Annotated in this window: 28 protein-coding genes, 1 tRNA gene and 2 pseudogenes; 14 read left to right on the forward strand and 17 right to left on the reverse strand. The window is 34.0% G+C overall.

The annotated features are described in order from the left end of the window. Positions 1 to 233: 233 nt before the first annotated feature. The 3 genes from P618_RS08365 to murD all read right to left on the reverse strand — a co-directional run bounded on the left by P618_RS08365 (position 234) and on the right by murD (position 3531). The gene (locus P618_RS08365; protein ID WP_021827383.1) at positions 234 to 515 is read right to left on the reverse strand and encodes a hypothetical protein; all 282 of its coding nucleotides are present in this window, start codon (positions 513 to 515) and stop codon (positions 234 to 236) included. Positions 516 to 985: 470 nt separating this feature from the next. After that, positions 986 to 2140, reverse strand: coding sequence for an FtsW/RodA/SpoVE family cell cycle protein (locus tag P618_RS01730; protein WP_021827384.1), 1155 nt, complete (start codon positions 2138 to 2140; stop codon positions 986 to 988). A 23-nt stretch (positions 2141 to 2163) separates the two neighbouring features. After that, the gene (gene murD / locus P618_RS01735) at positions 2164 to 3531 is read right to left on the reverse strand and encodes a UDP-N-acetylmuramoyl-L-alanine--D-glutamate ligase (RefSeq protein ID WP_021827385.1); all 1368 of its coding nucleotides are present in this window, start codon (positions 3529 to 3531) and stop codon (positions 2164 to 2166) included. Positions 3532 to 4611: 1080 nt separating this feature from the next. Here murD and groES point away from each other — a divergent pair. The 3 genes from groES (at position 4612) to P618_RS05935 (ending at position 7354) form a co-directional block, all read left to right on the forward strand. Continuing rightward, positions 4612 to 4902, forward strand: a complete 291-nt coding sequence (gene groES, locus P618_RS01740) for a co-chaperone GroES (RefSeq protein WP_021827386.1) — start codon at positions 4612 to 4614, stop codon at positions 4900 to 4902. 13 nt (positions 4903 to 4915) lie between these two features. After that, positions 4916 to 6580: a chaperonin GroEL gene (gene groL, locus P618_RS01745; RefSeq protein WP_021827387.1), complete on the forward strand. Its 1665-nt coding sequence runs from the start codon at positions 4916 to 4918 to the stop codon at positions 6578 to 6580. A gap of 264 nt (positions 6581 to 6844) precedes the next feature. After that, positions 6845 to 7354: an acetyl-CoA carboxylase biotin carboxyl carrier protein gene (locus P618_RS05935; protein WP_021827388.1), complete on the forward strand. Its 510-nt coding sequence runs from the start codon at positions 6845 to 6847 to the stop codon at positions 7352 to 7354. A 956-nt stretch (positions 7355 to 8310) separates the two neighbouring features. Here P618_RS05935 and P618_RS09140 read toward each other — a convergent pair. Then, complete coding sequence (locus tag P618_RS09140) at positions 8311 to 8562, reverse strand: helix-turn-helix domain-containing protein (protein WP_021827390.1); 252 nt, start codon at positions 8560 to 8562, stop codon at positions 8311 to 8313. 328 nt (positions 8563 to 8890) lie between these two features. Here P618_RS09140 and P618_RS09145 point away from each other — a divergent pair, with 328 nt between their 5' ends. Then, entirely contained in the window at positions 8891 to 9127 is a 237-nt protein-coding gene (locus P618_RS09145) for a transposase (RefSeq protein WP_021827391.1), read from the forward strand. Positions 9128 to 9884: 757 nt separating this feature from the next. Here P618_RS09145 and P618_RS01775 read toward each other — a convergent pair. After that, positions 9885 to 13490, reverse strand: coding sequence for a hypothetical protein (locus P618_RS01775; RefSeq protein WP_021827393.1), 3606 nt, complete (start codon positions 13488 to 13490; stop codon positions 9885 to 9887). A 778-nt stretch (positions 13491 to 14268) separates the two neighbouring features. On the opposite strand from P618_RS01775, the pseudogene P618_RS09150 reads away from it, so the two are divergent. After that, positions 14269 to 14348: pseudogene (locus P618_RS09150) on the forward strand (IS5/IS1182 family transposase); the annotation flags it as partial. 617 nt (positions 14349 to 14965) lie between these two features. Here the strand turns inward: P618_RS09150 and clpB are convergent. Next, positions 14966 to 17530, reverse strand: a complete 2565-nt coding sequence (gene clpB, locus P618_RS01780) for an ATP-dependent chaperone ClpB (RefSeq protein WP_021827394.1) — start codon at positions 17528 to 17530, stop codon at positions 14966 to 14968. Between the two features lie 144 nt (positions 17531 to 17674). Continuing rightward, a complete protein-coding gene (locus P618_RS01785; RefSeq protein WP_040458237.1) occupies positions 17675 to 18898 on the reverse strand; it encodes an MFS transporter in 1224 nt (407 codons plus the stop codon). Positions 18899 to 19971: 1073 nt separating this feature from the next. Between P618_RS01785 and P618_RS01795 the strand changes: the two genes are divergently transcribed. Continuing rightward, entirely contained in the window at positions 19972 to 23226 is a 3255-nt protein-coding gene (locus P618_RS01795) for a hypothetical protein (protein ID WP_021827398.1), read from the forward strand. A gap of 482 nt (positions 23227 to 23708) precedes the next feature. Here the strand turns inward: P618_RS01795 and P618_RS07760 are convergent, their stop codons facing one another. From P618_RS07760 to lipA, 4 genes are all read right to left on the reverse strand, one after another. Continuing rightward, on the reverse strand, positions 23709 to 23858 hold the full coding sequence (locus P618_RS07760) for a hypothetical protein (protein ID WP_024161068.1): 150 nt from the start codon (positions 23856 to 23858) through the stop codon (positions 23709 to 23711). 334 nt (positions 23859 to 24192) lie between these two features. Next, complete coding sequence (locus tag P618_RS01805) at positions 24193 to 24453, reverse strand: transposase (RefSeq protein WP_021827401.1); 261 nt, start codon at positions 24451 to 24453, stop codon at positions 24193 to 24195. Between the two features lie 723 nt (positions 24454 to 25176). Continuing rightward, entirely contained in the window at positions 25177 to 26004 is an 828-nt protein-coding gene (locus tag P618_RS01810; protein WP_021827402.1) for a hypothetical protein, read from the reverse strand. A gap of 591 nt (positions 26005 to 26595) precedes the next feature. After that, on the reverse strand, positions 26596 to 27489 hold the full coding sequence (gene lipA, locus P618_RS01815; protein ID WP_021827403.1) for a lipoyl synthase: 894 nt from the start codon (positions 27487 to 27489) through the stop codon (positions 26596 to 26598). 332 nt (positions 27490 to 27821) lie between these two features. Here lipA and cysS point away from each other — a divergent pair, with 332 nt between their 5' ends. Then, on the forward strand, positions 27822 to 29198 hold the full coding sequence (cysS, locus tag P618_RS01820) for a cysteine--tRNA ligase (RefSeq protein ID WP_021827405.1): 1377 nt from the start codon (positions 27822 to 27824) through the stop codon (positions 29196 to 29198). A 12-nt stretch (positions 29199 to 29210) separates the two neighbouring features. Continuing rightward, on the forward strand, positions 29211 to 30170 hold the full coding sequence (locus P618_RS01825; protein WP_021827406.1) for a glycosyltransferase family 25 protein: 960 nt from the start codon (positions 29211 to 29213) through the stop codon (positions 30168 to 30170). 68 nt (positions 30171 to 30238) lie between these two features. On the opposite strand, the gene P618_RS07765 is transcribed toward P618_RS01825, so the two are convergent. Next, positions 30239 to 30412: a hypothetical protein gene (locus P618_RS07765; protein WP_024161069.1), complete on the reverse strand. Its 174-nt coding sequence runs from the start codon at positions 30410 to 30412 to the stop codon at positions 30239 to 30241. A gap of 603 nt (positions 30413 to 31015) precedes the next feature. Between P618_RS07765 and P618_RS05940 the strand changes: the two genes are divergently transcribed. From P618_RS05940 to P618_RS09160, 5 genes and pseudogenes are all read left to right on the forward strand, one after another. Next, positions 31016 to 32089: a hypothetical protein gene (locus P618_RS05940; RefSeq protein WP_021827409.1), complete on the forward strand. Its 1074-nt coding sequence runs from the start codon at positions 31016 to 31018 to the stop codon at positions 32087 to 32089. 12 nt (positions 32090 to 32101) lie between these two features. Next, positions 32102 to 34552, forward strand: a complete 2451-nt coding sequence (mutS, locus tag P618_RS01835; protein ID WP_024161070.1) for a DNA mismatch repair protein MutS — start codon at positions 32102 to 32104, stop codon at positions 34550 to 34552. Continuing rightward, a complete protein-coding gene (locus P618_RS01840) occupies positions 34549 to 35211 on the forward strand; it encodes a response regulator transcription factor (protein ID WP_021827411.1) in 663 nt (220 codons plus the stop codon). Before mutS ends, P618_RS01840 begins: the two co-directional genes overlap by 4 nt. 153 nt (positions 35212 to 35364) lie before the next feature. Further along, a complete protein-coding gene (locus P618_RS09155; RefSeq protein WP_021827412.1) occupies positions 35365 to 35520 on the forward strand; it encodes an IS630 transposase-related protein in 156 nt (51 codons plus the stop codon). 188 nt (positions 35521 to 35708) lie between these two features. Continuing rightward, positions 35709 to 35837, forward strand: a pseudogene (locus P618_RS09160) (transposase); the annotation flags it as partial. Between the two features lie 615 nt (positions 35838 to 36452). Here P618_RS09160 and P618_RS01845 read toward each other — a convergent pair. From P618_RS01845 to P618_RS07770, 4 genes are all read right to left on the reverse strand, one after another. Then, positions 36453 to 37004, reverse strand: coding sequence for a ribosome-recycling factor (locus tag P618_RS01845; protein ID WP_021827413.1), 552 nt, complete (start codon positions 37002 to 37004; stop codon positions 36453 to 36455). Positions 37005 to 37029: 25 nt separating this feature from the next. Next, positions 37030 to 37103 (reverse strand) — tRNA-Met (locus P618_RS01850). Between the two features lie 394 nt (positions 37104 to 37497). Then, positions 37498 to 37803: a hypothetical protein gene (locus P618_RS01855; RefSeq protein ID WP_239638254.1), complete on the reverse strand. Its 306-nt coding sequence runs from the start codon at positions 37801 to 37803 to the stop codon at positions 37498 to 37500. Between the two features lie 184 nt (positions 37804 to 37987). Beyond that, complete coding sequence (locus P618_RS07770) at positions 37988 to 38155, reverse strand: hypothetical protein (RefSeq protein ID WP_021827415.1); 168 nt, start codon at positions 38153 to 38155, stop codon at positions 37988 to 37990. A 256-nt stretch (positions 38156 to 38411) separates the two neighbouring features. On the opposite strand from P618_RS07770, the gene P618_RS05945 reads away from it, so the two are divergent. After that, on the forward strand, positions 38412 to 38672 hold the full coding sequence (locus tag P618_RS05945; RefSeq protein WP_156918960.1) for a hypothetical protein: 261 nt from the start codon (positions 38412 to 38414) through the stop codon (positions 38670 to 38672). A gap of 173 nt (positions 38673 to 38845) precedes the next feature. Here P618_RS05945 and P618_RS01865 read toward each other — a convergent pair. After that, a partial coding sequence (locus P618_RS01865) for an acyltransferase family protein (protein WP_040458238.1) occupies positions 38846 to 40548 on the reverse strand: 1703 nt, incomplete at its 5' end.

The raw sequence follows: 40548 nt of genomic DNA on the forward strand, positions 1-40548 counted from the left end.
ATCCACACCCGCTTTACCCTTTGGAGCTAAAGAGCGTATGGAAAAAAGGTTTGAGGACGTTGTATCATAGCCTGTGGCAATGGCGCGGTTCTGCCTTGAGTTTAGCAAAAAAAATCTCGATCAAGTGACGGGATTTATAAAGATTATTTATCATAATTTGATGACTAAAAATGGTTTTTTAGGTGGAATCACGGCCTCACGCCCCTTTTCTTTAAGTTTTCTTCGCTCCCTTTTCATCGGAATCGTATTCTTTTATCCGCAAGCAGCGCATCAGCCTTCACAAGGCGATCCATCAACGACATCACCCCCCTTCCAAATATGGTCCTGACCTTTGTGTAAGGTGAAAAATAACCGGAGTTTCCATGGGCATCACACGATGCATGAATTTTGGTACCCTCAGCAAAGCATCTAATAGACTTGATTATATTCTTTTTTTTAGATCCTGCGCTGCGTTGATGAGGCCGCACAATCATTGTATCAATCATCGCGCACTCATGATCATCGTCCTGCGACAAGATTTCAAAGATCTTTTTTTATACGCTCTTTTGGCTCCAAAGGGCAAAGCATGTCTGGATAGCTTTAAAATCATCAAACTTTTCTGGAAAATCACATCAAGAAATTCCTTCACGGGTACGGTATAAAATAGCCTAAACAAACAAGCGATTGTTCTTGGCTGTCAGATCTCCTAGTTTTCCAGGTAAACTATCCTCTTTTATCCGATCTCACTGATCATCTCTCAACGTATAATGTATTATTTAATACACATTTTCCTTGAATTCTCAAAAAATATCGAAAAAAGTCAACTTAAGTAAGAGCGGCCCCTACTATTTCTTACTTTTTTTAAATTTTCTCATTCAACCTGAATCACTATAATGTGTTCATTTTTTTGCCCTTAGATACGGCTGCTAATACGTTTTTACTCTGTGTCGTGGTTCTGATGTGAATTTTTTAATTTTTTATTCACAGAGCTAATCTTCATGTATTTTTAAAGAAATTTATGGTAACGACGCGTAAGGCATAAAATAATACTTATTGTCCAGCATGCACTAATTAAAGATGATCCACCATAGCTTAAAAACGGCAAAGTAATGCCCTTTGTTGGGGCCAAATGCAAAACACATGCAATATTCAAATAAACTTGGTACATAAAATATATGGATAATCCGGAAATTAATAAAATTTGCTCTAGATGCAGCGCGCGATACGCGGCATTAAGGCTTCGAAAAATAATCACTCCGTATAGTGTAAAAATTCCAAGACATGCAATCAATCCAAATTCTTCTCCTGCGACTGCAAAAATAAAATCTGCATGACCATCTGGAAGATGATCTAAAACGACTCCAGACCCAGGTCCTTTTCCCAACAATCCTCCAGAGGCAAAACTTTTTAAGGACTGTAAAATTTGGTATTGTTTTCCAAAGGGATCAGAAGATTCATAGCCTAAAAACATTCTCAAGCGTAAAGCAGCGTGAGGAAAGCAAAGCATAATAGGAATCAAGGAAAATATTCCCGATGCAACCATACCAACCACCCACACCCATCCCAATCCGGCAATAAAACTTTGGGTTAACGCGCTCATCAATAGCAAAAATACTGTTCCTAAGTCTGGTTGTAAGAGTAACGGACAAGCAACAATAATAAATAAAAGTAATACTTTTAAAAATCTTAAATTTTTATGAGATTGTGAGTATTCTGATAAAAAATAGGCACATCCCATGCAAAATGCTGGCTTAATAAATTCAGACGGCTGAACAGATACACCTAAAATATTTAACCAACGCTTTGCCCCTTTAACATGTACTCCAAATAAGACTACCGCCCATAAACCAGACCATGCCAAAGTTCCAACAATATATACAGTAGGCTTTAGGTATTCTTTTGGTAAAAAACTTCCAAAAAATAAAAGAATTACACCAAGAAGCACAAAAATCAAGTGCCTCTTTAATAAAACGAACGTTGTCCAACCATGTTGTGCTGCAATTGAAGGGCTGGCGGCTAAAATCAGCCAAGATCCCAGTACAATCAGCATAATAGCACAAATCAAAATCCATCGATCAATAGCATTCCACCAAAATACCCATAAATTTTCTGGTTGCTGAGCTTCTTGTTTTGATGATTTTTGCCGAAAAGGAAAGTTCATTTTTACCTATCCAAAGTCTGATTTTAAGGGGACGATTCCCAAGAGTTTTTCTGAAAAAATTGATGAATATCGGATTGAAATGCTTTACCACGTTGTACAAAATTTAAAAATTGATCAAAGCTAGGACATCCTGGAGAGCAAAGAACGACAGCTTCTTTATAACATAAAGCCTCAGAACACGCTTGATGCGTTGCATCCTTCATTGTCACGAAATTTTGGCAAGAAACTTCATTTTTTTCTAAAAATTCTTGAAATCGATCAGCAGACTCTCCGTATAAAAAAGCTCGAGTAATTTTTGAAAGTACAGGTAAAAGTATCGACAAATTATCTCTTTGTTTTGCGCCACCAGCAATCCAAAATATAGGACAATCCCAGCGCATAAGCGCTTGAAGACAGGCTTCTGGTGTCGTCGCTTTGCTATCATCCACACAATAAATTCCACGATGAATCATAAAACAGTGTTGTCGATGAGGTAGATCTTGAAAACTTTTTACATTGTGTACAAAATTTTTTACTTCACCGCACACATGATACACCATTCCGTACGTCATAGCTAAATTTTGTTGAAAAGCTGGGAAAGAAAATCTCTGTTCATTAGGAAACTTTTCAAAAATTTTTCCCCACCAAATACCTTTGAAATTATAATAAATACAGGAAGGATCTTCTCTTTTTGTTTTTTCATCCAAAAAAGAAAGATAATTTAAGTTTTTCTCTTTCCATTTATTGGCTATCTCTTTCGTATGCACTTCTGAAATATCTAATAAGGCATAACGACTATGAGATAAAATTCTGCATTTTGCCGAACCATACGCATGCATTGTTCCGTGATATTCAAGATGGTGCGCATTTAAATTTAAAAGACCTCCAGCTTCTATTCTCCAATCATGGTGAGCGCAAAGCTCTAACTGATAAGAAGAGAATTCTAAGATGTACCACAAATTTTTTCGATCATGATCTACAACAGAAAAAATAGGAACACCAATGTTTCCTGCTAAGCGACATTCAACACCTTGTTTATGTAAAGCGTGCGCAATAAGACTGCATGTCGTAGATTTTCCATTGGTTCCCGTTATTCCCAAAACTTTAGCAGTGGGAAACAGTATCAAAAATAATCCCAAATCACACGTAATCACCGTATTTTCTGAAGGACATTGACTGAAAAACGGTTCTAATCGCACTAAAGAAATTCCAGGTGAAACAACAACGTAAAGAAAGCTTTGGGGATTGGGCGATGCTATAATAGGAAAACCGAGATCTAAAGCTTTTTTGCGTACGACTGGGCAATCATCCCAACCCGTCACTTTAATTCCTTGTTTTTGAAAAAAAATTGCAGTGGCCATACCGGAATTTCCAAGGCCTAATACAAATATTTCAAAACGTTTTTCAGTCATTCTCCTCATTAAATTTATCGATATTTTTCATTATACAAAAAAAATACTCTTTTCCAAATAGATCCTTCATAAAAAATAAAAAGCTGTTAGCTGTACAAAAAAATTGTGAATTTGTTAAAAATCATAACGCATTAAATTGGAAGTCACGGATAGATGTGAAAAATAATAAAGAAAATATTGCTATACTACGGTTTCTTTCGCTAAGATGGAGTGGGTAGTTTTTTTTAGGGTGTTGCAAAATTTACAAAATAAAATCTAGTGATTTGAAACAAACACCAGATCTGTATAGTAAAAATTTAAAAATCAAAGTAGTAAATTTGGATCTAAATAAAATTCAAAGTCTTGACGGTGTAGCTAGTCAGTTTGATACCCTTCCTTACACTTTTCATAGATGAAAATTTGAGAAGCATTTGATGCAGGGATAGGTTATCCGGGGTATTCAAGTAATAAGGATGAATATTTAAAATTTATCCTTAAATATTTTTCGACCTTAAATTGTAAATTTGAAAAAGTATTTTTTTACAGTTTGTTTGTAGTAAATTAAGTTGCGGTTTATGTAAAGAAAAATTATGAGTAAAGGCTCGGATCACATATATGAATTAATTTAAGAAAACAAGTATTATTGGGGGAAGTTACATTCTAAGGTCCCATATCTCAAAAACTCTCTCTTCAATTACCGAGTGTCGCACTTTGTTTTTATTCACAAACCTCAACTTAATTACACTACAGTCAGAAAATTCCAACTTTGATGGCATATATCAAGATTTGCTTCTATACTTCAATGTATGAATTTCCACTTAATTTATTATATAGAGCATAAGATATTAAAAATCTGAAAACACCTATAAAAGTATAAAAACCCAGTGACCAAACGTTATTTTAGTATACGCAAATGATCTTTTACTCCTAAGTTTTCTGATCAGCGTTTGTGTTTAAGAGTAATTTATTAAAAATCTGATTTTTTTGATCACAACCACTTGCATTAAAAATTCGTATGTGTTAGGATCAAACCTGTAGTTAGCACTCAAAGCCTATGACTGCTAATTTTTCTATATCGATTCATCAAATATGGAGGAACTCATGACTAAATTTAAACCTTTGGGAGACCGTATCCTTGTAAAGCGCGTAGAGGCGGAAGAAAGAACTTCAGGAGGGATAGTTATTCCTGATACTGCAAAAGAAAAGCCTATTGAAGGTACAGTAATTGCAGTAGGACCAGGAGCTAGAGATCCACAAGGAAATCTTATAGCTTTGGAAGTAAAACAAGGAGATCGCGTTCTGTTTGGAAAGTGGTCTGGTACGGAAGTAAAGTTGAGTGGGGAAGATTACATTGTGATGAAAGAATCCGATGTATTTGGTACTATAGCGTAAAAGGAGGAAACATATGTCAGTAAAACAGATTGCGTTTGGATCTAAAGTAGGGGAATCTTTGCTCAATGGAGTAATTAAACTTGCTAATTGCGTTCAGGTTACATTAGGGCCAAACGGACGTAATGTATTAATTGAGCAGTCTTTCGGAGACCCACGCGTAACAAAAGACGGAGTAACCGTAGCAAAACATGTAGAGCTAGAGGATCGTTATGAAAATCTGGCGGCACAATTGGTAAAAAGCGTTGCGTCAAAAACTGCAGATATGGTAGGAGATGGAACAACAACTGCCACTGTTCTGGCAAGAAGCATTTATAGCGAAGCTTTCAAAGGGACTTCTGCAGGAATGAACTCTATGGAACTACGAGCAGGTATTGACCACGCTGTTGAAATTGTTGTAGAAAAATTGAAAGAACTTTCTATACCGGTCAAAGGAGACTATCAGAAAATTTCACAAGTCGCAACTGTATCTGCAAATGGAGATACGGAAATTGGAGATATGATCGCCCAAGCTATGGAAAAAGTTGGGTCTGATGGCGTTATTACTGTGGAAGAGGCAAAATCTTTTAAGACAGAACTCGATGTCGTTCCGGGTATGCAATTTGATCGCGGATACATTTCTCCTTATTTTATTACGCGCCAAGATAAAGGAATTGCTGAGTTAGAGCGGAGTTACATTTTGTTGTACGACGGCAAAATTAGTAGCGCTCAATCTTTGCTTCCAGTGTTGGAAAAATGCGCAAAAGAATCTGCCAGTTTGTTGATTATTGCCGAAGACGTAGAGGGTGAGGCGTTAGCGATGTTGGTAGTCAATAAACTAAGAGGTGTTCTTAAAGTTGCTGCTGTGAAATCTCCTGGATTTGGAGATCGCAGAAAAGCTATGTTGGGAGATATTGCAGTTCTTACAAATGGCTATGTTGTGAGCTCTGAAGTAGGTATGCGCCTGGAGGATGTTCGTATAGAAGATTTAGGACGAGCAGACACCATTGTGATCGAGAAAGATAACACAACTGTCATCGTTAATGGACCAGCACGGTCTTCTGTTAAGGAGCGGTGTGATAAAATTCGCTCAGAGATTCAAGAAGCTACTTCAGATTATGATAAAGAAAAGCTTCAAGAACGTTTAGCTAAGTTGTCTGGCGGAGTCGCAGTGATTCGTGTTGGAGGAGCCACAGAAGTTGAACTTAAGGAACGCAAAGATAGAGTCGAAGACGCTATGCATGCGACAAAAGCTGCGGTTGAAGAAGGAATTATTCCCGGCGGAGGAACAGCTTTTTTACGTTGTGTAAAACCTTTGGAAGAAGTGATTAAAAGCGCAAAAGTTCAAGAACGTGGTCGAGACTTTATATGCGGAATTGATGCAGTAAGAAAGGCGCTTTCTTCTCCGTGTTATCAAATTGCTAGCAATGCTGGTAAAGAAGGTGGAGTCGTAGTAGCTGAGGTTCTGAAAGCTTCTGATGTGAACGTTGGGTACGACGCGCGTCATGATCAGTACGTGGACATGATCAAGTCGGGAATTATTGATCCGACGAAGGTTGCTCGAACAGCGCTTCAAAATGCAGGATCCGTTGCAGGTCTTTTGAATACGACAGAAGTGATTATTGCTCAAGTCCCTGAGAAAGAAAAGCCGAATATGGGCGGTGGTATGGGCGGTGGTATGGGCGGTGGTATGGACTTCTAAGAAGTCTTACTCTCTGTTCTTAATATTTTCTCGTAAAGTACTTTTGCTCCTTTCTGAAGTAGATCAATGTATATTTAAAATACTTGAAAAATGTCAGAAAGGAGCTAATGTGTATTTTTTAAACTTATTTTTATTATTTAATAGATATTTTTAATTCATGTTTTAAGTTAATAAACATGGTTCTCTTTTCATTCAATATAACTCTTGCATTTTTTTTGTTTATTTATTACAATTAAGCTTAATACGTGAGGGGAGAGCGATTGTATGACGGTTTTATCAAATCAGGAAATGCGCTTTTTAGATGAAGTAACTTTGAATACATTAAAAAATTTGATAGAATTAATGGAGAAATCTTCTTTGAGTTCTATGCGTTTTGAGCAAGAATTTTCTGGAGTTCGTCATTTTGTTGAGCTTTCAAAAGAGTTTAAATTACATACTTCGGTTCAATCTGATCCTTGTGTTGAAAATTCTAATTCGGAATCTCTTAAACATCCTGCTTCCGTCTCTTTAGATCTGGAAAAAAAAGAAGATTTGCATTGGGTTACGTCCCCTTTGGTTGGGACAACTTATGTTGCCTTGAAGCCAGGTTCGGAACCTTTGGTTAAGATTGGTGATCATGTGGTAATTGGTGCACCTCTCTTGATTGTAGAAGCTATGAAGGTTATGAATTTGATTAAATCTCCAGTTTCTGGTTACGTAAGAGAAATTCGTTTTTCTGACGGAAACCCTGTAGAATATGGTGAAGAGTTACTGGGAATTGACACAAAATCTTAGGAAGATGGAAACACTAGAATGATCAATCGATGGTGTAGGGCGTACTATTATTTTTTTTTACATAATCCGTAACTAAGTGTAATGCAACATTTATCTTTAGATCTCTATATAAAGTGTTGTATTGTGTACAATTTTTATCGTTTAAAAGTATCATAAAATTTTTTAAATTAAAAGATAAGGTGATAAAAAAACGCTACGAATCCTAAAAGAGATGCTTATTTTTTATCAAATTTTGAAAATGTTCGCATAAAATGCTTAATTTTGTTGAAAAAATATTCAATTAAGTGAAACTCTTTATAGAGACGTTTATCAGTGTAACATTTTACAATTTCGTTCAAGTAGAATCAGAAGAGTCAATTTTTGTTCACTGATGTGCTGAATAAAAGCAGAAACGTAATAAGCTATATCTAGCTGTTAAAATAAACTGAAATAGGTTCCCTAAAGTTTCAACACCAGCATAGATTTTTATGATAAACCTGCTTTTGCTTTTTCGAAAAACATTTATAGTAATTTAGCTTGAAAACGGGACAAAGAGATGCTACTTTTAAGAGAAAATATGATCCATGATAAAAACTTGTCCGGGTTTTAATTTTTTTATCAAAAACTGTGCTACCCAAGCTTCGAATAATTGTGTGTTACAAGAACCGTTAAAAACCATCGGAGTAATCACTGCTTTATTAGTAAACCCGCTACAATATGAGTTTTTTGTAATATTTACCGCTCTTTTTATCAACAAGTTTTGCACTTTTTTTGCCTCATCCTCTATCTTTTCAAATGATGAGCTCTATCCCGACTTCATTAATGTATACAATACTTTCAGATGATATATATTTTTAGCTTCTTTGTATGTATTTCGTTTTTATTTATTTGATTTCCACATCGGTGAAAACTTTTTTATAGCTAAAAGCCCTGCGCGCCTTAACCCATACCGTTCCCCACTGAAACTCATGCCAAATTCACGGACAATATCTTCTGATTTGGTATCTGAATGATTGATATTGAATAAAAGACTCTTTTTTTATAGTTTGCTTTGCACCCACACGTATCTTTGGGCGGCAACGTCCTTTGCTTTTATAACGAAAATGCCATCTATTGATTGTCATTTTATTTATTCCAAAAACTCTAGATGCTTCTTTTTGACTGTTACCTGCTTTGATAAAATTCATGACCTTTTCTCTTAAATCTATACAATATGGGCGCGTTGACATTACCTACCTTTTTAGACAAAATACACCGTATTTTGCACTATAACTTAACTTTTTTTCTATATGTCAATTGTGGACGTAAAGGGCAGGAACGCTACAAATGTAGATCCTGTGGTTGTCAATTTACAGACACCCCCCAAAGCGTGTCTTTCTCACCGAAACAACTTGAAATCGACATTGCTGCGTTTCCATGTTGGACATATCTAAACTTTTTACAGTCAGTGAAATTGTAGTCTTCAAGTGAATCAAGCAAAAAGAAGATCAGAAACTGGAAGAAACATAACCAATCGTTAGTAAATCGTGGGGATATCCAGATATTTTAACCCAAGATGTGATAAGTAGCTGGCTTTTTGAGGGTAAGAGAGTAGGACGCGGAAAAAAGCCAAAATATTCTGACGCTGCGATTAAATTCCTGCTGATAATATTTGAAATTTACTCGCTAAGGCTCAGGCAACTTGAGGGCTTTGCAAGATTTTTGTTTAAGACTAGCGATATCGTATATAGTTTTATTTCCAAAAGGTATAAAAAGCCAGATATTGAACCTCTAAAAAGCATATACATAGCTTAAAATCAAAGAGTGAGCCTATAATAATTGCACTCGATAGTAGTGGTAAAAATATGTAAAAAGTATCAGTGGAACAGCGAAAAACATGGGGCAAATCAAGATGGCAAGGATAATAGTAAACGAAAGAAATGGTTAAAACTACATTTTGGTATAGGTTTGGATTCTAGGCTAGTAGTTTGTCAAGAAATTACCGATAATCGATCTGTAACTGATTGCTTAATAGCGCAAATAATGTGTGAATGAGTATATTTTGGTATATTTAGCGAGTTTTATGCTGATGATGCATATACTTGGAATAGTATATTTAAATTGCTATATCTTTGTAATATAAAGCCATTTATCCCTATGCCAAAAAATTCAACATTGTCTGAAGAAAAAGAGGATGAGGCTTTTATGGTGAAAACTCCAAGAGGGTCGGGCTGTTTTGGAGCAATATGATGCTGGCGGCACAGAAAAATGGAAGAAAACTAGCAGCTATCATAAGCGAAGTTTAATAGAGAATTATTTCTTGCAGCTAAAAAGCATATTTGGAGAAAAAGTTAGGCAAAAAAATCGGCATCGCTCAACAGACGTTTGTCTCCTTTTACGGTTTTTATACATATGTAATTTTTTCTTTTGTGCGTTGTTCAGATTTTCATTTTAAGCATATGAACAAAAAAGGAAATCCCAGATACTACAATGGGAAGTTTATAGCTCCCCATAGGTTATCTGTACATTCCCTAAACGTTATATAGAAGTCAATCTATTAAAATCATGCACCCTAGCTATCGTCGCAAGATAGAGGTGATAAGTCTAAATCTTGACCGTGAATCTTGGCAATTGAACTTAACGCATCTATATGTATCCCCATAGAGCAACGCTTCCAAATTCCCTTGGATTGGACTGCTTTTTGGAGATTAACTATCTCACTTACCAAATTTAGATACCTCTCACTATTTATATCTGATCCTCCTATTAATTTTTCAACATTTGTATCTATACTCAACAGTAATGTATTTATGGATCCACTTGGATCTTGAAGTGAATTATTGATGATGATTTTTTTTAATTCATCATGTAGCGTGTTTAAACTGTTTTGTAAACTTGCTTTTATATCAGCATCTACAATATTTAGATTCCAAATTTGATTCGATAATACTAAGCTTTGCGTCATTAAGAACTTCGCTAACATGTCCATAAAGGAAGTCTGAGGCCCTGACCGAACGGAATCTTCATAAAAGTGAATTAAAGGAAGATAAGGAAAAGAATTAGATTCACGTTGAATAGTTTTATCCCCCTGAAAAACTACGGAAAATGTATCCCATTTTTTTACATGTTTTGAAATTTCATTCCAAAACACTTTAGAATCATAGAACTGAGTACTTAATTTTTGCATCAAGCAATCTTGTACTAACTTAGAAAAAGAAGCTAATCTAACGAGAGCGTATTCTTTTTCTTTTTGCTCTTTCTTTTCATCACCAGGAGAACTGATATGAATTTTCATAAGGTTGGGGTAACACCGTTCCCACTCTTTACTATTCTCATCAGTGTATTTTAAAAATGAAGTTTGTGTTGGTAAACTCTGACTTTTTTTATTAATATCAAGAATCTCTGAACGAAAATTTTTTATCACAAAGGTCTCTACTAAATGCTCAGTGGGAGTGTTGAGTAAAGCTAAATGTAAAAAAGGATCCATATTTCCTACAACATGATTGATTCCAGTTTCAAAATAAAATTTTTCTACTTCATCGGTTAAAAAAATGTCTGCAGTTTTTTTAAGTTCTGCTATTCTTTCCGAAACGATTGCTCTAACTGTTTGCTCATCATTGTATTCTAGGCGATACTTAAGCCCCCACCATTCGTACATACTGGCACTAGACCCCAAGTTTCCGATTGCTTCCTGTGTGCTTTCATGAGCAATATTTTCTTCCTGATTCAATATAGTCTTTGAAAGATTTAAAGACAAAATGTTTTGCTTAATCTTATCTATATCTTCTTTTTTTATAATTGCCCTTAATTCGGAAAATAATTGATAAATTGTGTTAAGATTAGAAATTTTTGCACACAACATAGCGCTGGTATCTCCAAATTTTCCCTCGAAATTTATGTACTGTTTTATAAACCAAACAATACGGTCCGAAGAACAGGTATCAAAAATTTTTTTAATCGCACTCAAAACATTTTCTTTATCTATTTTGGATAATAAAATAGTGAGCTTTTCTGTGTTTCCTACCTGAATCATTGAACTTAATATCTCTTGATGAAATTTTAAGGTTTCAGAAGGTTCTTTCATTAAAAAAGAAGAATTATAGAATTGATTTAAAACTTTTACAGAAAACTCTGTCGTTGAGGTCAACATACTCTTAATCAATGATGCGCGAGCGTCATCGCTAAAATTTAAAATCTTTTTTTCCAAATTTGTAATACTAAAAATTTTTTTTACCAACACAGGATTTAATGTCCCATCTGTATCAGCAATTTTTTGTATTAAATAAGAAAGATCTTGTTCATTCAGTTGTGTCAATCTTTCTAAATCGTCGAGAACTTTACTAGGAAGCTTCAAATGATGATCGCGCAAATTACAATCTAATATGCATTTTACTACTTCACAAAAATCATCCAAACTCATTGCACTTGCTCGTTTTTTCAAATCTAAATCGTTCAAAACTTTTTGAGAAAGCTGAAAATGCTTGCTCGAAAATAAAGCTCCACGTAAAAGAAAACAAAAATTATTAATGCTTAACTCTCCTACTCGTTCTTTAAGGCCTAAATCATTCAAAACTTTTTGAGAAAGCTGAAAATTATTATCTGAAGATAGAACATTACTTGTCAACATCGAAAAAATATCGCCATTTATTTTGCTGACTCTTTCTTTAAGACAGAGATCATTCAAAGCTTTTTCAGAAAGATCAAAATTATTGTCCGAAGATAAAATTTGATCTAATACACTAGAAAAATTATCGTCACTTATTTTATTTGCTCTTTCTTTAAGACAGAGATCATTCAAAGCTTTTTCAGAAAGATCAAAATCATTGTCCGAAAATAAAATAGCTTTTATTAAATATTTTTCGACAAAAAAACAATTATCTTTTTCTTTGTATTGTCCCAAATTTAAGAGATGAAAAATTTCTTTAGTAAGCTCAGGATTATTTTTGATATTTTTTGCATTCAAGCATCGTTTGACCATAAAAATCAAATCATTTTCATCTATAATCGTGCTTATTTTATCTAATTTTACGAATTCTTGAACTTTTTTAGAAAGCACACAATCATGCTCACAGTTCAAAATCGATCCTAGTACGAAAACTAAATGCGTACTCTCAAGATCTTCTATCTGCTTTAAAGAAAAACGATTCAAAATTTCCATTCCAAGAACAGCATTCCCTGTTTTCAAAATAGCCTGTACTGCAGTAGCAGCAAGATGCTTATAGCGAAAAATTTTTTCGTATTTTTGTAAGTCTAAATTTTTGAACGCTTTATATGCTAAATCAGGACAATTTTCTTTATCTAAAATAGCTTCTGTTATTTTGATCAAACCCAAGTAAGACACATCCTTGCTCAATTTTTGAAAATCCAGAGCATTCAACGCTTTATCATAAAAATTTCGATTAACTTTTGAACTTAAAAGAGCTTTCAGGAAATAAAGATCTTGAATTTTTGAAAGTTCATCTACTTTTGGCAGAACCACAGTATCAAACGCTCTACTTGCAAGCTCAGAATTGTTTTCTGGAGAAAAAATACGATGTAATTCATCGCATGCCAAATACTGATCCCATTTTCGAAAATTTAAAGTGTCAAAAGCTCTGTTTGCAAGATCAACATCATTGTTTGGAGATAAGATACAAGACAGCAACTTAAGGAAAAATTCCCAAGAGCGATTTTCATTCAATTTAGATAAATTTAGAGCACTAAAAGCTTTGTGAGTAAGTTCAGATGAAAGAACGTTCAAGAAATTAAGATTAGACTCATCATTAGTTCTTTGTTTGATGAATGTTTGTTCTTGATCTCCTTTAGATAAAATTGTTTTTGTATACAAAATCAAATTATCATCAGAAAAATTTTCTATTAATGTTTTTAATACTTGTTCAGCTAAATCCTGGTGATTTTCTTTATCAAAAACCATGGAAATCATATAGATAATCGTTTCTTGAGAAAAATTTTCGTTGATTTTTTCACAAAATTCTGACCATTTGATCCGCCCTAATACACGTTCAGCTTCTTTTTTATCTTTGATAGAAAGTATCGCCTTGATATTTTGAAAATTCTTTTCTAAACTGATTTGTTCAGATTTATTGAGTTGACAAACCACAGATTCTATGGCAGGAAAGTTAACAGAAAACCCCTGATTTACAAAAAATACTAAAAAAAGTAATGTTTTTATCTGCATATATTAAATCAAATATTTTTTCTATATAAAATATTAACATAAAAAAACAAAATGTCAACATTATTTTTTTTATAAACACTATATTTAATATTTTATCTATTTTAAAAATTTAATATTTTATCTATTTTAAAAATTATCTGTTTATTATTTTTTTTTAGTAAGAAAATCGTTTTTACGCGTATTTTTTGTGTTGCACTTTGATCGTCAAAAAAAGATCAAAGTGTCCACGCAGAAGACGTTTGGCATAAGTATAGTAATTTAGGTTGAATTTGATATGATTTTTTGAAATATAGTGAAATATAACTTTAAGTTCATGAAAATATACATTATTTCTAGAAAAAACGCTAAGATTATATACTCAAGCCCCCCCAATAATAGTTAGGAGAACTCCATAAATTAATTAATAACTTCATGGTCATTAACACATTATGTTATTATGAAATTTGAACAAAAAAATTGTTGATAAAAAAACTAAAACGAGTTCAAGGTGTCATGATAAATAAAGCTTTTGTTCATGAACAAACAAGACAAAAAGAAATGAATAGAATCTAAAATGCAGTATCATTTTTCTCCCTATCTATTCACCAAAATTACGCCCCCCCTCTAATATAAACCGATTGATTGAATGCAGCGCATTCAATTTTGAATTTATTGTAGTTTAGGACTAGATTAGGCCCCATCCTTAATTAAGTTTACTTTTTTCAATATTTTTTGAGAATCAAAAAGAAATGTGAGTTAAATGAGACGTTATACGTTGAGGGATAATCAGTAAGATCGGATAAAGGAGAGTTTACCTGGAAAGCCCAAAACAATCGCCTGTTTGTTGAGGCTGTTTTATACCGCTACCGTGCGGAAATTTCTTAGCATGATCTTTCTAGAGAGGTTTGAATATTTTAAAGCCCCACACCCGCTTTACCCGTTGAAGCAAAAAGACGTATGGAAAAAAGTCTTTGAAATCCGGTCGCTATTCACCTTACACAAGGTCAGGACCATGATTTGAAAGAGGCGAGTGCGTTGATAAATCACTTTGTGAAGGCTGATGCGGTGCTTGTCGATAAAATTGTACGATACTGATGAAAGAGTACGGCTAAAACTTAAAGAAAAGGGCCGTGAAGCCGTGATTCCACCTAAAAAGAACTGTTTTGAGCCTTCACATTATGATAAATATCTTTATAAATCTCGTCACTTGATCTAGATTTTTTTTTTCTAAACTCACGGCAGAACCGCGCCATTACCACACACTATGATAAAAGGTCTTCAAATTTTCTAAGCGCCATCCACTTGGCTTCAATTGTCGTTTGGCTTAATTAAAGACAGACCCTAATCAAAAAAGGACACGTAGAAACATTGATTTTGGTGACAAATTAAATTTTTTAAAAAATTTTATCCACAGAATCTGCTGTTCTACGCACCAAAAAAACGAAAATATTAATTTATTATTTTTAGCAAAGATCGTTCAAAAAAATGTTACCCAGCTAGCTATGCACTTTAAAATCTATTCGGTTTTCAGTTTTTAAAAACTTTCCAAAAATCTCTTCTCCATCTTTAATTTTTTCTTCTAAAATAAGAGTAGAAAGAGGATCTAAAATATGACGCTGAATAACTCGTTTTAAGGGGCGTGCGCCATATTCAGGTTCAAAACCTTCCATAGCCAAAAATTCCACAGCTCCTGTATCTAAATGTAATCGCATACGCTTACCGGACAATAACCGATGCACGTTATCTAACTGAATATGCACAACCTGTTGCATGTGCTCTTCTGTTAATTTATGAAAAAATAAAATATCATCTAAACGATTCAAGAATTCCGGTCTAAACGCTCTTCGAACCTCCTCCATAACCTGTGTGCGCGCATGTGACGATAAAGAATCTCCTTTATCGTGCATCATATGTATACTTCCCAAATTCGACGTCAAAATGATTAATGTATTGGTAAAACTTACCACACGACCTTGACTATCCGTCAATCTTCCATCATCTAAAATTTGAAGAAATAAGTTAAAAACATCGGGATGGGCTTTTTCAACTTCGTCTAGTAAGATTAACTGATAGGGGCGCCTGCGAACACTTTCTGTAAGCACTCCACCTTCTTCATATCCTATATATCCTGGAGGCGCTCCAATTAATCTCGATACAGAATGTTTTTCCATATATTCAGACATATCGATACGCAGCATCGCAGTATCATCATCAAAAAGAAATTCTGCTAAAGCTTTAGCAAGTTCAGTTTTTCCCACTCCTGTAGGACCTAAAAACAAAAAAGACCCCATCGGACGACCTGCATCTGATAATCCAACTCGAGCACGACAAATAGCACGGCTCACTGCAGAAACTGCTTCATCTTGCCCCACTACGCGTTGACGTAATACATGTTCCATTTCAAGTAGTTTTTGTCGCTCTTGTGTCAAAATTTTATCGATCGCCACCCCTGTCCATCTTGAAATAACCGCTGCAATATCTCCCTCTGTCACTTCTTCTTTTAACAGTGCATGAGAACTTTTTTCTTGCTCATTTTTAATGCGAGATTCTAACTCTGGGATAATTCCATACATTAACTTACTAGCTTTTTCCCATTGACTTTCTTTTTGTGCGTGTAGCAAATCATTGCGCGCTTTTTCAAGATCAGTTTTTAATGTCTGAACACTATGCAAAGCTGTGCGATCTTGCTCCCATTGAGCTCCAAGAATACGGCTTTGTTCTTCAAGATTCTCAAGTTCTTTTATACACCCTTCTAGACGTGTCTTAGCTGCCAAATCTGTTTCTTTTTTAAGCGCTTCTTTTTCAATACGCAGCTGAATGATTCGACGATCTATTTCGTCCAAGACTTCTGGTTTCGAGTGAACCTCCATGCGCAAACGACTTGCAGCTTCATCAATTAAATCTATTGCTTTATCAGGCAAAAAACGATCATTGATGTATCGATCAGATAAAGTTGCTGCACTAACCAATGCACTATCTGTAATACGAATTCCCCCATGATGCAGTTCATATCGTTCCCTCAATCCTCTGAGAATTGATACAGTCTCTGCTACAGATGGCTCTTCAACAAACACTGGCTGAAATCTGCGAGCTAAAGCTCCATCTTTTTCTATATATTGACGATATTCTTTAAGAGTTGTTGCCCCGATACAGTGCAGCTCTCCTCGTGCTAAAGAAGGTTTTAACATATTCGACGCATCCATAGCCCCGTCAGTTTTTCCAGCTCCTACTAAAGTGTGGAGCTCATCAATAAATAAAACGATATCCCCTTTACTGTGCTCAATTTCATCTAAAACTGCTTTCAGTCGCTCTTCAAATTCGCCTCGAAATTTGCTTCCTGCTAACATTGCTCCCAAATCTAACGCCATGATTTTCATATTTCTTAACGTGTCTGGAACATCACAAGAAGCAATTCTTTGAGCCAAGCCTTCTACAACCGCCGTTTTTCCTACTCCTGGCTCTCCAATTAACACAGGATTATTTTTAGTTCGACGAGATAACACTTGGATAGTTCTGCGAATTTCTTCTTCTCGTCCAATGACTGGATCTAGTTTTCCTTGCTGAGCAAGTTCTGTTACATTTTTCGTATATTTTTCTAAAGCATCATAATGTTCATCAGCTGAAGCACTGTGAGCACCACGACCTTTACGCAAAGTATGAATACTTTTTTCTAAGGAAGCAAAGTCTATTTTAGGCGAAATATCTAAATCTAATACCTTGAACGCACCATAAAATAAGGCCTGAACGGTGACAAACGTATCGGCCATGCGTTGAGAAAAATCTTGAGCCTCTTTTAATGCTTTCATTAAAGAGGGACCCGCACTGCATTGACTTCCAGGAGCTGAAGGTGCTTTTTTCAACAACCGATCTAACACAGTTTTTACCTGTTCTGTATTCGGACAAACAGACTTTAGCAAAGATACTCCTATAGACTTAGGATCTTGAATCAGAACAAGTGCTAGATGCTCTGCCAACACTTGAGGATGGCTATTTTGAACTGCCAGAGATTGCGCTTCTTGTAAACATTCTTTAGCTTTTTCAGTATAATGATCAAAATTCATGTCCACCTCCTTAAATACTGACTTCTATAATTATAGAAAAAATACCCCAAAAAATCAATATTGTCAAAACAATTTTATCACAGTTTTAAAAAAAATTTAAAATTAATTACAAGGACATTTTCCAAAAACTAACCTTCAAAACACTTATTTTTTTGGATACAAAAATGTCAAAACAGAGCACGCGGAAAACAATATTCCTAACACAAAAAAAAGTCCAGGATTCGTGTTTCCATAAAGCCAGCTAGCACACCATACAACGCACAATCGATCTAACGTAAAGTAAGCGCTTATAATGCTATATCTCATCATGGTGTGAGAAGATCGACAATAATTAGAAATATAAATCCATATCAAAATATTTCCAGAACCCGAAAGTATTTGATGAATAAACGCATTAAAAAATATAAGCCCCATATGTTTTCCCGTATTCCATTGTAATAAATACGTTGAGTATCCTACCGTTTGCACGATTCCCCATCCTAATAGGCTTTGTTTTAGTGAGGCATATTGAAGAGATTTGTGCGCAAAAAAACCTCCTAACAAAAAGCCTATCCATCCCATCCCTTTATCCGCATACATTAGTTCTATGTTAGAGTATCCTTGAGAATACAAAAATAACGGTAGTATCCAACGAATAAAAGCATCGATAACTTTATAGGAAAAAAGATGAATAAAAACCCAAAATGGTATGCGATTTTGAAAAAACATATCTTTAAATTCATCTTTAAGTGCACACCAATAGGATTGAAGTTTCAAATCTTTTGTTGAGAAAGATACTGAAAACAGTGGATCCATCATGATTACTATCATAGAAATCATAAGGCCTATCATGATTACATAACTTGATATTTTCCAAGATCCATAGTGCGCAATACCTAGCGCTCCGCTGGATACAAAAAAACCTGCTATGCGAAATCCTGTCTGATTTCCAAAAAGATTTCGAACTGAAAAAGAGCACGTTTTGGATATCTCGATACGATATCCTTCTGATACAATGTCTTGAATAGCCCCAAAACAGGCAATAATTATTCCAAACATCCAGAGTTTTTCAAACTGAAAAGGATTTGTGTATTGTGCACTTTGATATAAACAAAATACAATGACTGCTTGGGCGCTTAATACAGAATATTTGATAAAATGGTGACGTATCAACAATTTTTCTAATATGTGAAGAACAGCAGCAAACAAAGGTTTAAAGACGTAAGGTAAGAACAGTATGCTTAATCCCTTAAAATATTCTGCTTGCTTTGCTTGATTGGCAATACACAAAGGTAAAGTTAAAGAAATCCAAAAGTAAGGAATTCCACTCATAAATCCTAAAAGAAGAAATTGAGTAAAGTACAAAATTTTTTTTTTAAATTTAAGCAACCAGAAATAATTTTTTGAAACAGTATATTTTTTATACCATCTTAAAAAAAAACGTAAAGCTTAATAAACTTTTCGAGTTTTGATCATTTAGGGGCTGCCCTTAATTAAGCCAAACGACAATTGAAGCCAAGTGAATGGCGCCTAGAAAATTTGAAGACGTTGTATCATAGTGTGTGGTAATGGCGCCGTACTGCCTTGAGTTTAGCAAAAAAAAATCTCGATCAAGTGACGGGAAAAGATATTTATCATAATTTGATGACTCAAAATGGTTTTTTAGGTAGAATCACGGCCTCACGCCCCTTTTCTTTAAGTTTTCTCCGCACTCTTTCATCGAAATCGTATGCTTTTATCCGCAAGCAGCGCATCAGCCTTGACAAGGCAATCCATCAACGACATCCCCCCCCTTCCAAATTATGGTCTTGACCTTTGTGTAAGGTGAAAAGTAACCGGATTTCCATGGACATCACACGATGCATGAATTTTGGTGCCCCCAGCAAAGCATCTAATAGACTTGATTATACTCTTTTTTTTCAGATCCTGCGCCGCGTTGATGAGGCCGCATAATCGTTGTATCAATCATCGCGCACTCATGATCATCGTCCTGCGACAAGATTTCAAAGATCTTTTTTTACACGCTCTTTTGGCTCCAAAGGGCAAAGCATGTCTGGATAGCTTTAAAATTATCAAACTTTTCTGGCAAATCACATCAAGAAATTCCTTCACGGGTACGGTATAAAACAGCCTCAACAAACAGGCGATTGTTTTTGGCTGTCAGATCCCCTAGTTTTTCAGGTAAACTATCCTCTTTTATCCGATCTCACTGATCATCTCTCAACGTATAATGTATTATTTAATACACATTTTCTTTGAATTCTCAAAAAATATCGAAAAAAGTCAACTTAAGTAAGAGCGGATCTTAGCTCACATTTGCTGCTTTTTTACAGAAAATTTTCTCCAATTCGAGAAAATCTTAACCTAAAAAATTTGCTCACTGCGAATATCGTATTGCGAGTATGTTGACTATGAAAAAAGTTTTTGTTAGCATGTAAAAAAAACAACAAAGTTAACCAAACATGAACAAAAAAATACTTTTTTTATTTTTTTTAACGTCTTTTTCAAATCAGGGATTTTCTGCTTCTGATTTTTTTACAAAATCTTCCGTGGATATACTCAAAAACCTGGAAAATGCTTCGGAAATCAGTGTTTCGATCGCAATTGAAGATCTTTTGTCTGTACAAGATCAAGATGCGCAAGATGCTGAAAATTTAATAGAGGAAATAAATTGGAAAAAGATTTCTGAACTTTTTGATAAAAAAGTTGGTTTTGAATCAATTCTAAATACTTTTTTATCGCAATCTCATAATAATACTTTGTCCATAAAAGCATTAAAAAAGTTTACAGAGCTCCTTGATGATGTAAGCTTTATTGAGCTTACAAGAATTATTCTGTCTAGAAACAATAAGACTCTTTCGAAAATATTAGCTGAAAAAGCTTTAGCAGCATTGGATTTCGAAACAAGAATAAATAAGGGAAATAATTTTTTTTTCTCGCTTGTCCGTGAATGCTTTTTAGCTAAAAAAAATGATCCGGAGTTAGTAGAGAGTTTTTTACAGTCTTTAAATTTTACACAAGAAGTAAGAAAGCTGGATAATGATAATTTTTTAAATATGATCAACGCAATATTCAGCTTGAATGCTCCTAATTTCGTAAAAAACTCTTTAAGTGCATGGAACTTCGAAGAAAGATGGAGTGAATTTTTTGACTTTGAGTGCTCTAGAGCGATCATTTCTATTTTATTTTCAAAAAACTTTCCTCAATCGTTTTCTGAAACTGTCTTAAAATCTGAAACTTTTTCAGAAAGAGTCAGTTATCTGACTGATAACAATTTTTCAGAAGCTATAGGCTATATTTTATTTTCAAAAAATTCTCCTGAACTTACTGAAAATGTATTAACATCTTTACGTTTCAAAGAAAGAATTAAAACTTTAAATGGGGAAAATTTTTTAAATTTAATGCCAGCAATAGTATTTTCAGCTAATTCTGATGCAAAAAATTATTTAGAAAGTTCAGACTTTAAAGAAAAAGTGAATGGCTTGAGCAGTGATGAATTTGTTCAATCAATACATGCACTCTCATCTTCGAAATTTGTTCAATCAAGACATGCATTCTCATATCCGAAAATTTTTTTTCAGCATTTTAAACCTCTCTTTAACATTTCGCAGCGCATTGATATTGCGGATCCCATTGTTCAAAATTTTCAGTTCGCTGATATTGCGGATTCCACTTTGAAAAATTTTCCTCAGCTCAGTCAAACTGTTCTTCAAATCTTAAATTTCGAAAAACGAGTAGAGGAATTAAATAATTTTGATTTTTTGCGCGTCATGTCAGATGTTTTTTTTTCAGATATTCCTGATTTCGCAAAAGAATGCTTAAAATCCTTAAATTTAGAAAAAAGATTAAAAAAATTATCTGATGCAGAGTTTATATTAGTGATAAAATGCTTTTTGTTCACAAATAATTTTTCTACGTTTATTAATGATATAATAGGATCAGTAGATTTCAAAGAAAGAATGAGAAAATTGAAGAGCGATTCTCTGCATGACTTATTAACAAAAAATTCTTTCTATGACTTGTATGACATTTTCCCAAAGCGTGATTATAAAAAATTAAATATAGATCCAAAAATTTTAGATACCAAAAAAAATATATCACAGAAAATATTGGATGCTTTTGGTTTAGAACAAAAAATAGATAATATTGATATTTTCAAATTGTTGAGAGAAATTTTATCTGAACCGCAGTCTGAGATTTCTGATTTCATTTTAGACTATTTGGTTCTAAATGGGAGGTATATAAAAGAAAAAATTCGGCAATGTTATGCTTGTTGTTCTGATTTGGAATTAGAATATATAATGGATAACGATACAGAAAGTTATTTAAAGTACCACAACTTGGTGAGGGAAATGGAACGTCAAGGTCTTTCTTGGGGGGGGTTAAAAAAATTAGTAGGGGATACTATTCTTAACTCTTTTCGAAAAATCGATCAACCATTCTTTTCTCCTGACTCATTTACGTATGTAAATTTGGAAAATTATCTTGATGGTACACATGTATCTTTGCCAAAATTTTCTTCTAATCTTAATGTGTTCGAGTACGAAAATCTTGATAGTTATAATGTACTAGCCAAAAAAGTATTAGATCTTTGTTGTTTCCAAGAAAAAATCGTACCACTATTCCGCTCTAAAAAAAATTTTATAAAAGCGATGCTATATTCAGATCGCGTTTTGACTGTAGATCTTTTAGATCAATTGACTTCTGAATTTTTTTTGGAGAATAATTATTCAAGCAGTAAAAATGTTGATAAAGAGATATTGAAATTAATTTTTAAAGCAGAAAAAGAAGGCATGGTAAAACACAAAGAAAAAACAAATATTTTGTTATCAAAGATTGATTTTTCTTTTTTTGAACAATTACCTGATGCACAGAAACAATCACCTTATGCATGGCAACAATCCACTGAAGACGCAACACAAACATTAAATGAAATTTTTAACGACGCAATAGACTATTGTACTTTTAAGTTTAATCAATATAGACCTCGCTATTTTGAAAATTTTGACACGACTGGTATTGTTAATCTTTTATCAGAATTTGATTTTCGAAAACATTCAGATGAAGGAAATTTTTTGAAAAACATTAGGATTGCTTTAAAAATTTTACCTTTTTCAAAATCCCCCCCTTCTGTAGAAAAATTGTTATCTAAGCTTAAAAATTCTCAGAATAATTGTTTGTATGAAATTGAATCTTTCAATGATGTGGAATCTTTGTTTGACGTGTTTATGACTTGCGGACTTTCAAAAAACAATGAGACAATAAAAGTAATTTTGGATCAACTAAATTTTGATCAATTAAATAAAATGATTTTGAAAGAAATTAAAGATTATGAGCGTGATAGTGAATTTTGTGATAGCAACGTTCATTCATATTTGTTTCATGTGATTTCTCTTTCTAAAAACGATGTTTTTGCAAAAATGATACTTGAAAAAATTGATTTTTTTGGAAAAACATTAGCTCCAGAAGAAAAATTAGGTCACATACCGAATATGATTTTTTTGCTTTCGTGCTCAACCAACGAACTGGTTAGTGATTTTTTAATAAAAAGTATTTGTTCCTCTATTGCCGATACTTCACTTACAAAAGAACAACGTGAAGCTATTCAGTATGAGATCATCCAAAGTGTTAAGATCGAAACATTTAAAGATAAATTAATAAAAGAATTAAATTGGGAAGAATTTTCTTCTGCTTCTAAAATACAAAAAGATTATTAATTTTTTTTAATATTTTGTTTTTTTTCATAAAATAAATAAGAGTTGGCTCAAAACAATCCAATTTTGAGCCAAAGGTTTTTTTAATTTATATAGTCCTTTAAATATAGAGGAACAGATGAAAAAGATTTGGCCTCAGATTCAATCTGATTACTGAAATTTATAATTTGGAGCTAGTATAAATAAGTTTCGAAAGATATCTATTGACCTTTTTATGAGTTTTTTCAGGATAGCGTCGCTGCAATCACCAAGCTATCAGTCGAAAGAGTGACGCGATAGGCGTTGTTTTCCAGTAGTTTTTAAGAATACAATGGTCTTATGATATTTGTAATATTTATGAATATTTTAACATTCCGAGCAAGGTGAATTCATTAAGAATTAAATTTCTAATTTTTAGTCTTTTTTTTATGGTATCTAGATATCTAGATTTTTTTGCCTAACTTTTTCTCCAAATATGCTTTTTAGCCGTAAAAAGTAATTCTCTATTAAACTTCGCCTATGATAGCTGCTAGTTTTTTTCCATTTTTCTGTGCCGCCCGCATCATATTGCTCCAAAATAGCCCGACCCCCCTTGGAGTTTTCACCATAAAAGCCTCATCCGCTTTTTCTTCAGACAATGTTGCATTTTTTGGCATAGAGATAAATGGCTTTATATTACAAAGATATAGCAAGTTAAATATGCTATTCTAAGTATCACCATCAACATAAAACTCGCTAAATATACCAAAATATGTCATTATTTGCTCTATTAAGCAACCAATTACAGATCGATTATCGGTAAGTTCTTGGCAAACTACTAGCCTAGAATCCAAATCTATACCAACATGTAGTTTTAACCATTTCTTTTTTTTTACTATTATTCTTACCATCTTGATTTTCCACATGTTTTTACCACTCTATCGAGAGCAATTGTTATAGGCCTGCCCTTTGATTTTAAGCTATGTATAGCCTTTTTTAAAGGTTCAATATCTAGCTTTTTATACCTTTTGGAAATAAAACTATATAGCCCTCAAGTTGCCTGAGCCTTAGCGAGTAAATTTCAAATATTATCAGCAGGAATTTAATCGCAGCGTCAGAATATTTTGGCTTTTTTCCGCATCCTACTCTCTTACCCTCAAAAAGCCAGCTACTTATCACGTTTTGGGTTAAAAATATCTGGATATTCCCACGATTTACTAACGATTGGTTATGTTTCTTCCAGTTTCTGATCTTCTTTTTACTTGCTTCCATTTAAATTCGCCTTTTTTATTGCATATATTATACATCCTTAATATAGTAATGTTTAAGAATTAATCAAGAAAAAAGAAAATTTTTCTTATAAAGTACATCAAGTTAAAGTTTAGAAAAACACGTGTTATCTTCTAAAGAATAAACTTTAAGATCATATAGCCGAGAATCTCTACTGTTGATTAACTGCGTGACGTACTTTACTTATTCACAAACTTCAACTTAAATTTACTATAAAGCGTCAAAAAAACGTTCTTGGAAAAAGAAAAAAGCACGCAATATAGTGCTTTTCCACATTGGAAAAAAAAGATCCCCCCTTAAAACGCAAAGTGTGATGAATAAGGAAGCACTACTCTCAACATTTTTCCATGAAAAATGTCATGATTTTAGGGGATTTACAGAATCTAAGTTAAGATGCATCCAAAAATTATAGTTATTACAGACGCTGGATACGAAATGCTTCAGAAGATTGCAGAGTAAATTGTAAATTTCCCAAAAAAAGAGTAGAACAAGCTCCTACAACAAGAAAATAAAAAAAATTGAGCCGTTACCAGAAAAAAGGTGTACATAAAACTGTGATGGGGATGCGCAAACGATTCAAAATCATAGCAGATACATACAAAAATGAACGAAAAAATTTGAACTTGGATTTAATGTATACTATGGAGGCAGAACAATCAGAGTTTTCGAAGAAGTCTAATAGATATATTATGATAGTTTTAAATTTTACGATGTTATTTTGTTTAAGATATTAACGTCATATTTATGCTTTTTAAGATCTTTTTTTAGGCGTTCAACGTTTAAACCTTGTTTATTGTTGCATAGATCTTTTAATTGTGATAAAGCAAGCTGCCCCTGAGGAACTGGAGTTTTAAGCGTGTTTTCTAAAACGGGTTTACCTTTCGGCTTTGAAGGAATGGCAGCACTTAGCGCATTTTTTTGAATAGCCAAAAGCCCTATTCGTGTTTTGTCCATACAATGTGCCGGAACTGGAGGCCAATACGCTCCAGAAGAAGCAGGTGCAGCAATTAAAGTTTCTTGTACAGGTTTTGCGTTTGTTTCAGTAGAATTTTGTGGAAGGGAAGGTGAAAGGGGAGAAGTTCCTTCTTTTCCAGAAAAATTTCCGATCATTGGGTCAGCAGAAACGGGTGTCTGAGACAATGCTGACAATAAAGATGAAGGGTTGATCTTAGGTGAATTTGCCTTTATAGGTTCTAAATCCTTTGACGACAATGTACTTGTTGGGGGTGTAGAAGAGGAAGAAGGTATGGGATTTTGTGAGGAGGTATCTGGAACAACAGGGGTGACTTGATCTCCTGCAATGTCATAATTTTTATTTACCTCTTGTAATGGAGTCAACGTCGGAGGATTGATTTCCATCGTTCCTGAAGGAGTTAAAGAGCTAGTATTTGTCGATATCGGCCAAGGAGAAGGGGTCAAAGCGTCTTTATTGTAAGAAACGGCATGAGAGGAATCACTTACAGAAGAAGCAGGTGCATTATCTGCATATAAATTAAAATTTAATAAGAATAAAATAAAAATATACTTATTCACAATTTAAAAATCGAATTTTTTACATATTCTAATGCTTAAATATTAAATTAAAACGTATAAATCTATTAGATCTGATGCAAAATCAACTTTAGGACAATGAGCATAACACAGGAGAGCTGCGGATCAAAGAAATTTTCTATATTGATAAGACTAGGTACAAAATATTTTTAATCAGAAATGACATAATTTTTTTTGAAGAATAGCCTATAGAGTGAAATTAAGTTGAGGTTCATGAAAATGTATATTATTTCTAAAAAAAACACTAAAATTATATAACAAAGTAATGCTCCCTTTAAATTTCCTAAGATTAAGATTTATTTTTCAATGCAAAAATCTCAACTTAATTTACTGTAAATAGTAAGAAATTATTTCAAAAAACATCCCCCGTACCGAAAATTATTTCCAATTTCTGTGAATCTTATAACCATAAATATTTTTTTGATTCGTAGCTTTTCTATGTTATGCTCAATTTTTTCTAAAAATTTAATGCTTATGCAAAAATTTTTAATATCTTTAAGTTAATCTTTCTATGCATTTTAAAATTATTGTGTGTGTAATACACTTTTAGCAGCTAACTGTCTTTTTACGAATTTAATTTTGAACTGACTTAGAAATACGAGTATTCGCTCTGAGTTTGTTAAATAATTCTTCTGCATGATAAGAGGACCGTGTGAACGGAGATGCGCTTACCATTAAAAATTTTTTTTGATAAGCGCGTCGTTCAAGCTCAATGTACTCTTTTGGAGGGATATACCGCATGACTGGATGATGATGGGGGGTAGGTTGAAGATATTGTCCGATAGTTAAAAAATCTACATCCGCTTCTCGAAGATCATTCATGACTTGAATAACTTCTTTTTGTTCCTCCCCTAACCCCAACATCAACCCAGATTTTGTAAATATTTTAGAGTTTAAAAACTTAACACGCTTTAATAAAAACAAGGAATTAAAGTATCGTGCCTGTGGGCGTACTTGGGCGTACAAACGAGGTACTGTTTCTATGTTATGATTATATACATCGGGCTCTGCTTCAACTACTCGCTCTAATGCTCCAACTTTTCCTAAAAAATCTGGGGTAAGCACTTCAATACTTGTTTCAGGATTTAAGGCTCGAATTGCATAAATGACGTCAGCAAAATGCTGAGCTCCCCCATCTGGAAGATCATCTCGATCAACAGAAGTAATCACAACATGCCTTGCCTGAAATTTTTGTACAAGGAGAGCAACATCTTCGGGTTCTTTTGGATTAACCTTAGTAGGTTTTCCAGTTTTGACGTTACAAAATCTACATGCCCTAGTACAAATCTCTCCGAGAATCATCACTGTTACGTGCTTTTTTGCCCAACACTCTGAAATATTTGGGCACGCTGCCTCTTCACAAACCGTTGACAAACCAAGACGACTGACCTGGCTTTGAGTTTCTAAGTATTCTTGTGTTAATTTTACTTTGACTCGAAGCCAGGAAGGTTTTTCAAGATAAGGCATTTGAAACTATAATTTAATTAAGCGTCTAAGGACATGCTACCATAAGAAAAAGTGAAGAAAAAGATCAGGTATAAAATTAAAATTTCTGCTCACGATGTGGAGCAAGCGCTTTTAAAAATATTAATGAAATGTTTCTTCATTTTTGAAAATACTTATCACAAAGGGGGGTGAGGGAGAGGGGCCTTTTGGAGGGCTTTGAGCTAAAAATGCGTTGGTGCACCCCATAAAATGGTTTTTTTCCTAAAAAAATTTAAAACTTGATATAAAAAAATATTTTAGCTTCGTGATCATTTAAAGCGCTTGAGTTGACCTGTACATGAAGAATATCTATAATGCGTGGGAATACTGTGTTTCCAGGATTGCTAGTTATGTCCTCTATATCTTTATCTTTATATAATCGATTTACTCAAAAAAAAGAAGTTTTTTCCCCAAATAATCCAGATAGAGTGACAATGTATGTGTGTGGACCTACGGTATATGGTCCCATTCATATGGGAAATGGACGTTCTGTGGTCGTATTTGATGTATTATTCAGGGTGTTGCGATATTTATTTTCTAAGGTTACTTACGTACGCAATATTACTGATGTAGATGATAAGATTAATGCTCAAGCCAAAATGTTAGAAATATCCATCTCAGATCTTACTAAGCAGACCACTGCACAATTTCATCAAGATATCGAAGCGCTTCATGTGCTTCCTGTTACGGTTGAGCCAAAAGCAACGCAGCATATTCCTCATATGATTGCTGTTATCCAGGCGCTTTTGGATAAGGGGATGGCCTACATTTCTCAAGGACATGTACTGTTTGATGTGTTAAAAGATTCTTGCTACGGAGCTCTTTCTGGAGCTCATGCGGAAGAGATTTTGGCAGGAGCCCGCGTAGAAATTGCTCCTTATAAGCGTAATCCTCAAGATTTTGTCCTTTGGAAACCTGTTGCTGAGGATGATCAGGAATTTTGGTCATCTCCTTGGGGAGATGGACGTCCGGGGTGGCATACAGAATGTGCTGCGATGAGTCGAGAGTACCTTGGCGTTTCTTTTGATATTCATGGAGGGGGGGCAGATCTTTTATTCCCTCATCACGAAAACGAAAATGCACAAAGTAGAAACGCTTGGGGAGTAAGTTGTCCAGTCAAGCATTGGGTTCATAATGGAATGTTAATGATTGATGGGCAAAAAATGTCTAAGTCTCTTGGAAATGTTCTATTACTTAAAGATGCCTTAACGCAGTATTCTGGCTCTGTGATTCGTTGGGCCTTACTTTCTTCTCATTATCGACATACGCTGGACTGGAGCGCTTCTTTGTTACATCAAGCAACTCAATGCGTGGAAAGCGTCAATCGAGTTTTGGAATTGCCTTGGGATGGAAAACTGTGTGTGGATGCAGATATTTTGGCGTATCTGTGCGATGATTTAAATACGCCGGGAGCATTAAATTCTTTACATCTTTTAGCAAAAAGAGCGTTACATGATCCAGATTGGGTTCCTGCTGTTCATACTTGTGCTCAATTTTTAGGCATTCACGGGGCTTCCATTTGTTTAACGCAAGAGGCGCGGGACAAAATCGAGAAACTCGTTAAAGAGAGAGAGTATGCTCGTGGAGAAAAAAATTTTCAATACGCTGATGAGTTACGGAAGGAGCTTGAAAATTTGGGAATTGTTTTGGAGGACAACGCTCAAGGTACGATCTGGCATAAACGTGTTTAAGGATGTTTTGTTATGCTTAATAAAAAAATTCTGAAAATCGTTTTAGTCTTTTTATGTATTTTTTTCGCAATAGTTTTTGGTATAATATATTTTGGAGGTTTTGTACTTCCTTCTGCTAAAACTGTGTTTGTTCGCACAATACCGTTCAAACGTTCAAGTGTGGGGATGTACGTCATTAATCTTGATCACTCTACGGCCCGTTGGAATCACATTAAAAAGCATCTTTCTGGATTCCCTTTTCCGGTGCATCGAATTTCTGGCGTTTATGGAAAGTCTTATCCAGGGTTACGTGATACGCCGGGTATCGTTGATTTAGAAAAGTACAGAAAATGTTTAAAAGGAAAAGAACCCGGGCTAGGAGAAATTGGTTGTTACCTTAGTCATCGAAAAGCGATTATTGCGTTTTTACGTTCCAAATTTGAATTCGCTATTATTGTGGAAGATGATGTGAGTTTTAAGCCTTTTTTCTTAAAAGTGATGAGAAAGTTGTTGGCATGTAAAAAAAAGTGGGACATTTGCACCTTTGAACTTCATCCTTTGCAAAGCGGCTGGCCTATCTCGGCTCAAAATTTTTCTTTTGGAGTAAATTTAAGCGTTTATCTTAAAGAATCTTGGAGGGCAGGGGCATATTTAATTAATCGTTGGGCCGCTCGTAGGCTTTTAGAACGATCTCTTCCCATGTGCCTTCCTTGGGATATGTATTATATGCGCTTTTGGGAATTTAAAGATTTTTTGGGAAAAAGAATGAAGTTTATGGGTATAGAACCTCGTTGTGCGTTTCAAACTTTTGGAGATTCAGACATTGAACAAGCAGGGCCTCGTCAAATTAGTACGCACTATGCAAAAGAAAAATACAGATGGTATGGTCGTTTTTTTGATTTGTGCAGCCATGTGTCTCGTTTTGTTCACGGCTTGCTGATATGGTGTTCTGTTCGATGGGAAAGAAACGACGAAAAAACCTCTATTAGTTGAAAATAAACTTTAGGTTTTGTAGGTTTATTAAAAGCGCACTAAGATTTATGTATTTTAATGTTGTTTGATTACCATAAATTTCCTGGATTAAGAGAAAAAGAATTAGAAAATCCAAAAGAATTTTCTAAACTTCCTCGCGTGATGTCAGTGCTGGCATAATGTAGTGCGTAAGCAGAGACTAAAACAATTGAAACAATTCCAAAAATCCAACATATTAATTTTATTTTTAAGTTAAACTTCATAAAGTATCCTGGCTGAGATCTTTATTAAAGAATATCTTAGAAATATAAAAAAAATATTAATTTTTGGAGTGTTTTATTATTAAATTAAACTATATGGATATTGTTGCATTTCTTATTCGTTTATGACGAGAGATATTTTGTTTCGCATTTTTCATAAAATTATTCAAACTTAACGATTTTTAAATCTATTTTTTGATAAAAAATAGATATAAATTAAAAAAGTGTTCAAAAAGAAGATAGATTTTTTTGAAAAAACGTCTCAAGAAAAGCTTTGATCCGACGGAAAAAAGAAACTTTTTTGAATTTTTTTGTTTCAGAAAGTCTTTAAAAATTAGAACGCACCTGATTTTCATCTTTGTTAACAACTCTTGCAACCTCCTATAGCATTTACTAATTTTTTTTTCTCTATGTGTGACTTTTATTCACTGTGTAAAAATATTTTTGATTTTTTTTGAAATAATTGAAATATACATTATATTATAATTTTTTTCTTAAAAAATAAAAAAATTTATTTATTTTTTTGTTATTCTTTTTAATTTTAAGTATGGCATTTCATCTTACTTAAATGCATGCTAGAATGGAAAAAATGCAGTTAAGATTAAGATGCTTGCAGCACAGAGATTTCTTTTATTTCTTTTACGTCCGTTGATTACTATTTTTGTTCTTGTTATGTTAATTGGAATATATTTTCCGTCTTTTTTATCTGTTTTTATGGTTAATCCTTGGCTAAATGGAGTGATTTTAAACATTACTTTATTGGGAATAGGAATGTTAATATTTCAAATGTTTTGTGTGTATAAAGAATTTAAATATTTGGAAAAACATCATCCCCAAAAGCTTAGGATTTTTCCTAATCCTGACCTTCCGTTTAGTTTTCCTATTCTTCAGTGGTATCAAAGTGGGATGAATATCGATGTTCAGCTTCCATTGGCTCAATGTGAAAAACGTTTAGACCAAAGGCTAAGGTTTGGGCAATTTTTGGCAGGTGCTTTGGTATTTTCAGGCTTATTAGGAACGCTTTGGGGGTTATCTCAGTCGATTATCGTCATGGCTGATATGTTTCAGAATGTTTTTACGATAGAACCGGGTAAAGGTGATTTTTTAATGGTCATCAAAGATTATCTTTCGGGTGCCTTATCTAAAATGGGGTTAGCGTTTAGTTCTTCTTTATTGGGTTTAGGTGGATCCGTATTGTTGCATTTTTTTTTGATGCAGCTTCGAACGATTCAAGGTCAGTGGTATGATCAAATGGTTCGCTGGGCGCAAGATAGTTTGAACCATAAAGCTAGCTTAGATTTAACCCGAAGAGTTGGGCTGGAAGAAACATTTGCCCCTGACGTAATGCTTTCTCTTTTAAATAAAATGCTAATGAGTTTAGATGGTTTTTCTGTTTCACATAAAGCTCAACTTCAACGTTGTCAAGATTTAACTGAATGCTTTCTTTCTTTCAGTACTAAGGTGCAGGATCTTTCTGATCTTATGAAGGCTCAGCATCACATTTTAAATAAGTGGGCACAAGAACAGATGAGCAGTCGCCATGCGCTAGAAGTTATGGGAAGTAAATTAGAAGATTTAGGATTTTCTGGAGATGAAGCAATGCGTCAAGCATTAACAAAAATTGCGGTGTGTTGTGAATTTTTAGCAAAACATCATGGTCATGATCATGTGTCTTCTTAATGCGAGGTAGTTATGTCAGTTTTTGTGAAAGAAACTCCAATTATGGCGCAATATGGGAAAATTAAAGCTCAGTATCCTGATTGTTTAGTTTTTTTTCGTTTGGGGGATTTTTATGAATTATTTGATGATGATGCAAAAATTGCTTCTCAGGTTTTGCAGATTGTTTTAACTGCACGTCATAAAAATTCTTCTACGCCTATTCCTATGTGTGGCGTTCCCGCGCATGCCAGCGATGCATATATAGCAAAGTTAGTTAAGAATGGGTATAAAGTTGCTATTTGTGAGCAATTAGAGGATGAGGATTTTAAAGATACAAAAGGCCCAATACATCGAGACGTAGTTCGTGTTATTACTCCGGGAACTTTAACAGAAGACACGCTTTTAGAAGCTAAAGAAAATAATTTTTTGTTGTCATTAGTTCGATTAGATGCTAAATCTACGATGTACGTTTTGGCCTATGTAGACATTTCTACAGGAGACTTTTTTCTTGAATCTCACCCTGTATCTGAATTAGAAGAAGCGCTTTATGCCTTGAATCCTAAAGAAGTTCTTATTTCAGAGCCGCTTTGGAAAAGTGATAGTATTCCGTTTTTATTAAAATCTTGGAAGCATGCTGTGACGATTCTTCCTGAAAGTCGATTTGAGGTAGAAGGGTGTGAATATCGTTTAAGTACTTTTTTTCAAGTGGAATCGACTCAAGGATTGGGCTCTTTTTCTAAAGCCGAAATATGTGCTTCTGGAGCTTTGGTAGATTACGTCATTTTAACTCAAAAACGTCAAGCATTAAAGCTAAATCATCCTAAACATCATCGACAAGATGATTTGATGCGTCTTGATGCGTTTACGCGTAAAAATTTAGAAATTTTTGAAACATTTTCTGGTCCAAATCGTTATACGCTGGCTTGTATGATGGATCGTACTGTGACTGCGTTTGGTGCACGTCTTTTGAATTATCGGTTGCAACATCCAACCCAAAATTTGGAAATTTTGAACAAACGCTTAGACAGTGTTGCATATTTCTTAAAATATGATGAAAATCGCAAAGGAATTCAATCACTTTTGAAAAATATTCCGGATTTAGAGCGTATTTCAACACGCCTTGTTAATAGAAGAGGGCACCCCAAAGAATGGCTAAGCCTTCGACAAGGTCTTGGAGTTTTACCTCATTTAAGATGTTTTTTAGAGGAATGTCCTGAAGAAATTCTTCCTTTGATTCCTCATTTGACGCATTACACTGATTTTCATGGAGCACTGTGTTCTGCGTTTCAAGAAGAGGGAGGGAATGAGGGGGGGTGGATACATCCACAGTATAATCGTGAATTAGAAGCATTGCATCATGTGCATCAGGGGGCTACACAAATTTTGGAAGCTCTTCAACGACGTTATATTGAGGTAACAGGAATAAACTCGCTAAAAATAAAATATAACAAAATTATCGGACATTATATAGAAGTTCCAGTTCATGCAACATCTAAAATGCCCTTTGAGTTTACGTTAAAGCAAACTTTGACAACCGGTGCAAGATATACGACTGGGGAATTACATGAGATTGCTGAGCAATTAGAAACTGCGGCACAAAAAGCACAAATCTTGGAAGAAGAGATTCTTAATCAATTTTCGAAGGATCTTTCAGAAATTCATGAAACGCTTAAGCAGGCGTGCGAATTTTTGGGTATTTTAGATGTTTCTGTTGGTCTGGCGGAACTGGCCTTTCAACATCATTATACACGGCCTTATCTTGATTCTAGTACAGAGTTTCAAATCGAAGGAGGAAGACATCCGGTCATTGAGTGGGTATTTTTTAATCAAAATCAAAAAAAATTTATTGCCAATTCGTGTGAATTAACTAAAGAGCAACCTTTGTGGATGATGACGGGACCAAATATGGCTGGAAAAAGTACGTTTTTACGGCAAAATGCTTTGATCGCGTTTATGGCGCATGTCGGTAGCTTTGTTCCAGCAAAATCTGTGAGAATGGGGTGTATCGATCGTATTTTTACGAGAGTAGGAGCTAATGATGATTTAGCTCGGGGACATTCAACGTTTATGGTTGAAATGCTAGAAACGGCATGTATTTTGAATCAGGCTACTCAAAAAAGCTTTGTTATTTTAGATGAAGTAGGTAGAGGAACTTCGACGAGAGATGGATTAGCGTTAGCTTGGGCTTGTGTAGAATATATGGTCAAACATCTAAAATGTCGTACTTTATTTTCTACGCATTATCATGAACTTTCCGAGCTTAATTATCTTCCTGAGTTGCGATTTTTTACTTTTAAGATTACCCAATGGAATGAACAAATTGTTTTTTTTCACGAAATTACAGAAGGAGTTTCAGACCAGTCTTATGGAATTCATGTTGCGCGTATTGCGGGAATTCCAGAACCTATTATTAGTCGTGCTCAAAACTTACTAAATCAATTTCCAGAACAAGCTTTATTCATAAAAAATGGTTTACCAGAATGATCATTCCTCATGTTTTACTTGTAGATGATGATCTGAGATTGTTGGATTTGATCAAACGGTATTTGTGTCAAAATAATTATTGGGTTTCTTCTGTAACCCGTGTTTTTCAAGCAGAATATGCATTAAATATCTTTCGTTTTGATGCAATTATTTTGGACATTATGTTACCAGAAGAAGATGGATGGTCATTTTTAGAGCGCAGAGCTCTTGATCTTCCTCCTGTTATTTTTTTAAGTGCCATGGGGGGGCCTAAAGAGCGTGTAAAAGGGTTATCTTTAGGAGCAAAGGATTATATGATGAAACCTTTTGAACCAACAGAATTATTGCTGCGTTTGAAAAATTTAATTTCTACTGAATGTGTTTTGCAATTAGGAAATTGTTGGTTGAATTTAAAAAAAAATTTGCTATATGATAGTTACAACCATATTGTGTTTTTGACTGAACTTGAAAATAAAATTTTGTTATATATGGCCAATCAACCTAATGAAGTTGTAAAAAGAGAGGTATTGATACAAACGTTCTTTTCTACTAGTTCTAGTGCTCGGGTATTAGATGTTACGTTGAGTCGTTTACGAAAAAAATTGGATCCTTTAAATGCGCATCCAGAACTTTTGTCTGCAATTCGAAATCAGGGATATATTTTACAAGCAAAAACATAGAATGTCGTTAAAATTTTTTGAAGTAATCAATATCTTTTTTTAAGATAAAGTGAGAAATTCCACTGATTTTGCTTCTTTAAGTATATTTAAGTTTTTACAGATATAGTAATTTAGCTTGAAAACGGAACAAGGAGATACTATTTTTAAGAGAAAATGACAAAAAAACAATACAGCTTAGATTTAATGAAACGAGTAATAGAATATATTAAGCTTGGTAGCAATCAAAACGCGACATCCAAGATATTTAAAGTGAGTAAAAGTAGCGTAAATAGGTGGTGGATCAGGTACCAAGAAGCAGGCCTCGCTTAGTCAGAAAGTGCAAAATAGACTCAGATGACTATTTGTGCAAAACGCAGGATGGGGCAGAAAGAGAAAAAAGCTTGCTGCCAAAAAGAGCGATAAATATTATATCTGGGTATGTTAGCACCTAGGGTATTTAATGATTTTTGTCATACAAAATTATTTGAAGCTTGGGTAAAAGAGTTATAAAATCAGAACCTGGGAAAATTGTAATAATGGATAATGCTGTATCTCATAGCTCACAAAGAACAAAAGAGTTGATCGAATCTGTAGGTTGTCAACTCATCTTTTTACCGCCATACTCACCCGATTTGAATCCAATAAAAATTTTGGGCTAATATAAAAATATGGGTTAAGAACCAAATTAACCAGTTTGGTAAACTTTATCAGGCTATTTCCTCATTTTTTCAAATCCCATCTTCATGCTAAACTTACTATAGATAAATACGAATGATAAAATCCTCTAGGAGCATGGCGTGCCCCTGATCAATAAAAACTTTTACAACATTTATTGAATCAAATATTCATGCCTGCGCAACTATCTAAAAAAATTTGCGCACTGCGTTATTTTACCAAGTTTTGAACCAAACTAAAACATTTTTAGGCAATATGAACCTATAAAAGTGTATCAAATTTTATAATTCTTTCTCTCTTTATTCTTCACTTTTTTAAAACACCTCATTCAGCTTGAATTACTACATAGCAAAGCAATTCTATAAATTTTGATGACGATCAATATCTATTTTTTCTTAAATTTATAAAAAATAAACTTTTAACTTCAAGAAAAATTTATTATCTACCTAAAAAATTATACAACTTAATGATTAAAATTTAAAAAAACACAAACACAATTCTTTAGATCTTAACAAAACGCTCATGATAACTCCAAAAAATTTAAACAATAAAATTTTTAATTTAGGAAATCAAAATTTAACTTCGTACTACACTGATTTAACAATTTCTTCCTGCTTTTTCTTCAAAATATCAACTTTTTCTACGTAACCATTAACAATTTTATCCACATCCTGCTTAAACTTTCGAATCAAATCTTCTGAGATATTATCCTCTTTTTTTCGTTTCTCTATCCCGTCCAAAACTGCTCTGCGTTGATTCCGGAATCCTACCTTTATTTCTTCTGCATATTGAAAAGAAATTTTTATGAGCTCATTACGGCGCTCTTTTGTAGGAGAAGGAATAGGAACAGAAAAACGATTCCCTTCTATGTTCGGACTATAAGATGCCTTTCGAAGCGCTTTTTCTACCGTATCTTTTATAGAAGAATCCCATATTTCAATGACTAATAACTGAGGCTGAGGAGCGGAAATACTAGAAACATTTCCTAACGATTGCTTTCCACCATAAATCTCTACAGTCAAATTTTCCAAAAGCTCTGGCCGAGCACGCCCAACTCTCAGACCTAAAAATTTTTTCTCTAAGGCGCTTAACCCTAAACTTAATTCACGCTCAAGGTCTTTTAAAAGTTTTTCTGCCATGAATTTTTCCTGTACTTTACATCTCTAGCGGAAGAGGGACTTGAACCCCCGACTTACGGATTATGATTCCGTCGCTCTAACCAACTGAGCTATTCCGCCTTTCATTCCTATTCTATCACAAAATTTTTAGAAAAAAAGTACCCAATGATCAATCTACTGCGTAAGTGATCTTTGATACTTTAAAAAAATTTGAAAGTTTTGACGTTTAGACAGTTTTATGTCAAAATACGATTATATTGTCGTATTAAGATCATCGAAAATGCATTCCAAGAAGTATAATTCCGAAAACTGCATAAGGAACGGTATAGTACGCAAAGTTCAGCGCTATAGGTGTAAGGAATGAGATTGTTGTTTAGTCCCAACAACATGTAGTTTGGATTATGATTAAAATTAGACGAGTTACGCTCAAATTTTAACATGATAATATCAAAATGGGTCTGATATTTCAATGATTTCAGCTTTCTTTGATGATTATAGTAAAGTACAAAAATCATCATATGGCGCTTTTGCTCATTAAGGTTTTTGTAAAAATAAGCCTTTGTTGTGTAGTGTTTGAGGATCCTGTGGTGACTTCGACCTGACCGTTGGTCCAAGGATGCTTGAATTTGGTGAGCCTGTGCTCAATGGTATACTCCTTGCACATCACATCAAAGGGGTGCGTTTTGTTTTTTGGCTTCAGGTGTTGCGCAAGCAGTTCATAGGTAAATTGCGCCCCCTTGTCTGTGAAAATTTTCGTTATTTTAAAAGGACTATGAGAGATCATATTTTTCAAAAATGCACTTGACTCGTTAACCGACATCTTTGAATGGAGCTCGACATAAACGTACTTTGTGGACCGCTCAATGGCCATAAAAAAGGTAGTATTTTGTTGATCTGTGCGGACCTTCTGTACTGTCAATAACAAATCCAAAGGGATAAATTTTTTTTCAGGAGCCGACTTTTCTTTTTTTGGGTAAGATATTTAAACCATTTCTTTTAAGGCATCAATGCGGATTAGAGCGCATGAGATTGGGAATCTTTTTCTTCAAAGCACTACAAACATCATCAAGCGGAAGCTTAAAAACGCGTCTGAATTCATACACAATTTTTTGCTTCTGTTGCAAATAAAACACTCTTTGGCTGTGCAGGGCCAGAGCATTTATTTTCAACACAACCGACTTTCTTCCACTTCAAAACAGTTTTAATAGTGAATGCCCAAACATTTTTCTATTTCTGCGGCGCTCTGCACAGAGTTTTGTGTTTCTTTTCGAATTCGAAGCGTCGTCTTGGTATTGCCATTCAGTATACTTTCCATAAATTAGCCTCCTTTAGTTCCTTATAAGTTATACTATAAGAACGGAACTAAACAACTATCCTATTGGTTTTGTGCATATCGATATAACGCAGGTGTGCAACCAAAGAGGAAAAGTGTTAATCGGATTACAAAAACGTCTATATAGAGCTACATTTATCGATGACTTCGGATATACAATGTTTTTCAGAAATCTTATTGAGCTTTATCCATTTAAAATTACGAAAATTTTGACTGATAATGGAGCTCAATTTACCTATGCGCTTCTAGCTGAGCATTTTCGTCCTAAAAACAAAACCCATCCTTTTGATGTGATTTGTAAAGCTTGTAAAATTGAGCATAGGCTTACACATTTTAGACATCCTTTGACTCAATAGACAGGTGGAGGTTACGAACAGAGTTATCAAATGATATACAACAAAAACATATTATTATCAGCACTTGAAAGAACTTAAGAATCATTTTACAGCTTTTGTTTTATATTATAATCATTAACTTAACCGTCAAACTCCGATCATAACCCAAACTACATGTTATTGGGACTGAACAACTATTTTAATAAAAAATCTAAAAAGGTTGCCTGCTCTCTGACGTAAGTAGCACAAAGATGTCCCATATCTTTGTAAACAGGATTCTCATCTGCGTCGCAAACATGACACACATGATGATCACACAAAAAATTTTCAGGATAAATTATTTTTGCTCCACTTTTTTTTGCAATGTCATGTAAAATTTTTCGTTCTTTTAAATGTGCAGACATCCAATCACTTCTTTTTACATGATTCCAAGAAAATTTCCATTTTCCCCAAATATCTCTTTTAAAAAAACTTTTGGGATCAAAAGCAACTCCAAAAGGAATATTGAAAATAACATAGACCTTTTTTCCCTTAGAAACGAGTTTCGTAAGAAAAATTTCAAGATCTTTAACTGCTTTATCTAAAATATAGCTTTGTGATAAATTTCCTTCATTGTGCGCAGAGCGATATAAATAATTTTTTTGAGTTCCGTTTAAGTAAATAAACCATGAGCAACTCACGACGACTTCTTTGATTTCTTCTTGTTGCGCGTACACCATAGCATATTTTACGAACCTCATTTCTGTTTCTGATCTCCCAACATTAGGAATAGGACACGTTCCGCCCCTTGTAGCAAATACAGCAGACTTTTTATTTTTTCTTTTCTTCATCAATTCATCTATGCGCGGTGCATATTGTTGCATATGACTATCTCCAAGAAACAGGATGACGTCTTGCGCTGCCCCTATTTTGTAAAAAAAATCATTGGTTAAAAAAGGGTCATGCAGTGTAATAGGATACATTTCAGGAGTTGGATATTGCCAATCTTCAAATCCATTCATAATTCTGTATGCATTAGGGAAAAGATAGCTAACTTTTGGCTTCAAAATAGATCGGTATCCCGTATATCCGACGCTTGCCAATAATCCCATGGGTATCAAAAGCGCCCATATTATCGTTGAAGAGGTATGTTTTCTGAGGGGCTTTTCCAGGTATTTATAGATGATATACCCAAAGAAAATAACAAAAACAAATATCGAACCTTTTTCTAATAAACTAAGTTCATAATTTGATGGAAAAGAATGAATAACTTTTAAAAAAGATATACATGGCCAATGTAAAAGATACACAGGATAACTGATTAATCCAAAAAATACTAACAAAGGATGGGATAAAATTTTTTTATTTACAAATGTATCGTGAGAAGCTAGCATTAAAAAAAGACTGCTGATAACAGGGAATAAAATTAGGATAGAAAAATATTTATGACTGTTACTCAAAAACAAAAGAGAGCTTATAATAATCAAAAAACAAAACATACTTCCAAATTTTACTGTGAATTTATGAATAGATTTTTTTTGTAAAAACAACATATAATATGCCCCCAAAGCCCCCATAGACATTTCCCAAATTCGAGAAAAAATAAAATAAACCTGTAAATTAGGGTTAATTGACGACAAGCGAAAATGGATAAAAAATGAAAACAGAGTACTTATTGATATACATAGTATAACAAGTGTATTTTTTGAAATATTAAGATTTTTTATTTTTTCTAATTGAACAATGCTCCATAAAAAAATGGGGATGATTAAGTAATAAGATTCCGGAATGAATAGCGCGGGTAAGCAAAAACATAACACTGTGCTCTTATAACGCAAAATATTAAAAATTTTTATTTTCTGTGATTTAAAAAGACTCCATAAAAAAAGAGGCCAAATAAAATAAAATTGCTCTTCAA

The sequence above is a fragment of the Holospora obtusa F1 genome, from assembly GCF_000469665.2.
GTDB lineage: Bacteria > Pseudomonadota > Alphaproteobacteria > Holosporales > Holosporaceae > Holospora > Holospora obtusa.

What these genes read in the sequence shown, in the direction of transcription:
- P618_RS01730 (WP_021827384.1), bottom strand. Translation starts at nt 2,140, where the DNA reads ATGAACTTTCCTTTTCGGCAAAAATCATCAAAACAAGAAGCTCAGCAA.
- murD (WP_021827385.1), bottom strand. Translation starts at nt 3,531, where the DNA reads ATGACTGAAAAACGTTTTGAAATATTTGTATTAGGCCTTGGAAATTCC.
- groES (WP_021827386.1), top strand. Translation starts at nt 4,612, where the DNA reads ATGACTAAATTTAAACCTTTGGGAGACCGTATCCTTGTAAAGCGCGTA.
- groL (WP_021827387.1), top strand. Translation starts at nt 4,916, where the DNA reads ATGTCAGTAAAACAGATTGCGTTTGGATCTAAAGTAGGGGAATCTTTG.
- P618_RS05935 (WP_021827388.1), top strand. Translation starts at nt 6,845, where the DNA reads ATGACGGTTTTATCAAATCAGGAAATGCGCTTTTTAGATGAAGTAACT.
- P618_RS09140 (WP_021827390.1), bottom strand. Translation starts at nt 8,562, where the DNA reads ATGTCAACGCGCCCATATTGTATAGATTTAAGAGAAAAGGTCATGAAT.
- P618_RS01775 (WP_021827393.1), bottom strand. Translation starts at nt 13,490, where the DNA reads ATGCAGATAAAAACATTACTTTTTTTAGTATTTTTTGTAAATCAGGGG.
- clpB (WP_021827394.1), bottom strand. Translation starts at nt 17,530, where the DNA reads ATGAATTTTGATCATTATACTGAAAAAGCTAAAGAATGTTTACAAGAA.
- P618_RS01795 (WP_021827398.1), top strand. Translation starts at nt 19,972, where the DNA reads ATGAACAAAAAAATACTTTTTTTATTTTTTTTAACGTCTTTTTCAAAT.
- P618_RS07760 (WP_024161068.1), bottom strand. Translation starts at nt 23,858, where the DNA reads ATGCCAAAAAATGCAACATTGTCTGAAGAAAAAGCGGATGAGGCTTTT.
- P618_RS01805 (WP_021827401.1), bottom strand. Translation starts at nt 24,453, where the DNA reads ATGGAAGCAAGTAAAAAGAAGATCAGAAACTGGAAGAAACATAACCAA.
- lipA (WP_021827403.1), bottom strand. Translation starts at nt 27,489, where the DNA reads ATGCCTTATCTTGAAAAACCTTCCTGGCTTCGAGTCAAAGTAAAATTA.
- cysS (WP_021827405.1), top strand. Translation starts at nt 27,822, where the DNA reads ATGCGTGGGAATACTGTGTTTCCAGGATTGCTAGTTATGTCCTCTATA.
- P618_RS01825 (WP_021827406.1), top strand. Translation starts at nt 29,211, where the DNA reads ATGCTTAATAAAAAAATTCTGAAAATCGTTTTAGTCTTTTTATGTATT.
- P618_RS07765 (WP_024161069.1), bottom strand. Translation starts at nt 30,412, where the DNA reads ATGAAGTTTAACTTAAAAATAAAATTAATATGTTGGATTTTTGGAATT.
- P618_RS05940 (WP_021827409.1), top strand. Translation starts at nt 31,016, where the DNA reads ATGCTTGCAGCACAGAGATTTCTTTTATTTCTTTTACGTCCGTTGATT.
- mutS (WP_024161070.1), top strand. Translation starts at nt 32,102, where the DNA reads ATGTCAGTTTTTGTGAAAGAAACTCCAATTATGGCGCAATATGGGAAA.
- P618_RS01840 (WP_021827411.1), top strand. Translation starts at nt 34,549, where the DNA reads ATGATCATTCCTCATGTTTTACTTGTAGATGATGATCTGAGATTGTTG.
- P618_RS09155 (WP_021827412.1), top strand. Translation starts at nt 35,365, where the DNA reads ATGACAAAAAAACAATACAGCTTAGATTTAATGAAACGAGTAATAGAA.
- P618_RS01845 (WP_021827413.1), bottom strand. Translation starts at nt 37,004, where the DNA reads ATGGCAGAAAAACTTTTAAAAGACCTTGAGCGTGAATTAAGTTTAGGG.
- P618_RS01855 (WP_239638254.1), bottom strand. Translation starts at nt 37,803, where the DNA reads ATGTCGGTTAACGAGTCAAGTGCATTTTTGAAAAATATGATCTCTCAT.